This window comes from Streptococcus orisratti DSM 15617, assembly GCF_000380105.1.
Taxonomy (GTDB): Bacteria; Bacillota; Bacilli; order Lactobacillales; family Streptococcaceae; genus Streptococcus; species Streptococcus orisratti.
Genome location: NZ_KB904461.1, coordinates 1 through 41,831, shown reverse-complemented (window position 1 = coordinate 41,831; position 41,831 = coordinate 1). Strand labels below are relative to the sequence as shown.

The following is a 41,831-nucleotide window of genomic DNA, read 5'->3' as shown; positions in this document are numbered from 1 at the left end:
GAAAATTTCTTAGAGACAAACTCACTTCCTTCCAATTAGAAACCTACATTGCCAAACATTTATCCATCATCCGATCTGACCCAATCGAACCTTCCAAAGAAAGATAAAAAGCAAGGTACCTGTAAGCTTCACTTATAGAGTAACATAATAGTTGAAAAATAGGGTTAAAAAACCTCCTTTTTGTGCGCCATAAATACAAAAACTATTCCCGTTTTGTCATGAACTGCTCGGACGGGAATAGTTTCTTTAATTGGTCAAATGCTTAACTTAATGACATTGGATCTGTGCCCAGCCTTTTTTCTTGTTTACAAGTTTCTGAAGAGGACTTATTCAACAGTGATAATGACCCTTTGGTAGGCCTTCAATGGGATATCACCATCATCTTGAACTTCCAGAATGATATGGAAGGTATCACCAGACTTGGCATTTTTCGGAATAGTGAAGGTCATTTTTTCTGTATCCGCACCACTGAGTTCAACAGGGTCCACTACTTCACCCTTATCCAGTTGACGAGTCCATCCTAAGGACAAACCATATTCTTCGTTAATAGCCTCAACTGCCTTGCTCTTACCGGTATATTCTTGGTAAGAATCTGCTTCAAAGTAGCGCCACCATTTATAGGTCAACTCGTCCTTATCCGGGTCACTGGCTTGGGCTGTTAAGGCTACCTTGTCCCCAGCCTGGGCAGTAAGCTCAGTCCCTTCCTTGACGGTGGCAGTTGGATTGTGGTTGGCATCTTCATAGTTTTCTGCCACTCCCCAGTCCGCACGGGCTGCAAAGTCGTTATTGATGTCCGTCAGCCAACGGGTCAAGGTGTATTGTGACTCAAATTGCTTGGTGTAGGGGTTGTAATCCAGGACTGTGTTTTGTAGGAGGCTATCATTGGTTCGTCCGAATCGTCCACCCCAGCCTCCGTACTCTGGATAAGCCACATTATTGAGCCCATTTTGAAGGAGGAAGAAGTATGATGGGGAATCCCCTTCGGAGATGAAGTCATACTGCTGATACTGGGGATTGTTTTTCAGGTAGTCTTCGGAGCCCCGCTGTTCCTCTGGCAACTCGCCCCCAATGAGATTCCCATCTCCCATCGAGGCGTAGAGGTCCATCAGGGGACCATTGTTATCCAGGATGTTTGCCTTCTGCCAATCTGCCAGAAGGGTCTCATTGACTGCATCGGGGTTAGCTTGCCAGAGATAGGCAAAGTACCAGAAGTTGGACTGGTCATTGATGACTTTAAGGTCAGGCCAAGATTTTGCAATGTAGTTACTATAGCTATCATCTTGGTCAAGGATGATGTAGAGAACCAGTTTCTGATTGATTTTTTCTTGAATCTCTTCCCAGTCTTCTGTGTCCTTGTACTTTTCCTCAATGGATTTCAGGGCCCTGGCAGTGGTATTGGTGCCACCCCAAGTTTGAACATAGAGGGTGCGCTCATCATCGTCCAAAAAGAGGTCCATCAGAAATTCTGATCCTTCTGTCTCCTCTTCCATTTCTCCAACATTTGAAATATTGCCAATCTTGGTGATCTGGCGGATACTGTCAGCTGTCGGATAGCCTTCGGCATGCTTGGCGAGATTTGGCTGGATTTCTTCATAGGCATCAATCATCTCATAAATCCAGTCGGTTCCTGTCCAGCGAAATGGTTCGATACCCTTTTCTTCATCACCTGCATAATGGTAGGTCGAGCTTGTGATGACAATTCCTGCCAGGTCCATCTCATTGGCATAATAGAAATAGCGAATCATAGAGTTCATGTCATCGACTTCACCATCTGTGGTGATGACCGTTCTGTATTTTTCTCTTATTTCTGACGAAGTTTCATTTGTTGAGTCATTTGCCAACTGATTGCTACAAGCTGCTATAGCAAGACAGCCCAATCCAACAATTCCCATCCTGATAACCTGTTTCCAATTCATATCCTACCTCCTCTTATTCCGCATACTTGGCATCGATGACGGAACTAAACCAGCGTCCATTTAGAACGGTTTTGTTGAGCTCATCCTTGATGGCGGTTGACAAAGTCGCATCAGCTTCCATCTTAGCTAAGATGTCTTCTGCCGTTTCCTTGTCGCTGGACATTTCTATCTTGACCTTCTCCAGGTCCGCATCCATGCTCAGCACCTCTTGGTTGGACGCCGTCCAGGCCTCCCATTTTGGCAGGTCATCCCCGTTTGGATCACCTGTGGTCACAAAATTTTTGAGGTAGGCCTTGAAATCCTTGCTCAACTCTTTGGCACCTGCCGATTCAAAGTCATCCCCAATAAAGGTTGCATAGTTGGACGGGGTTTGCAGGAGGGGTTCAAAAATACCATGGAAGGCACCCAGTAGGCCAGCTACCGTTGGAGCTGAAGTACCATCGTCACCAAAAGAAATTTGGCTAATATAGATAGAGGAACTGTATTTGCCATCCATGAGTCGAGCACTTTCAACTGTATTAGATAGGCGATAGAGCTCACCGCCATAGGTTTCTGCATAGGTAAATTCCTTGAACAGGTTTTCATCCTTAAAGAGACTACCATCGCTCACAGAAGTCGAGAAACGTTTGTCAAAGGCTGTAAAGAGAGAGAACTCGCTGGTTCCAGTGACCAAAAGCAAAGGAACATCATTGTATTTCTTGGTTTTAAAGCCTTCCTTTGGAATAACCACTCCATCCTTGTAGAGATGAGGGAATACTAACATGCGGATTGCCGCATTGCCCATAAGTGGTGCCAGTCGATCTGCCGAAATGGAATAGAGGTAATCCTCGACATCCTTGTCACTGGTCAGTAACCACTCCTTGGCCGCAGCTTCATCCGCCTTCACCCCGTCTTCGACAACCAGCGGAGCTAGGGCAGTCGCAAAAATTTCCTGACTTTCGGCTTCATCTGCTAGTGTCATGCCTCCACTGAAAGAAATGGCCTTATGGTATTTGCCCTTAAAGAGGGGAGAAATAAGGGTGGCCATAACATCTCGTCCGCCCGCTGAAAAACCAGCTAGGGTCACATTGTTCTTATCCCCACCAAAGACCTCAATATTCTCTTGCACCCAATCCAGGGCTGCCGCAATATCCAAGAGGGTAAAATTACCTGATTTTTCTAAATCAGTTCCAGTCTTCAAGGCCTCCAAGGGGTTAAACCCTAGAGCCCCTAAACGGTAATTGACAGACACATAGACCGCATTAACATCCTTGACAAAGGTATTTCCCTTGATTTCTTGGGCGTGGCCTGTCTGGTTGTTGCCCCCATGCAAGAAGACAATAACGGGCAGACCTGCCTCTGTCGTATCGGGCCGTACCAAATCCAGATTTAAGTCCCCTTCAGAACCGACCACTTCTCCATTAGAAAATTGAACGAACTTCTCACCGGCCTTAGTCGCATCAAAGGTCTTTTTCCAAGCTTTAACGGTCTGTGGTTCCTTCCAACGCAAATCCCCGACAGGGGCAGCTGCATAGGGAACGCCTAGCCATTCCAAGACCCCATTTTCCTGGTCTTGCTTGCCCTTGACCTGACCACTGGCGATGGTTTGAGTGACTTCATTCTTAAAGGTGACAGCTTCTTTTTTGGTCTGGCTACATGCCGCTAAAAAGAGTAGCAGGACCAAACTGAGCCAATAGAACAGTTTCTTTTTCATATGTTTCTAATCCTTTCTTTGAAAAACACCAACAGTATTAACTAAAAACGAAACCTCCTTTCATAGATGAGTATCTATCTAACAAAAACAGAAAAGGAGCCGGGGAGTATTTCCCTAGCCCCTTTGATGCCTTATCAAAGTTAACAATCATTATTTAACAGCGGTTAATAGGTAGTCGCCTACATTGACGCGTGCTTCTTGAGTTGTCAAAACATCGTCATAATCTGCTGAATTTGTCACAATAACCGGAGAGATGATAGGAAGATTTGCATCACGAATAGTTGCCAAATCAAATTCAATCATTTTTTGACCCGCTTCTACTTTATCACCAACTTCAACAAATTTCTTGAAACCTTTACCAGCAAGAGATACAGTATCCATACCAATATGAATAAGGATTTCTGCACCGTTTTCTGTACGTATGCCAACAGCATGTCCTGTTGGAAATACAAGAGTAATTTCACCATTTACAGGCGCAACAACTGTACCATCAGCAGGCTTAATGGCAATCCCTTTGCCCATAGCCCCTGAGGCGAAGACTTCATCAGGGACATTTTCAAGTTTAACCACTTCACCAATCATTGGGCTAGCAATGATTTCTTGCTTGATTACTTTCAAATTAGCAGCTGGTGCCTCTGTTTTTTCATCAGCTGATACAGTTTTAGGACCACCGTAAAGATAAGGAATTTTAGTGAATTGTGTAAGAACAAAACCAAGAACAAATGATGCAGCAATAGCAATCAAATAGTAGATAAGGTTCATTGAGTTTTTAGCATTGATAAATGATGGAATTGAGAAAAGCCCCATACCACCCATAACATACATTTTGACATCCATCAGACCAAGGAATGCACCTTGAATAGCACCAGCAACACAAGTCATGATGAATGGCGTACGCATTGGAAGGGTAATACCATAAATCGCAGGTTCAGTAACACCGAAGAGGGCTGAGATAAGGGCTGGAATAGCTAATTCACGAACTTTTTCTTCTTTAGTACGCAACATAATGTTAAGCAAAGCACCTGCTTGTGAGAAACAAATCGCAATTGACGCGACAAGGAGTGTGCCTGAAGGATTTTGTTGTAATTCAAGAATAGCAAGTGGAACAAGTCCCCAGTGAAGACCGAACATAACCAATACTTGCCAGGCAGCACCAAGGATAAGTCCGTAAAGGATTGGGCTGATACCATAAATGCTTGTAAAGAGCGTACCAACTAAATCACTTGCATAGTTCATGACAGGACCAATAGCTAAGTAAGCAAGTGGAACTGTAAGCAAGAGAACACAGAAAGGAACGACAAAGACCTTAACCACATCCGGAATAACCTTCTTAAAGAAATGTTCAATCTTTGAACCAACCCAGACTGTCAAGATGATTGGGAGTACAGTTGAAAGGTAGCTTGAAGTTGGGAAGATAACTGGAAGACCTAAGAATTTCACACCGCCCTTAGCAAAGCTAGCCGCAATGTCAGGATATACCAAAGCAAAGCCAAGAGCGAGCGCTGTAAATTGATCCATCTTGAAACGTCTAGCTGATGTAATAGCCAAGACTAGCGGTAAGAATTGGAATAGTCCGTCACCAGCAGCATTCAAAATGATGTAGAGGCCATCAGTCTTGGCAACGCCAACAGCTACTAGTATAGCAACAATCCCTTTAATCATACCTGCTGCAGAAAGCACGCCTAGCATTGGCTGGAATAACCCAGAAACCAACGCTATGAAACGGTCAAAGAGATTACCTTGAGGAACATCTCCTTCATCTACATCAATACCGCCTTCTCCTTGGATACCAGCAACCTTGAGAACGGTATCATAAACATCCGGCACGTGGTTACCAATAACAACTTGATATTGTCCACCAGCCTTAACAACTGTTACAACACCATCGCGTTGTTTAAGGTAATCATCATCAGCCTTGCTTTCATCTTTCAAGGTGAAACGAAGACGTGTAACACAATGCACTAATTTGACAATGTTGTCTTTTCCACCAACATGGGCAACAATGTCCTGTGCTAATTCAGTATAATCTTTAGCCATTTTATGGCTCCTTTCTTTTTACCTGGTTTTATCAAAACAAAAAACCTAAACAAATACCAAAGTGTACACCACTTCCTCAAAATGGAAACGTCTGTACATTCTCGTATTTATCTAGGTTTTGCCTGCTTACCAGTAACAATCCTTATGTTTATATTATAGCAGAACATTTCAAAATTGCAAGCGCTTTTATAAAAAATTTTAATCTTCAGTAAAAAATTGTAACTGACCTAAATTTACCAAATTGTAACTGAAAGTTCTATAATGAAATTAGCCACTTAAAAATTTAAAAACCTCAGAAAAAACTGAGGTACAAAATCGAGTCAAGGACATCTGAGTTTGATTTTTAAAGAAAGAATAAAACGGTTCTATCTCTAGACTACTGGTTTAATGCAGGGCTTTAATACACTTGCCATTTTTCTGCAAAATTAAGGACTTTTCACTTACTAGCCTCAAGTCTTTGAATATGAATTGTCAGATAAACCTGCTCATCACGACTCATTGGAAAGTCAAAGCGTGACTCTACATAATCCTTGATACGTTGCGTACAGATAAAAGCTTCAGGATAGTTTAGTTTGACTTGTTCGTAAAGAAAACTATCATTTTTCCCTTGAACAGAGCCATTCAAAACGCGCTGAACAAAATATCTGACATGCGTGACAAAGCGATTATAACTTACGGATTCCTCATCAAAAGATGTTCCATAATAAAGCCGAACAATATCTAAATTATCAGCAACCGTCTTTGACAGTTGATAATTTTTCTCCACCATACCCGCATCTTTTTCAGCATTGATGAAATGCAGAGCTATCGAGGCTGCTTCGTCTTCAGGTAAGCATACCCCTAATTTCTTATTAAGTATTTCAATGGCATCTTTAGCCAACTGAAATTCTTTTGGAAAGAACTTGCGCACCTCCCACCCCAATGGGTTGTCAATCGTTAATTTATCTTTAAGGCGAATGAGCGTGAAATGCAAATGATCTGCCAAAGAAATATAAAGAGATGTTTCGAAAGTCACTCCCAACCCCTCTTGAGCATGTTTGATAATATCAAAAACAGCCTCAATCTCTTCATTACTAAGATCTACATAAACCCTAGACAACTCATTAGCAATATTACTATCTTCTAGGACAAATTTCTTTTCAATCTTTGAAAGATCTAACTCATCTCCTACTTTTTTCTGAAAGCCTAGCCCCTTGCCCATAACAATAGCCTCTTCCCCGCTGTCTTCTCTAATTTGGACAACATTGTTATTGTAGACCTTGTCAATTTTCATTCTAGTCCTCCTACAAATGAGATATAAATAACCTAGATACACCGAAAAATCAGTCCAAAGACTTCATCGAGTATCTAGGTTTTGCCTGCTTATCAGTAACAATCCTCTTCCACATAATTGTATCAAAAAGCAGGATAAAATGAAAGGGGATACAAGATATTTTATAGATGGATTTTTTAATCTTACATTAACAGTTTTCTGACAGTGTCAATCTCAGGTTCATTTACAACTAGAAAAATGGTGTTCCCTGCTGTCAAACGTGTATTTCCTGTAACAACTTCTGCTTGTTTATGATGAACTTGTGTCGTGATGAGAACATTTTTGGGGAGAGTTAATTCTTTAACATATTTACCAGCTATTTTATCTGAAACTGTGAGTTCAATCAAGGTCGGTTCAATGACCTCACGATTAGATGGGAGGGTCATTTTAGCAAGCATGGCTTCATAAATTGGTTCTCCTTTACAAATGTCCATTGTCAGATAGGAAACCAGAGTTACCACACCGATGGCCATCAATTGGCGAAGATCTCCAACCATCTCTGTCACTAAAATCATTGCCGTTAGCGGAGCTTTTGATATAGCACCGAAGTAACCTGCCATACCAAGCACAATAAACAAAGGGAGGATGCTGGCATCAAGCAACCGCATATTTTCAAAAAAGAGAGCAAAAGATAATCCTGCCAAAGCACCGAGGGTCAAAATCGGAAGAAAAATTCCTCCCGGAAGACCGCTACCGTAGGAAATCATACTCCAGACAAACCGTATGATAAAAAACAGCAAGGCAATTTCCAAAGTAAGGTGACTATCTGATAAAGAAGTGATGATACTGTTACCCCCACCTAGAAGTTGTGGGAAAAAATAAGCAATAGGCAAGGTTAAGACAACCGCGATAAGACCATAAAAATACGATGGTAGACGCAACATTTTCCCCAGTTTATCATAAAAATTACCAACATTTAGAATGACAATCTCATAGATATAACCCAAAACACCCAAAAAAATACCCAATAATAGAAAAATCCAATATTGTTTAAGTTCAAGAGAAGGAAGATTTCCTGGCATAGCCAAAACAGGCGTCAAACCAAAAATATTAAGTGAAATAAAATTTGCAACTAAACTAGCAACTAATGCTGTCACCCAAACAAGACTTGAAAAGTGATGATAAACTTCTTCCACGACAAAGAGTAAGCCAGCAATTGGTGCATTAAAGGCGGCAGACAAGCCTGCTGCTGCACCACCTGCTATCAAAACACGTTTTTCAACACGACTTGCTTCTAAAAAGTGTGCCAAACCTTTAGCAGTCATAGCTCCCAATTGAATGCTTGGACCTTCACGTCCCAACATAAGTCCCATAGAAATGGCAAGAATACCACCTACAAATTTTTTCCAGAGGACACTCAACCAATTAGGGTGAAGTAAGCCTTTCAATTCCCCCTCAACATGAGGAATCCCCGAACCTTTAATATCAGAGTCTGACTTAATGAGAATACCAATAAAGATGACACACATCAAACTAATTGCAGCAAGAGGCAATAGCAAGAGAGGATTGGACTGAGCTTGATGATAAAAAGACTTAACTTGTTCGAAAATTAGCTCAATAAATAGTCTAAAAAGACTAACAACGACACCAGAGGCAATACCGATAAGAATGCCTCGCCAAACGAAATTTAAAATGGAACCAGTAGCAAACTGGAATTCCTCATGATGATTATGCATAATATCTCCATTTTTGCCTTGCGGTAAGAAATCTAGAACATAAAAGACAATGTTATACTCAATGAAAATCAAAAGTAGCCTAGGAAACGAAGCCGACGATAGAACTTGAGTTCATCAAGGCAAGTTGACAACGGATAATTTTGATTTTCGAAGAGTATTAGAACTTCTATCACTCTTTCTCCCTCTATTGTACCAAAACTCATACTAAGTTTCGAGGAGATTTTTATAAATTCAAAAGAGCCTAAACCGCAGAAGATCTTTGTTTGACCTCCTATATGCAGTCCCTTAGACTCTTTTAGACTATACTATTTTCGGTACATCTTGAATTGAAGATAGAGGTCATTATATATACCTAACCATTTCTCACCTAGATTATCATAAACCTCGAGATTAGCAATGGTTTTTTCAGAAGGATAAAAAGCTTTATCATTTTTAATGTCATCTGGTAACAAGGCTTTAGCGGCTTTATTTGGTGTTGCATAACCAATATATTCAGCATTTTGTGCAGCATTCTTAGGATCCAACATAAAGCTAATGAAAGCATAAGCTTCTTTCTTATGTTTTACTGTTTTTGGAATAACAAGATTGTCAAACCAAAGATTAGAACCCTCACTCGGTACCACATAGCGCAAATCTTCATTTGAACTCAGCATTTCACTAGCTTCGCCTGAAAAAGTGACACCGATGGCTGCATCACCTTGAATCATATACCCCTTCATTTCATCACCGACAATAGCCTTGATATTAGGAGTTAAACTATTTAGTTTTTGTTCTACTTCTTCTAGACGCTCGTAATTTTTAGTATTTAAACTATATCCTAAAGTATTTAGACCTAACCCCATAATCTCACGCGCACCATCAACCAACATGATATCATTTCGGTATTCTTCTCGCCATAAATCCTTCCAGTGTTCTGGTGCTTGTTTGACCATTGTTGTGTTGTAAACAATTCCGACTGTTCCCCAAAAATATGGAATGGAATAATCATTTTTGGGATCAAAACTCAGTCCTAAGAATTCATCCCCTATATTATCCAAGCCACTGATTTGTGATTTGTCCAGTTTAACCAAAAGATTTTCCTTAATCATCTTATCAATCATGTAATCAGAAGGAACAGCGATATCATAGGTAGTTCCGCCTTGCTTAATCTTAGTGTACATAGCTTCGTTGGAATCAAAGGTCTCATATTGGACTTCAATACCTGTCTCTTTAGTAAACTTGGTTAAAAGTTCAGGATCAATGTAATCTCCCCAATTGTAAATCACCAACTTATCAGACTGACTTCCGGAACTTGAACTCTTTTGCAAATAAAAAGCAAAGCAAAATAAAATGAGAATGATGGCAACAACCCCTGCCACAAAAGAATAAAGTTTACGCATGCTTTTCCTCCTTCTCCTGTGAAATAAAATAGTAGCCAATCACCAACAAGACACTAAATAAGAAGACAATAGTAGATAAAGCATTGATTTCTAAAGAAATTCCTTTACGTGCTCGTGAGTAAATTTCAACAGATAGGGTTGAAAAGCCATTCCCAGTGACAAAGAAAGTGACTGCAAAATCATCCAATGAATAGGTAAAGGCCATAAAGAAGCCTGAAATAATTCCTGGGGTTAGATAGGGGAGCATAACCTCACGCAACATCTGCCAAGTGCTTGCACCTAAATCATAAGCCGCTTTAATCATATCATCATTCATCTCTTTGAGACGGGGCAATACCATAAGCACCACAATTGGAATTGAAAAGGCAACGTGACTGAGTAGTACTGATAGGAAACCGAGCTGGAACCCTAGAAAACCTAGCATCGTGAACAAAATAAGGAAACTAGCACCAATCATAACATCAGGGGAAACTAGTAAGACATTATTCAGAGATAAAAGAGCATTCTGATATTTTGATTTAGTTTGATAAATAAAAATCGTTCCGAAAGTACCAATAATAGTTGCAATTAAGGCACTCAAGAAGGCTAAAAAGAATGTCTGTACCAAAATCAACATGAGACGACTATCTTCGAACATTGTTTGGTAATGTTCCAAAGTAAACCCTGTAAAGCCATTCATATCACCAGCAGAATTGAAAGAGTAAAAAATCAAATAAGCAATTGGAACATAAAGGATAACAAAGACAAGAGTCAAATATAAATTTGCAATTTTTTTCATTTTTGTCTCTCCTTCGTTAGCCACATGGTTGCTAGCATTGCCATAATTAAAATCACACCAATCGTTGACCCCATTCCCCAGTTTTGTGTTGTGAGAAAATGTTGCTCAATAGCGGTTCCAAGCGTAATCACTCGATTTCCTCCAATTAAACGGGTCAGCATAAAGAGACTTAAACTAGGAATGAAAACAGACTGAACCCCACTTCTGACACCATTTAGAGATAGTGGAAAAATCACTCTGGTAAAGGTTTGTGCATCGGTTGCTCCTAAGTCATAACTGGCATTGATGACGTTGTCATCAATATCGTCGAGTGCATTAAAAATTGGCAAGAGCATAAAAGGAATCTCAATATAGGAGGCAACAAAAATGAAAGAAAAATCCGTAAATAAAATTTGCTTTGGCCCGATACCAACAAATTCTAAAAAGGCATTGACACCACCTTGATGACCAAAAATCCCCATAAAAGCGTAAGCCTTTAACAAGAGATTAACCCAAGTAGGTAAAACAATCAACATCAACAACAGTTGCTTGTGTTTGAGTTTTGTCAATAAATAAGCAGCTGGGTAACTAATAATAAGTGTCACCAAGGTAATAACTCCGGCATAAATTATGGAATTAAAACTCATACGAAGGTAGGTCCATGAACTAAAGAAAGTCGCATAGTTAGCAAGAGTAAAGTGACCTTGAATATCAAAAAACGATTGATAAAGCAAGAGGAACAAGGGTGCAACAACAAATAAAGCAATCCAAAGTAGATAGGGTACAGAGAACAGACTAGAGGTTTTCTTCATGTCTCTCCTCCTCAATGGCATTAATCAGACCATCTTCATGCTCTTCAATTTCCACATATTCTTCAATACGCGCATCAAACTCTTCTTCAGTCTCATTGAGACGCATGATATGAATATCTTCTGGGGTAAAATTCAACCCAATAACCTCACCCTCAATAGCCTTACGCGTAGAATGGATCATCCATTCGTTGCCTAATTCATCGTAGGCGATAATTTCATAGTGAACCCCCCGAAAAAGCTGCGTGTCAACCTTGACTTGCAATTTACCTTCTTCTGGCAGCGTAATCTGCAAATCCTCAGGACGAATGACAATTTCAACTGGTTCATTGGGACGCATCCCACCATCAACCGCCTCAAAACGTTTGCCGTTAAATTCTACCAAATAATCTTTAATCATTTTACCGGACAGAATATTAGATTCCCCGATAAAATTTGCTACAAAATGGTTAATTGGTTCATCATAGATATCAACAGGTGTCCCCGATTGAACAATTTCCCCCTCATTCATGACAAAAATCCAGTCTGACATCGCCAAGGCTTCTTCTTGATCATGTGTGACAAAAACAAAAGTGATTCCAAGACGTTGCTGTAACTCTCGCAATTCGTACTGCATTTCCGTTCGTAGTTTTAAATCAAGAGCCGATAGCGGTTCATCCAAGAGAACAACACGCGGTTGATTAATAATGGCACGTGCAATCGCTACACGCTGACGCTGACCACCTGATAATTTTTGAATAGGACGTTTCTCAAACCCTTCCAATTGCACCATTTTCAGAGCTTCTTTTACTCGGATTTCAATTTCCTTTTTGTCTACCTTTTTTAGTTTTAAAGCAAAAGCGACATTTTCAAAAACATTCATATGTGGAAAAAGAGCATAATTTTGAAAAACAGTGTGGACATCGCGTTTATTGGTTGGGACATCATTGATTCGTTTGCCATCCAGATAAACATCACCCGATGAAGCGTCTAAGAGACCAGCAATGATATTTAAAATAGTGGACTTTCCACTACCTGAAGCACCTAGAAGGGTGTAAAATTTCCCTTCTTCCAGTTCAAAATTAATGTTTTTCAAAACAACGGTATCGTTATCTTCGAAAACTTTTGACACATTATTAAATGCAATGATTGGATTAGTCAATTCTCATAAAACCTCTATATTCTATTTTTAACAAGGGGGTCACATCTTCAAGAAAGGAAAGTTCACATGCTTACACCTTGTTGAACAAGCAGTAACCTTTATAACCTTAGATGAGCACATCTATTCATTAGACTTGTCAGAAAGCTTTTCTCCAATAATTCGAACTTCTGGCTCTAAACGAATACCAGAATGAGCTTCGACAGCCTCAATGACATAAGTAATTAAATCTTCATAATCTTTAGCACAGCCGTCAGCGACATTAACCATAAAACCAGCATGTTTTTTACTCACTTCAACGCCACCGATACGGTAACCTTTTAAGTTGGCTTCACTAATCAGCTGACCAGCAAAATGACCAAGTGGTCGCTTAAATACAGATCCGCACGACGGATATTCTAGGGGTTGTTTTAATTCACGCAGATGGGTCAAGCGAGCCATCTCTTGACTGATTTTGACATAATCCCCCGCCCTAAGAGCAAATTTAGCAGAAATAACCACATCTCCTGTATCTTGAACAACCGAATGGCGGTAGCCAAATTTCATATCGCGTCCTTCAATGGTTTTGATATTTCCTTCTTTAGTCAACACTTGGGCAGAAATCAAAATGTGAGCAATCTCACCACCGTAGGCTCCAGCATTCATAAAGACAGCTCCACCAATGCTACCAGGAATGCCACAGGCAAATTCAAAGCCAGTTAAACTATGGAATTTTGCAACACGGGTCGTCTCAATCAGATTGGCTCCTGCTTCTGCTTCAATAACATAACCGTCAACTGTCACTCCATTGAGCTTATCAAACATAATGACAAAGCCACGGATACCCCCATCTCGCACAATAATATTACTAGCGTTTCCCAAAACCATCCAAGGTAGGCTATGAGCATTTGCAAACTTGACAATCCGAGACAGCTCATAGCGATTTCTAGGAAAGGCCAAATAGTCTACTGGGCCTCCTACTTTTGTATAGGTGTACTTTTTTAGAGGTTCAGCAACACGAATGTCAATTCCCTTTAACTCTTCATTTAAAAAATTAATCATGATTTCTTTCCAAACTTTTCAATACTAAAAAATCGGCACAAAGCCGATTATAATTATATCAAAAAACACAAGATTTGACGATAGGAATTCTAAACTTTTACAATGTGACTGGTGTCCAGTTGGAGTAATTTTTCAGAGAGTTTTTCTCCCTTAACTCTTAAGTCTGGATCAAGTTCCAAAAGAGGCACCAGAACAAAAGCCCGCTGAGTCATGTAGGGATGAGGGATTTTGAGTACTTCCGTATCAATGACTTCCTCACCAAAAAGCAGGATGTCAATATCCAAGGTTCTTGGCCCCCAATGTTGATGCCGAACACGGTCGAGTTCCTTTTCTATTCTTTGACAATGGCCGAGCAATTCTTGCGATTTAAGCTGTGTTTCAAGTTCACAACAGAGGTTGAAAAAATCATCTTGATCTGTCAGACCCCAAGCTGGTGTTTCATAGAGTGAGGACACCTCAATAAGTTGTGTTCTCGGCAGCTTTGATAAGGCGGTAATTGCTCTATTCAGATAGTCTCGTCTGTCTCCAATATTTGAACCCAAACTTAAATACACGCGTGTCATCGACTACGCTCCAATTCAACTCCTACCGCATCATAATGTCCCTTAATCGGAGGATTTTCTTTGGTAATACGAAGAGTGATAACTTGTACAGCAGCAAATTGTTCAAAAATATCCTCACAAATAGCACCAGCTAAACGTTCAATCAGTTTGTATTTTTTCCCTTCTACCTGACGTTGAATCGTCTCAAAAACCATCCCATAGTGTACCGTGTCTTCCAAGTCATCTGTCTGTGCTGCTTTTTCTAAATCCACCTGTAAAGTACAATCAATGACAAAAATTTGACCTAAGGTCTGTTCCTCAACAAAAGCACCGTGATAACCATAAAAACGGCAACCTTTCAAAATAATCTTGTCCATTTCCGTCTCCTAAATTAATTGGCTAATAACCTTAACAATGTCGCGGTTAAGATCAACATTATGAACGCGAACGATCTGACATCCTTTACTGATAGCCCAAGCAGAAAGAGCCGCTGTCCCCATATCTCTCTCCAAAGCGGCAGTATCGCCTCCAAGAAGATAGTCCACTACACGTTTACGAGAAATACCAAAAAGGACAGGATAACCTAGCTGACAAACCTTATCTAGCCCTTTAAGTAAGTCTATATTTTGCTCAACATTTTTGGCAAAACCAAAGCCAGGATCAATCCAAATATTTTCCCTAGCAACTCCAGCTTCTAATGCAGCTTGAGCTCGTTTATTCAAAAAGTCGCAGACTTCTAACGTGATATTTTGATAACTCTCCTCATCTTGGTTGTGCATTAAAATGATAGGAACATTTTTTTCAGCCGCTAAGGCCAACATCTGACCATCATAGAGTCCCGCCCAAACATCATTAAGAATATCAGCTCCAGCTTCTAATGCAGCACGTGCAGTTTCTGTTTTATAAGTGTCAATACTGACCAAGACATCAAAGCGCTCCTTAATCGCCTTGATAACAGGAACTACACGTGTAATCTCTTCCTCTGTCTCTACAAAAGTGTATCCAGGTCGTGTTGATTCTCCACCAACATCAATAATTTTGGCACCTTCTTCTACCATTTTAGCAACCTGTGCCAAAGCCTGTTCAATCTCAGTGTAATGCCCCCCATCAGAAAAAGAATCAGGTGTCACGTTCAAAACACCCATAATACAAGCATTTCCTGAAATATCATGTTTTCCAATTTTCATAGTTTCTCCTTACTTCTCACGAATTAAAGATAGTATCTCCTTACGTTCTTCACGATTATCTTTGAAAATACCTCTAGCAACTGTTGTAACAGTTTTACTACCAGGCTTTTTGATACCGCGCATGGTCATGCACATATGCTCTGCTTCCAACATGACAAAAACACCTTTAGGCTGCAAGGCCTCTTCAAGAGCATCCGCAACCTGAGCATTGAGACGCTCTTGAAGTTGAGGACGTTTGCTAGCAACTTCAACGGCTCGTGCTAGCTTGCTCAGACCAGTGACGCGACCATCACTTGGCAGATAGGCAACATGGGCCACACCATAAAATGGCACAAGATGATGTTCACACATAGAATAAAAAGGAATATCCTTGACCAAGACAACCTCGTCATGATTTTCAGTAAAAACAGCAGTAAATTGATCCTTAGGATCCTCATTTAGTCCTGAAAACATTTCTTGGTACATTTTTGCGACACGTTTAGGAGTCTCAATAAGCCCCTCTCGTTCAGGATTTTCTCCCAAAGCCTCTAACAACTGATAGATAGCTTGTTCCAGTTTTTCTTGATTGTTCGTCATATTTTGTAATCTCATTTCTCTTTATTCTGTCTTGGCTGTCTTGAGAGAAGTTCTTGCCTCACTTGCGAGATAAAATAAAGCGATCCTGTAATGATATAAAAATCTTTTTCACTCTGCTCATCTATCTCATCCAACCAATCTTGCCACTTTTCAACTCTGTGGTAACCTTTTGGATAGTCAGTCAAGTTGAGGGCAGTTGGGTAATCAAAACTCGTCACCTGGACAGGGGCTACTTGACTAAGAATGGACAGCATACTATCGACTGGCTTAGTGTTAATAGCCGCTAGGAGGATGTGGATGTTCTTATCTTTATAAGATTTCAAAACATCAACCAATGCAGTAATGCTCTCATTATTGTGTGCTCCATCAATCATGACATTTGGTGCCATCAGTTCTGTTCGCCCTGCCCATTTGGTTTGCAAAAGTCCCTGTCTTATGGCTTTTTCATCAACTTTTGGATAATCTTCCGACAAGAGCAAAGCTGCAGTGATGACTAGACTAGCATTGCTAACCTGATGTTCTCCTTTCATTAAAAGACGAACATTCGTCATTCGAACCGTCTGGCTGGTATAATCAAATCCTCCTTTGTGTAAGGTGACATGAAAGTCTTTGTTTAAGCGGTAAGTTTGACTTTTATTTTGTTGAGCATTTTTTTCAAATACTTCAACGACATCCTCACGTTCACTGGCATAAATAAATGGAACGCCTTCTTTGAGAACACCAACTTTTTGCGCAGCAATTTCTTTATATGTCTTGCCAAGGACAGCTTGATGATCCAATCCGATAGATGGGCAAATAACTGCTAGAGCTTTAAAAACATTGGTAGAATCATATATTCCCCCCATACCTGCCTCAATAAAAGCAATATCAACTGGGTGCTGGTGACCAAAATATTCAAACATTAAAACAGTGATAACTTCAAATTCCGTTGCCGCTTCAAAGTCAGGCATTTTATCTAAAGCATCCACAATCGGTTTAACCTTTTCAACCAATGTTACAAAATCAGGCTCGGAAATCATCTCACCATCAATGCTGATACGTTCTCTAAAGTCAACAATATAAGGTGAGGTAAATGTCCCAACATGATAGCCAGCTTGACTGAAAATATGTTGTAAGTAACTGGTTGTTGAACCTTTACCATTTGTTCCGACAATATGAACAGCAGACAAATTATTCTGCGGATTGCCAAGTTCATTTAACATCCAGAGCATACGTTCCAAGCCTGGTTTAATACCAAATTTTAAACGACTATGTATCCAATTCAAGCATTCTTGATAATTCATGATGACACTTCTTTCAAAAACAGATTAGTTCTATTATACCACAGGAAAGAGACTAGAAACTAACTAAGCTGACTTTTATCCTTGTATTCAAATATTAGTTTTATTAATCAACAATCTCCAAAGGATAAAGGCCACGAACAGCGTTACAAGCATACACTTGTTGTGCTTTCTTTAGATCTTCTCTAGTCAATAAAACTTCTTTGACCTTACCGCTTTTGATGAGATAGTTTCGATAAATTCCTTCTAAAAGCCCCACTTTAGCAGGCGGCGTCAACCATTCCCCATCAATCTCTAAAATGAGATTTGCAATAGAAGTTTCTTGAAGATAGCCTTCTGGAGAAATAAAGATTTGGTCACTACCCTGTGTAGAAATATGCGGCCGATAAGATGTCTTGAAAAAAGTGAATGGTTGGTCAAGCAACACTTTTCGCTCCACAAGCTTTGCTTTCAAAAATGTTTTGGGGAGATCTGCAAGTTCTTCAGTATCAAGGTGCAACTGCCCAGATTTCTCAAGTCTGATTCGCATACGATAGTTTTGCTGCTTATCAAGTCCTTTCAATGCCTCCTCAATATTTCTTCTTGCCTTATCTTTATCAAATGAATAGTTAAAATAGTCGCTTGATTCTAAAAGACGTTGCAAATGCTCCTCTAAAAACGTAAGCTTTCCCTCACAAATTTTTCCAGTTGTTATCAGGTCAAATTGTTTTTGCTGCCTATAAAGTATAGCACTCTTTTGACATGTTTCTTCGTATTCATCTTGCCATTGACTATCCCAGGTAATGCCGCCACCTACTCCATAAATAGCCTGACTACGATAAATCTGCAAGGTTCGTATAGCAACATTAAAAATGCAATCTCCGTTTGGTAGGCAGATTCCCACCGTTCCACAGTAAACACCACGCGGTTCATTCTCTAGACGATAAATGGTGTCCATTGTGGATAATTTGGGTGCACCTGTGATAGAACCACAGGGAAATAGAGCTGTAAAAACATCTACCAAATCCGTATCAGTTTTTAAATGACTTTCAATGGTTGATGTCATCTGCCAGACCGTTGAATAGCGCTCAAGCTGACAAAGTTTAGTGACCGTAACGCTACCAATCTCAGAAATACGGCCCATATCGTTTCTCAGCAAATCCACAATCATCATATTTTCTGCACGGTTTTTGACATCCTGTTCTAGCCAATTTCTTTGAGCTAAATCTTCAGAACTATTTTTCCCGCGTTTGGTCGTTCCTTTCATCGGACGTGTTCTCAACACGCGTTGCTTTTTCTCAAAAAATAATTCTGGACTAGCCGAAACCACCGCAAAATCATCGTGCGCTACATAAATATTGTAAGCTGCCCCTTGCTCAACAACAAGTCTATTGTAAATAGCAAAGCTGTCTGTTTCTACTTCACTTTTCAACTGAACCGTGTAATTTACTTGATAGGTATTTCCATGCCTAATCTGATGATGAATTTCTGAAATAGCTTCCTCATAAACTTTTTTGCTAGTCAAATTATCCCAGTGCTTTGGCATTACAACATCATTGTAGGTTAAAGGAAATATATCTTGAACAGCGGTCTCATGGACAGTAAAATAAGCACAATACTCACCTGACAACTGCCTTTGGTGAACCTGACATTTAGGCTCGAAAGCCTTACTGGCTTCGTAAGAAAGGTAACCAACTACATAATACCCTTGTTTTTGATAGCTTTCTACTTTCCTTAAGACAGGAACAACTTCCTCTAAACGCTCTGCGATTAACTCACGTAAGGGATTTTTAAAAACCAAACGCTGTCCCAAATCTTTGAAATCAACAACAGTTTGTTTGTGCATTCTTTCTCCTCATCAGAAAACCCTTGACCAAAATCAAGAGTTCTTTTTTCATTTCATATACTTATTCAAAGTAAAAGTCACTTGTTAGCCATTCTAAAACTAGTTAGAACGCCCTTCATAGAAGATGAAAACTAGATTTTAAAAATTCTTAAAAATCAATCTTCTACAATAACACCGTTAGTATCCACACGCAAAGAGCATACTTGTCCATCTAACTGCAATGCCTTTAGACCTGCTAAAATGGTTTCTTCTTTGTCCTTGCTAGCCAAAACCATTACTGTTGGACCAGCACCAGACAAATACGTTGCATAGGCACCTTCTTTTTTGGCTAGAGCTTTAATTGGTGAAAACTCCTTAACTAACTGTTGACGGAAACGTTCATGGAAAAGGTCGCCCTGAATAGCTTGACCTGCTTTCACTAAGTCTCCTGTCAATAGCGCAGCGATTGCCACATTAGCAACTGAAGAAGCCGCAACAGCTTCTTTATAGCTGAGTTCACTAGGGAGGACACCACGACTATCACTCGTCTTTAGCTCATAATTCGGAATAAAGGCAATAAAAGCTGTTTCTGGAAAATCAGCCACAATGCTACTGACTTTCTGATTCAGATAACTAGAGATAACCAGATTCCCAAAAATAGCTGGCGCAACATTATCTGGATGACCTTCAATTTCAGTTGCAATTGCTAATTTTTCATCAGCTGTCAAGTTCAAATTTGCCAACTGATTAGCGAGTTCAATACCCGCTACAATAACAGAACTTGATGAGCCTAGTCCTCTAGCCAAGGGCACATCAGAGATCATCTTAATCCGATGTGGTTGTATAGTTGACGTGACCCGAAGTGCTGTTTTAATCAAAAGATTGGAGGCATCGGTTGGAATATTTTCTCCCAAGTCATGCTCAATAAACCAATCTTTAGATGGCTCCATAATCACAATTTCAAGGTATTTTGAAAGAGCAACACCAACTGAGTCAAAACCAGGACCAATATTGGCAGACGTTGCAGGTACAATAATTTTCATGAGTTTCTCCTAAGTCACAGAAAATTCCTTTTATCTAATCAAACTAATCACCTAAAACTTTAAGGGTATTCACCACTTGAAAATCTTCAACTGCGTTCAACTTAGCAATCACTGACTCAAGCTGCGTTTTGCTGAGTTCATGGGTAATAATAACAACACGGGCTTCTTCACCGTTTGCTTTTTGTTGTAAAACTTGTTCAAATGAAATATCTTCTGTATTAAAAATTTCAGCTAGACGAAGAATTTGACCACTCTTATCAGGAACATTGATAGCAAAATAATATTTAGCGAAAACATCTGCTGAATCAGCCAATCTTGTTTCACGAGCAAATTCATTGAATGCTTTACCAACATTACCATCACTCAAGCGACGGGCAATACGAATAATATCAGCCACTACAGAGGTTGCAGTAGGCTTTTGACCTGCTCCTGGGCCGTAGTACATAGACTCACCGATACCAATAGACTCAACAAAGACTGCATTCATAACACCATTAACACTAGCAAGAGGATGATTTTCTGGAAGGAAGGTAGGAGCCACTTCTGCTGAAATTCCTGAAGCAACTTCACGAATATCTCCGACCAATTTAATGACATAGCCTAATTCTTGCGCTACTGCTACATCATCTGGTGTAATGGTTGTAATTCCTTTGTGAGAGACTTGATCAAAGTCTACAGTCATTCCAAAACCAAATTGGCTGAGAATGACAGCCTTATAAGCTGCATCAATCCCTTCTACATCATTTGTTGGATCGCTTTCAGCGTAACCAAGTTCCTGAGCAGTTCTAAGTGCAGCCTCGTAAGTCCAACCTTCGTCAACCATCTTGGTCATCATAAAATTCGATGTTCCATTAAGTACCCCCAAGATACGAGTAACCTTGTCAGATGTCAGTGAATTTGCCAAAGTGCGTAAAATTGGAATGCCACCAGCAACCGCAGCTTCGTAGTAAAAGGCAACACCTTTAGCTTGCGCTAGAGAAATCAACTCTTTCCCATGTGTCGCAATCAAATCTTTATTTGCCGAGACCACATTTTTGCCAGCTTCAAGCGCTTTGGTAATAAAGGTACGAGCAGGCTCAATACGTCCCATCAATTCAACAACAATCTGAATATCGGCATCATTCAAAATCTCATCAACATTTGTTACAAAATGATAGTCATGACCAGCTGCTATTAAGCGATTTTTTTCATCCTCATCTTTGACCAGTACCTTAGCAATTTCAAGGTCATTGTGAGCAGCTGCAATAATTTTTTCCGCATTTTCTTTTAAAAGAAAGGGAATGCCACTTGCAACTGTACCAAAACCAAGTAAACCAATTTTAATAGACATGTAAAATTCCTCAATTCAACTATTTTTAATGGAAAAGCTGAGAGACTCTTCCATTCCAAAAATAAAAACATTTTTTCCATTATACCAAAAATTATTCAGAATTTACAGAAAAATAACATATTTTAGATAAGAATATCCCTATTAATAAACTTTTATGGTTAAAAATGATACAATAGAAAAAGGTAGTAATCATTTTCTAATCATACTCAATGAAAACCAAAGTTATAAATAAGAAATATAAGCATAGATAAAATTGAAGTTCATCAAATCACGTCAATAATAAATTTGATTTTCCAAGAGTATTATTTAATCAATACCAACCATATTTTTAGGAGATTTTTATGAAAAAAAGAAATCATCGTCGTCATAAACCAAACTCATTCTGGCTAATTCTTAACCTCTTCCTTTTATTTGCTTGCGTATTGTCTATTGCTTTTTTGGTATTCACTCTCAAAGATAGGAAAATTTCTCTTAACAACTCAGCTTCTTCAACAAAAATTAGCAAAATACAAAATCAAAAAGCTTCCACAACACCTACTAATTCATCCAAGCAAAATACTAATACTGATACAGTTGAATGGAAAAAGGTGAATGAAACAGTTTCAGTTCCTATTTTAATGTATCATGCCATTCATAATATTGCACCTGAAGAAGCAGCTAACGCTAATTTGATAGTTGATCCGATAACTTTTGAAAGTCACATTCAATGTTTAGCACAAGAGGGCTATTATTTCTTAACACCCGAAGAAGCTTATAGAGTATTCACTGAAAATGTCTTACCAAATGGCAACAACAAAATTATCTGGTTAACTTTCGACGATAGCTTGTGGGACTTTCACGATATTGCCTACCCCATTTTAAAAAAATATAAGGCCAAGGCAACAAACAATGTTATCACTGGAACTGTCGGAAATTCTGGCAATCTTTCTCTAGAACAAATGCTTGACATGAAAAAACATGGTATGTCCTTCCAAGATCATACCGTTAATCATCCAGATTTATCCGTTCAAAGTGCTGAAACACAAAAAAACGAAATGAAAGAATCTAAAGTCTATCTTGATCAAAACCTTAACCAAGACACTATTGCAATTGCCTATCCCGCTGGTCGTTACTCTGATACCACGCTTGAACTGGCTTCAAACCTAGACTACAAACTAGGAGTAACTACCAACGAAGGAATAGCCAATATCAATAATGGACTTCTTTCACTTAATAGAGTACGAATCTTGCCAACTACTACTGCTGATACCTTGTTAGCCACAATTTCGTAACCATTTTGACTCCACGCTCTCCATAATCATTAATTTATCACGGAGAACGTGTTTTTTTGATTATAGTCAACTGAAACAAGAACAATCCCAAACTATCATCCCGATTCATCCTTATAACCATTTATCCAATTTTATAATTATGAGCAGTGTTTCAAAGAATTCTCATTGTTAAAAAGAAAAAAAGCGAGAACGTCTTCGTTCTCACTAAATATTAACTCATCATCAATCTACTACAGTTAATGATGATCCTTTTATCCATCCTGAGTATCTAAATTTTGTCAAAATCTCCAGCAAAAAACCTTTGCATAAATCGCGTGTAGCTATCCATCTAATCGCTGTCACTGGTTTACGTTTTTCTGAAGCTATGGGAGTTGACTTAACAGATATAGACAGAGATAACAAACTAATCCATATCACCAAAACTTACAAAGTTTACGGTAAAAGTAAAGGCTATGCGCCAACTAAAAACCCCTCAAGCTTGCGAGATGTTCCAATCAGCCAAGAAACTATCAAGCTGTTAGATGAATATATAGCCACATTCCGACCTGTTCAAAGGATCATCGAAGGGCTATCGAACACGGCCGCAAACAAAGCACTTAAGCGATTAGTTGGACGTGATGTCCACGTTCATAGTTTACGATATACTTATGTTTCTTATCTCATTTCTCAAGGCGTGGAGCTATTTGCAATATCAAAATTGATTGGACATAAAGACTTAAACACCACTTTATCAGTTTATGCCCATTTGCTCGAAGAGTCAAAACAAGAAAATAATGGCAGGGTTAGAAATATTTTTGGGGCAGAATTAGGGAAAAATATAGCAGAAAACCCTTGATTTACAAGGGTTTTCTGCTATATTTTATCCATCCTGAGGGAATCGAACCCCCATCACAAGAACCGGAATCTTGTGTGATATCCATTACACTAAGGATGGATAGTATCATTATACTATAACATAAAAGAAAAGGAGGGAGAAAAATCGATAATTAGTAGAAATTCGATTTTGTCGTCCCACCTATTGAAAATATTCTAAAACTTATTACAATTCAATGTCACCGAACAAGTCAGCCATTGAGAATCCAGTTTGAGTTTCTGGAAGTTCATAATCACGTTTAGCTTCACGTTTTGGACGACGTGGACGAGATTGACGTTTTTCTTCTTTTTCACCTTCAGCTTGTGCTGGACGTTCTTCAAGCGCTTTGATTGAAAGTGAAACACGTTCATCGGCAGCATTAACTTCAAGAACCTTAACAGTAACATCTTGACCAACAGACAAGACATCTTTAGGATTTTCAACGCGTTTATGTGAAATTTGTGAAATGTGAACAAGTCCATCAATTCCTGGCAAGACTTCAACAAAGGCACCAAAATCAGTCAAACGTTTAACTTTACCTTCAACAACATCTCCAGCAGCAAGTTTTTGCTCAACACCATCCCATGGTCCAGGCGTTGTTGCTTTAAGTGACAATGAAACACGTCCTGCTTCTTCATCAATTGAAAGAACTTTAACTTCAACTTCTTCACCAACAGAAACAACAGATTTAGGTGAAACGTTGCGTTCGTGTGATAACTCAGTTACATGGATAAGTCCATCTACTCCACCAAGATCAACGAAGGCACCAAAACTTGTCAAACGAGCAACTTTACCTGTTACAACTTCACCTTCAGCAAGTTTTGAGAAAACTGCTTCACGTGCTGCTGCTGCTGTTTCCTCAACAACTTCACGACGTGAAAGGATGAAACGGTTTTCTGCTGCATCAACTTCTTTAATTTTTGCATCAAATTCTTGACCAACAAATTTTTCAGTATTACGAATAAAACGAGTATCAATCATTGAGGCTGGAATAAAACCACGAAGTCCTTCAAATTCAACGGAAAGACCACCTTTAACAGCACGTGTACCTTTGACAGTAACAACTTCACCTTCACGACCAACAAGTTTGTCCCATGCTTTGCGAGCTTCCAAACGTTTTTTAGATACAAGGAAAGTTACGGTATCAGTATCTTTACCTACAACTTGACGAAGAACAAGCACTTCAACGGTGTCGCCAGCTTTAACCAAATCATTGATATCTGCATTACGATCATTAGTCAATTCACGAAGTGTAAGCACACCTTCAACTCCAGTGCCTTCAATAACAACGTTTGCTTGATCGTTATCAACTGTTAAAACTTCCGCAGTGACCACGTCACCAGGATTAACTTCGCTAACACTGTTTAGCAAATCTTCAAATTCATTCATTCTAAAAAATCCTCCAACAAAAGCTAGCATAGCTAGCTTTTGATAACAATATATTTTCTCAAGGTAACCCGCAACGACAACTCTTTTTATCCTTGACGGTGTCAGATTTAGAACCTGATACCTTTGACTGGGGTAGCTGGATTCGAACCAACGCATGAGGGAGTCAAAGTCCCTTGCCTTACCGCTTGGCTATACCCCAAAGTTTCTAACTAAGATATTATTCTGAAATGAACTCAGACTGAACGCTGGTTGAAAGATCGATTCATTTAATCTACATATCTGTATATTTGAACACCCTAATACCTTAGAAATGGAAGGGGAGGGATTCGAACCCCCGAACCCGAAGGAGCGGATTTACAGTCCGCCGCGTTTAGCCTCTTCGCTACCCTTCCATAACAACAAAAACTATTCTATCATAGTTTTTGTTCGTCTGCAAGTCTTTTTCACTATTTTTAATGATTTAGGTTGTAATTTTCAATAATATTTTCAATAGCTTGATCTAATGTTTTAAAAAAAGTGTCAACTTGGGTGTTTTTGATTACTGCAAATTTACCGTCTAGTTCTGTAATTTCTCCAACTTTCTTTTTACCAATAACAAGAGCATAGCCATCAACTTGGGCATCGCCAACAGTTACGGAACTATCCGTCAACTGGATTTCAATTTTTTTGTCTTTTTTACTCATTCTATCACCTCACTTGTTACATTTTACCGAAAATCAAAAAAGCTTGCAAGAGCAAGCTTTAATTTTCTTAAACTTTATAAATCCAACCTTCTGGTGCTTCAACATCACCAAATTGAATACCAGTCAATTCTTCATAAAGTTTACGTGTAACTGGTCCAACTTCTGTCTCGCTGTAGAAAACATGAAAATCATCGCCATGTTGAACACCGCCGATTGGGGAGATGACCGCTGCTGTACCACAAGCACCAGCTTCTATAAATTTATCCAATTCATCAAGCTTCACGTCACCTTGAATAGCTTCCATGCCAAATCGATGTTCTGCCAAATACAAAAGTGAATATTTTGTAATTGATGGCAAGATAGATGGGCTCAGTGGGGTGATGAATTCATTATCTTTGGTAATACCAAAGAAGTTTGCTGAACCTACTTCTTCAATCTTAGTGTGAGTTGCAGGGTCAAGGTAAATAACATCCGAGAATTTGCGTTCATGAGCAACCTTCCCTGGTAATAGGCTTGCTGCATAGTTACCACCTACCTTAGCAGCACCTGTACCATTTGGAGCTGCACGGTCATAATCATCTTGAATCAAGAAGTTCGTTGGTACTAAACCGCCCTTAAAATAGTTACCAACAGGCATAGCAAAAATGGTAAAAATATATTCTGTAGCTGGATGGACACCGATGACATCACCTACACCAATCAAAAGTGGACGCAGATATAAAGTTCCTCCTGTGCCGTATGGCGGAACGTACTCCTCATTAGCACGAACCACTTGTTTACAAGCGTCAATAAACTTATCCGTTGGTACCTGTGGCATCAGGAGTCGATCTGCCGTGCGTTGCAAACGTTCAGCGTTCATATTAGGGCGGAATAATTGTACTGAGCCATCTTTTGTTCGGTAGGCTTTCAAACCTTCAAAGGCCTCTTGACCATAGTGAAGAGCTGGTGAAGCCTCTGAAATGTGAAGGGTTGCATCTTCTGTTAATTTTCCTTCATCCCACTTGCCATCTTTGTAGTAAGAAATATAACGGAATGGTAGTTTGTGATATTCGAACCCTAAATTTTCCCAATCAAGATCTACTGTCATTATAAAAATCCTCTTTCTCGTTTTTTTCTATTGTACGCTTTTTTCTGTTTTTTTCAAGTACTTTTCACAAAATTCTGAAAATTTACCTAAAAAGTAAAAGAGTGACTACTCTCTTACTTGATTTTAGCAGCATAAACACCTTCATCTGAGATGCTATCAGAGATAAAGCTACCGTTGCTAGTACGTTCCGATAGGCTCAGATCTTCTAGGATGACATCATAAACTTTACCTGTAGTTGACATGATTTGCAATACTTCGGTGTCATCAGAAAGTTCCGCTGTACTGAACAAGTCTAAGTTCTGACTGTCATTTGAAGAATGGACTGGACCAGCTACAAAGACACGGTGAGGTTTGGATTTGAGTTCTCGCAGAACTTGCAAACCACGCTTAGCACGGCTAGTTACTGGAATGACTTCCAACGCCATACGTTTAAGACTTCCTCGTTGCGTGAGAAGATACATGCTTTCAGTGTTAGCAACAAAAGCCACCTGAACAAGATCGCCGTCCTTAAGATTAACAGCTTTGACACCGGCTGCCTTGGCGCCAACGACCGGAACTTCTTCGATGTTAAATCGCAGAGCGTAGCCATTAAGAGTCACTAACATAACATCATCTAAAGCAATCGAATGAACAGTGACAATTCTATCCTCATCGTTCTTAAGTTTGGCAAATTTAACTGCCTTAGACTTGTAAGTCCGCCATGGCGTGAATTCCTTACGCTCAAAGCGTTTGATTTGACCGAGTTTGGTCACTGCGAAATAAGTTTGCTCTTCGAAATCATCCACAATTTCTGCGTAGAGGACTTCTTCATCGGTCGCAAAATTCGTAATCGTTTGTGACAAATGCTCACCGATGTCTTTCCAACGAATATCAGTGATTTCGTGGACAGGACGGTAAATAACATTCCCCAAATTAGTGAAAATGAGCAAGTGTTGCGTAGTCTTGGCCTGCTGAACGAAAATGAGTTCATCATCATCACGCTTACCGACCTCATCAACCGTTGATGAGTTGTAAGAACGTGGGCTGGTACGTTTGATATAGCCACCACGGGTCACACTGACGAAGGTTTCTTCTTCAACGATAAGACTGGCGGTATCAATCTCAATAGTCTGTGCTTGAGCTTGCAATTCTGTCAGACGCGGATTACCAAATTTTTTCTTAACTTCACGAAGCTCACGTTTCATCACGTTAAACATGGTGCGCTCATCACCGATAATGGCTTTGAGCATAGTGATTTTGTCACGCAGCTCAGCTTCTTCATTTTCTAAAGTCACAATATCGGTATTGGTCAAACGATACAGTTGCAAGGTTACAATGGCTTCAGCTTGTTCCTCAGAAAACTCATAACTAACCTTAAGGTTTTCTTTGGCGTCAGCCTTATTTTCAGACGCGCGAATAAGAGCAATCACTTCATCTAGAATAGAAATAACGCGAATCAGCCCCTCAACAATATGCAGACGTTTCTCAGCTTTTTCCTTGTCAAATTTAGAGCGAGCTACAATGATGTCCTTGCGGTGAGCAATATAACTGGACAGCATAGGCACAATCCCCACTTGACGTGGCGTATAATTGTCAATGGCTACCATGTTGAAGTTGTAATTAACCTGCAAGTCAGTGTATTTGAAGAGGTAATTGAGAATAGTTTCCTCATCTGCATCTTTTTTGAGTTCAATAGCAATGCGCAGACCATCACGGTCAGATTCATCACGGACTTCAGCAATACCAGGCACTTTGTTGTTAACACGCACATCGTCAAGCTTCTTGACCAATACCGCTTTATTGACTTCATAAGGAATTTCAGTCGCCACAATTTGCTTTTTGCCACCTTTTAAGGTTTCAATAGCGGTGCGAGAACGGACAACGACACGTCCCTTCCCTGTTTCGTAGGCTTTCTTGATTTCATCCTTACCCTGAATAATAGCTCCCGTTGGAAAATCTGGCCCAGGTAAGAATTCCATAAGTTTTTCCACCTTGGCGGAGGGATGATCAATCATGTAGACCACAGCATCAATAACTTCAGCTAAATTATGCGGCGGGATATCCGTTGCGTAACCAGCAGAAATCCCAGTTGCCCCATTGACCAAAAGGTTTGGAAAGGCAGCTGGCAAGACCGTTGGCTCTTTTTCCGTGTCATCAAAGTTCCAAGCCCAAGGCACGGTATTCTTGTCAATGTCTTGGAGCAGATAACCAGCTATCTCTGATAACCTTGCCTCAGTATAACGCATGGCAGCGGCTGGGTCACCGTCCATGGAACCGTTGTTCCCGTGCATTTCAATCAGGGTCTCGCGGTTCTTCCAATCCTGAGACATGCGGACCATGGCGTCGTAGATGGAGCTGTCGCCGTGAGGGTGAAAGTTACCCATGACGTTACCGACAGATTTTGCAGACTTCCGGAAGCCCTTTTCAAAGGTATTACCGTCTTTATTCATGGAATAAAGAATGCGACGCTGAACGGGTTTGAGCCCGTCACGAATGTCCGGCAAGGCCCGCTCTTGAATGATGTATTTGGAGTAGCGACCAAAACGCTCTCCCATGATGTCCTCAAGGGACATGTTTTGAATGTTGGACATAATTAAGATACAAAGGGACGTTTCGCTTGTGAAAAATGTTGTAGAAAAATAGGAAAACACCGACGATGCTTGCATCTAGGTCGTTTTGCCTTTTTTCCTAGACATTTAGTCCCGTGTTCAGTTAGAGTGCTAACTGAACAATCCTTTCTTTGTTCTTTTTAAATAAATTTTCTTTTGTTCTTTGATACTCACCTTAAGTGATGCGGACACCAGCAAACCTACGGTTTCATGGCTAAAAATGGAGCCTAGAGTCTCCATTTTTCCGAGATTGTTAGGAATACTTCCTAACAATCTTTCCATCACGGCAGCAATTATTGACTTGCGCCCTCTTCAAGGACTATCGTTTTGTGCTCACTGCGTTCGCAATAGCAGAGCAGCTTACTCAGTTTCTTCTGGTTGCGTAGGGTCTGTTTTCTTGCTGCTTTTACGTGTTTTATAGCGTTTGCGGATGGCGTTGATGTCAGCGAGGAGGTCTTTGAGGTGAGGTTTATCGGTGTGATGATAGGCATTGACAGCAATGTAGTCCACAAGACTATCATAGGTGTCGGTTAAGGTTTGCTTCAAGGCTTTGCTTTGGCTCTTAACCTTTGCTTTGCCTTCATTAAGGCGATCTTGGTAAACTGTCTCAAAGTTTTCTTGAGCTTGTGCGAGACGAGCAATGTGGCTGTCAAGTCCAAGTGTTTTTACGCTGGCCTTGAAATCACTAGACTTCAATTTTTTAAGCAATTGCTCAAGTGCGGCGCTTTCTTCTTCATAGCTCTTATTGGCAATATTCTTAAATTGGCTAAACTGCTCTGCTATTTTCGCATAAGCCTCTTGAATATCGGACTCGTCAATCTGACTATAAGTCCGTACAAACTGGTTCAAGATGGAGAGAGCGTTGTCTCTAGCTGCATCGGCAGCAGCCAACTTTTCAGCCAGCTGACTTTTAGTGCTAGTGCGCAAGCTATTTTGGAACTTTTCCAACTGCTCTGTCAAAGTATTAGCACCCTTAACAAGTGGCACTTCTTCACTATGTTCAGTCACAAAGTGCCGAATTTTAGCCAAGCTGTCGGTTGAAATCTTATCCACTTGGTCAGGTGTTAGGTGCATGAGGTCGATGTTTTCTAATTGATATCGTTTATTTAGCATAAGCATAAGTCCTTTACATTTTTTAGTTGAGGTGAGGGGTTCACCAATTAGATTTTCAGTTAAGACAGGCGAAATCGTCGCGCGCCAAAGCAAATACCGAACATTACAATCTGAATCGTCGCGATTTAGAAAGAATTTCTGAAATTTCAAACTGAATCGCCGCGATCTAGTAAGAATTTCTGAAAAGTGAACCGAAATCGCGGAGATTTAACAAGAATTTGAGGAAAGGTAAGAAAAAGCGTGGGGAGTGAGTGGGAAGTTATTCAATTTGTTTCTTTTGTTCCGCCCAATCTACTCTTGCTTGAGCTAACTTCGGTAATATTCTAGCTTCATCAAGACTTAGAATAACAAACAAGGTTGAAGTATAAATATCATCATACCACTGTTCAAGTTCTTCATCTGTCAGATCAGCATGATATTGCTTATTATTGTTATGTCGCAAGCCAAACTGATTAAACATTTCAAAAAGTTTCTCAACAGCAATAATCTTTTTATTGTTAACTTTCAGAACCTCTTTCAACTCTTCAGAAGAATTAAGTTCAGCCCTGAGAGGTTCAAGGTAGCTTGCTAAGGAAATCAAAATTTCTTGTTTACGTTGAATATTACCTTTATTTTCAAAGTGATCATATTCCAAAACTTTCATGGCTTCCTGAATATTAGTTTCAGAAATAATTTGAGATACCTGCGAAGCATACACATTCTTTTCAACGATAATTTGACGACCATTTTCTAACTTGACAAGTTCGTGATTTGATAAATCTAAAAAACGACTTACGTTTTTACGAATACCTATCTCAATACCTTCTAGTGCAGTATAACTCTCTTCATTAACAGGTAAGTACTCACTCAATAATTCTGAATTAAAAATATCAAGATAATTAAGGAAATCTATAATAAACTCACTAAAAATAAATAATAGTTCATCTGAACCTGAGATATAACGATTTTCAAAATAAGTGATTATGTCAGCGTATGAAATAAATCCATTTCTATTAGGATATTTAATGAATAAGTCTGAATGTGAAAATATATCTATAAATGAATAATCACCATTATCTGCTAGCTTAACCAGTTCTCGAAGTCTATTATATTCTACTTTGGCATCAAACTTCATGTTATCTAAGTGTTCAAAATAATTTTCTCTTACCATATTCGCCTCTACTTTCTAAAACACCGTCTGTTCTTCCAACGTAAATTTAACATTGTCCTCAATCCATTTGCGGCGGGGTTCGACTTTGTCACCCATGAGGACGTTGACACGGCGTTCGGCACGCGCGAGGTCTTCTATGTTGACACGGATAAGAGTGCGGGTATCAGGATTCATAGTGGTTTCCCAAAGCTGGTCGGCGTTCATTTCCCCCAGCCCCTTGTAACGTTGGAGGATAGCACCTTTGCCAAATCGCTTGCGCAGTTCTTCTAGCTCTTGGTCAGTCCAGGCATATTCAACCACCTCTTTGGCACCCTTACCCTTACTCATTTTGTACAATGGAGGTAGAGCGATATAGACATGTCCAGCTTCCACCAAAGGACGCATGTAGCGATAGAAAAAGGTCAGGAGCAGCGTCTGAATGTGGGCACCGTCAGTATCGGCATCGGTCATGATGATAATCTTATCGTAGTTGGCATCTTCCACCTTGAAGTCAGCTCCGACACCAGCACCGATGGTGTAAATCATAGTATTGATTTCCTCATTCTTGACGATGTCTGACATCTTGGCCTTGGCGGTGTTGAGCACCTTACCACGCAGAGGGAGAATGGCTTGGAACTTACGATCACGACCTTGCTTGGCAGAGCCACCAGCAGAATCCCCTTCGACCAGATAAAGTTCATTTTTCTTAGGGTTTTTAGATTGGGCTGGCGTCAGCTTACCAGATAAAAGGCCTTTGTCCTTCTTATTCTTCTTGCCATTACGCGATTCATCACGCGCCTTGCGGGCAGCTTCCCGCGCATCACGCGCCTTGATGGCCTTACGAACAAGATTTGAAGCGACCTCGCCATTTTCCAAAAGAAAATAGGTCAATTTCTCAGAGACGATACCGTCAACGATTGGACGCGCCAGCGGTGACCCCAGCTTGTCCTTGGTTTGCCCTTCAAACTGCAAGTGCTGCTCAGGCACCAAGACCGAGAGAATAGCCGACAGCCCTTCGCGGTAGTCAGAACCTTCCAAGTTTTTGTCCTTCTCCTTGAGCAAGCCCGTTTTTCTGGCATAGTCGTTCATAGCCTTGGTGATAGCTGATTTAAGTCCTGTCTCATGCGTTCCGCCATCCTTAGTGCGGACGTTATTAACAAAGGAGAGGATATTGTCAGAGAAACCGTCATTGTACTGAAGCGCCACTTCTACTTGGAAACCTTGCTCCTCACCTTCAAAAAAGATGACAGGTGTCAATGTCTCCTTATCCTCGTTGAGGTATTCGACGAAGTCTTGAACCCCATTTTCAAAATGAAAGGACTCCTGCAAGACTTCGTCTGGACGATTGTCCGTCAGGGTCATGGTAACGTTCTTGAGCAGGAAGGCAGATTCCTTGAGTCGCTCTGCTATGGTGTTAAATTTAAACTCTGTCGTTGAAAAAATCATGCTGTCTGGCATAAAGCTGACCTTTGTCCCTGATTTGGACTTAGGAGCTGTGCCTATTTTCTTGAGTGTGGTGACGGGCTTCCCGCCATTTTCAAAACGCTGCTTATAAACCGCACCATCACGGGTAATTTCAACCTCTAACCAGCTAGACAGAGCATTAACGACAGACGAACCGACCCCGTGCAGCCCACCAGATGTCTTGTAACCGCCTTGACCGAATTTCCCGCCAGCATGGAGCACCGTAAAGATGACTTCCACCGTCGGAATGCCCATAGCATGCTTACCAGTTGGCATCCCGCGACCGTGGTCAGCTACCGTCACTGAGCCATCTTTGTTAATGGTCACATCAATCTGATCACCAAAGCCAGAGAGCGCCTCATCAACCGCATTGTCCACGATTTCCCAAACCAAATGGTGTAATCCCGTTCCATCAGTTGATCCGATGTACATCCCAGGACGTTTACGAACAGCATCTAAGCCTTCTAAGACTTGGATGGCATCGTCGCCGTAATTATTGATATTGATTTCTTTCTTAGCCATTAAGACCTCCGAATTTTTTCATCCTTTTTATCTTACAGGTTTTTAGCAAATTTTGCAAAATATTTTAGTCTATCTCTTGAAAAATCAGACATTTTTCAAGCAAGAGCCAGTCAGTATGGTATAATAAAAGCATGAAAATTTTAGGTTTAATGATTATTGCGTACTTACTGGGCTCTATCCAGACGGGACTCTGGATTGGTAAAGCTTTCTATCACATCAATCTTCGTGAACACGGCAGCGGCAACACTGGAACGACAAACACCTTCCGCGTTTTAGGTGTCAAGGCTGGTTTGGTTGTACTGGTCGTGGATATTCTCAAAGGAACCATTGCAACCATACTTCCTGTTTGGCTGGGTGTGACCGCAGTTTCACCACTTCTCATCGGACTTTTTGCTATTTTGGGTCATACCTTTCCTATCTTTGCTGGCTTCAAAGGAGGCAAGGCAGTGGCAACCAGTGCTGGTGTCCTACTTGGATTTGCCCCACTCTTCTTGCTTTATCTAGGCATTATCTTCACGATTAGCCTTTATCTCTTTAGCATGATTTCCCTTTCTAGCGTTATTTCGGCGACAATGGCGGTGCTGAGTGCTCTGATTTTTCCAGCTTTTGGTTTTCTGTTGCCAAACTATGATTGGCTCTTTACAGTCCTTATCATCATAATGGCTTCTATCATTATTATCCGCCACAGGGACAATATGAAACGCATCAAAGCCCACCAAGAAAATCTTGTTCCATGGGGACTCAACCTCAGCAAACAGAGTAAGAAATAAAACAAAAAAGTCGGAGAATTTCAACTCTTCGACTTTTTTCTATAAGAATCTGTAACTAAAAACTGATGCTAATACTGGCTAAAAATCAAAAGTAGCTATCTAATAGTAACTGGATATATTTAAAATGAACAATTGACGGAAGTTTTTGTCATGGTAAAAGGGTATAAATTGTGATGATAGTAATAAGTTTGTTATTTTTGATCTTGGTTGAGTATTAACTGAAAATAAAGCGAAAGATTGTCCCTTAGAACCTGTATTCACAGTTCAGCACTTCCATCTAAGGTTAGTTTTCAGCCACTCATCGTTAGTTTTTTCAAAATACAGTCAGTATTCCTCAAAAAACTGCCTCGATTAGCGAGAAACTATCTCTTAAATAAAAGTACTTTACTTGTGAACACAGGTCCTTAGTCTAAAACAGTTAAGAACTGAAGCAATACTTTCGCTGAGCGCTTCCCAGCTTCGATGATAAATTCATCAAAAGTGATGTTGGCATCATGAGCCGCAGTGTCAGACATGGCGCGAATAACAATAAATGGCTTACCCGTACTATTAGCCGCCTGAGCAATAGCCGCCCCCTCCATCTCAACTGCCAAAACATCTGGAAAATGACCTTTAATTGTATCAATCTTGTCTTGTCCTGCAATGAAGGAATCTCCCGTTGCAATCAAACCAACTTTACTTGTCACCTCTGTCGCAGATAGCACTTTTTCAAAAAGGCTTACAAATTTCTTATCTGACTCAAAGTAGAGTGGTTGCATGGACATCTGTCCATAAGCATAACCAAAAGCTGTCAAATCAACATCATGGTAAACCAGCTTATCGGCAACAACGACATCACCTATATTAAGGCCTTCTGCGACCGCACCAGCTGAGCCTGTGTTAATCAGGGCATCAACGCCAAAATTTTCTACCAGAACAGCAACACTCATAGCGGACATGACCTTGCCTACACCAGACTGAACCAGAACAACATCGTGCTTGCCAACTTTTCCAGTATAGTAAGTGTTAGATAGAATAGTTTGCACACCTCTATCTTCCAAGTTGTCTACCAAAACCTTCAATTCCTGCTCCATAGCAGCAATAATACCAATTTTCATCTATTTATTTCTCCAACAGTAGTTTAATTAAATGTTGAAAACTGCCCAAATAAGCAAAATAACTAGCAAAATAACAACAAATAAAATCTTGTTGAGCTTTCCTTGAAACTCACTTCGTTTGGCATTCTCAATGCGACGACTTTTATAAACCATTTGATCTTTTTGACTGTGACCACTTAGTCTATCCAGTAGACCTCCCTTATTTATATCAAATTCATTACTATCAGATAAAGTGCTAGAATAATCAGTTGAGATAATCTTGGTTTCTTCTGGATCTGAAAATTCTTGGTCATCGTATATAATTTCACCGCGGTTAGCCTTTTCAATGATTTCATCGGTTAGGAGTGGTTTTCCCATTATGCATTTCCTCCAAAGTGAAGAGCATAATATTGCAGAGCTATGATGGTTTTAGCATCTTCAATGTCTCCTGTTTTGACCAAGTCCATACATTCATCATAAGTTAACTCAAAAAGTTCGAGAACTTCATCCTCATCTTGCGGACGTGGGTTGGGAACTTTCTTCAAATTTGTCGCCAAATAGAGTTTTATTTTTTCATTACAAAAACCAATAGCAGTGTAAAATTCATGAATTAATTCCAAATCGCCTGTATAACCTGTCTCTTCTTCTAATTCACGCAGAGCAGCTTCTTTCTCAGAACCATTTTCGCCAATTTCAAGCTTACCAGCTGGAATTTCATAGGAAATTTTCTCAATAGCCTTACGGTATTGCTTGACAATAACCAGCTTATTTTCTGGAGTGACCGTCAGAATAGACACTGCGCCACGGTGAAAAACGAGTTCACGCTTAGCTTCCCCTAAACCATTTGGCAGCTCAACATCATCTACTGCTACCTTGAAAATATGTCCATCAAAAATTTCTTGACGTTTTATCGTTTTTTCTTCAAAATCCATGATTTAGCCCTTTCACCAAAAGTTATATACTATCCAATTTTACTATATTTTAAGCAAAATTACCATTTTTAGATGAACAGTCTAAAAAACTACCATCATTAAGCACTCAGGTCTCGTTTTTGGTAAATAATAAAACTACTAATAAGAGCAAGACAAGTAATCGCTATTGCAATAACTGGCAAGCTATTGTCCAGCTTAGTCTTACTGAAAATATCTGCTCCATTGGCAAAATAATAAGGTGTCACATATTTGATATTCTCAAGATTAGGAATAATACGCCCTATCATATCCATGACATATAAGAGCAAAGTCAGCCCTAGTGCAAGACCACTTTGCTTCCGACGATTCATGGATGACAATAGAAAACAAAGGCTAGCTAACTCCAGTTGCATAACAAAAGCTAAAAAGTGGTAAATCACAAATGGCCTAATCGAAAAATGCAATCCGGTCTGCCATAACCCCAGACTTTCCAAGCCTATACAAATGATGTTAAAGATAAGAAGCATCACAATGAGACTAACAAATTTCCAAGTTAAAATTGAAGCACGGCTATAAGGCAGGGTATAGAGGAACTCACTGGTATGCCCTTCCTCTTCTTTTGATAGACTTGATACGCCTAGCATACTGGCAAACATGCCTGCTCCAAGCCCAAACATAAGAGCAATTTCTGTTGCAAAATAGCCGTCCAAGGTAGCAATACTCACCTTGTTCAGACCAAGCGCCTTGCTCATGTCACCCATTTGAGCGTAGGTATCAGCGATACCTCCAATTCGGTCTGCCAGACTCTGGTAGAGCAAAATACAAGCATAACAAATCAGGCCTACAGACAATGCCCAAATCAAGAGAGCCTTAGCACTTTGTTTCAATTCATGCTTTAACAAAATCATCTTATTCCTCCTCATAATAGTGCCTAAACAAGTCTTCCAAAGAAGGCTCTTCTACCAAAAAATCATCTGGCTTCAGAACTGTCAGTTTTCGCAACAACTCTGAACTACTTCCTGCAAAGGCAAAGTTCTCTTCCTTGCCATCTTTCCAAAATGTCACACGTTTCGACTGGCTACGTGTCAGATTCTCAATGGTATCAATTTTGAGAATTTTTCCGTCTTTGATAATAGCTGCGCGATCACAGTAATTTTTAATTTCAGAAAGGATGTGAGAAGACAAGAAACAAGTGCTGCCAGCTGCGCAGGCTTCTTTAACGAGCTTGAAAAAACGCTCCTGCATCAAGGGATCAAGACCTGATGTCGGCTCATCCAAAATAAGAAGCTCTGGTTGGTGTTGCAAAGCGCAAACGATACCTACTTTCTTACGATTTCCCAGAGATAAATCCTGAATTTTTTTATTCAAAGGTACCTCTAAAATCTGACAAAGCCTATCAGCTTCAGCACTGCAATCCTTTTTTCTTGCCCTAGCTGCAAAAGCAATAACATCCTTGACCTTCATCTGCGGGTAAAACATGGCTTCCGACGGCATGTAGCCAATATGACGGAGGCTTTCTATCAGTGAACTGTATCGCCCTCCAAAAAGCGTCATCTGACCGCTGCTGGGCTTAATCAGTCCCAAGAGGCAGCGAATGGTCGTTGATTTTCCAGCGCCGTTTGAGCCCAGAAATCCAAATATTTCACCCTTTTTGACAGACAAACTCACATCTTCTGCTCCCATGTGCTGGCCATAGTATTTGCGCAAATGCTTGATATCAATAACAGTTTCCATGTAATTACTTCCTTTCCTCAAATAGAAGTGTTTAAGAATTCCAATAGCAGTTGATTATACTTATCAGGCCTGACCATATTAGACGGATCAAAGGAATCTTCAATAACTTTAATCTGGCTGGAAGGAAGGACTTGATGAATTCTCTTCATATAACTGACCAAAAGATCATAACGGCTTCCTACCAACAACAAGATGGGCATTTTTAACCGACCAATCTGCTCAGTATAATTAATGTGATTAATAGCCCTACGCTGCAAAACCACTTCCCTGCTGCGTAGGTTCCCCATAATTGTCTCCATATAACTCTGTGCTTCTGGATACCCTTTATACTGCGATTTTACAGACCATTTAAGAAGGCCGCNACAATAATAGAGCCATAAGCTAGCACTTATAGTCATTTTATTAAGAAGCTCTTTGATACTATGAATAGTCGTATCAGAAAAGGTATCCGCTAGAACCAATCCTTTAACATAATTTGAATAGCTGACTGCAATATGCTGACAGACAATCCCGCCATATGACGTTCCGCAAAATACTGCCTCTCTGATATTAAGGTTATCCAGTAAAGCAATCACAGCAGCAGCCTGCTCTTCAATCACTTGCTTAACAGAGACTTTTAAAATAGAGGATTTTCCGTTTCCCAATAAATCAGGGCAAATGATTCTATACTGATGCTGGAAAGCGGTAATTTGCTGTAAAAACATGCGACCATCGCAGCCAAGGCCATGTAGAAAAACAAGGACAATACCTTCGCCAGTATCGCTGTAATACATTTCTCCATTATTTAATTTCATTACTTTTGTCTCTGACATAATATGCCACCTGTCACTTTCTTTGACTCTTATAATCGTCCAACATTATATTTAGCTTCTTACTGTCAATGCTCCGTTTGATTTTGTTGGCAATAAAAATGGTCAGATACTCTAGCATGACATAAATGACAAAGCAAGCAGCTGCTAGAAGATTGCCATCAAACCAGCTCAGCCATTGTCCAACAAGGCCATAGAGGCAGGAACAAACGATTAAGCCTAGCAGCTCTCTTCTTGCTAACCTATCAGCCTCATCAAAGTTGTTAAACAGAAAAACCTGAATCTGCGTGATGACATAGGTCACAATGACCATTTCGATTAAATAATAGATATTAGCTGTTGTTCTTCCCTGCAAAAGCTGGTAAGCAGAATAGAAAAAATAAACGCAAAAGCAATAGACAGCTGTCTTGTATTCATTGGCAATTTCCTGACTTAAGAAACCTTCCCACCACTTAGTTTTCATCTGTTATTCCCTCCTGCAAGACCTGTCTGAGTTTATTTGCGTATTTACGCGAAATAATAATTTTTTCGTCATTTGCCAATGTGGCTTCAATCCGGCCATAAGCTTGGCTCTTAAAGAACTGAATCTTGTAAATATTGACCACCATAGCTTTGGCACAGCGAAAGAAGCCACGCTTCTTGTACTGCTCTGCCAATTGTCCCAAACTCGCAGTCACCTGATAGACCCCCTTGTCCGTATAAGCAAAGGTTCTACTGTCAACACTCTCAACGTAGAAGATATCATCCACGCGCACATAGCTCTGCCCATTTTCAGTAATCCCCAGCATCTTTGCTTGATCTTGTGACACCAAGTCGACCAGCTGCTCTATTTGAGCGGTCATTTCCCGATAACGGATGATGACTTCGTCCTCACCAGCTGAAATATGCTCCAATCTAAGTTTCACAGGTTTGCCTCCTTTACTTATCAGTATATCAAAAAGTTAGACGACTACAATATCTTATCTTCCCATGTGCAAAAATTTCCTCTAAGTTGCAGAAAAAAAGCAAGGCTTAGCCTTACTTTACATTTCCTATTTTGTTGAAGGATGATGGGGTTTACCGATGGCATACCCTTCCTTAGTAACCTGACGTTCACGACCGATAGCTAGGGCATCTGCTGGAACATCTTGGTTAATAGCAGAACCCGCTGCAATCAAAGCACTATCACCAATAGTTACAGGCGCCACAAGAGTTGAGTTGCTACCAACAAAGACATGATTACCAATAGTCGTTGTGTATTTGTTTTTGCCATCATAGTTAGCAAGGATAGTGCCTGCACCAAAGTTGACATAGTCACCGACTTGCCCATTACCAATATAGGTTAAATGACCAGCCTTGGTATTTTCACCAATGCTTGAACCCTTAACTTCCACAAAATTTCCTATATGGGAATCTTTACCGAGGACTGACTTTGGACGAATATGAGCAAAAGGTCCAATTGTCACTCCATCCTTAACTTCCGATTCCTCAATCATCGAGTTGGTTACCACCACTCGCTCACCAATAACCGAGTCAACGATATAAGTCCCATTGGTTAGGATAGATTCTGCACCAATTCTGGTGTGACCTTTAAGGGTGATATTGGCTTCTACCACCACATCTGGAGCAATCGCCACATCCACATCAATGTAAGTCGCATCAGGATTTAGGAAAGTCACGCCGTTGAGCATATGAGTTTTGTTGATACGACGGCGCATTACTCTTTCAGCCATCGCAAGAGCAACACGGTCATTAACTCCCAAACTTTCATCAAAGTCACGAAGAACATAAGCCCCAACCTTTTCACTAGCTTCACGGAAGATTGAGATAACATCCGTCAAATAATATTCACCTTGGGCATTGTTGGTATTGATATTTTTCAGGGCTTCAAAAAGACGCTTATTGTCAAATACATAAGTTCCTGTATTGATTTCTTTGACTTGCTGTTCAAAAGCAGATGCATCTTTTTGTTCAACAATTTTAACCACCTCACCGTTGTCATTTCGGATAATACGGCCATAACCAAAAGGATTTTCAGCTGTCGCTGTCAAAATAGTAGCGACATTCTTGTGATTAACATGAAAGTCAATCAAATTTTTTAGACTTTCCCCTGTAATCAGCGGCGTATCACCAGCAATGACCAAGGTATGTCCTTCAAGGCCAGCCAATTCCTCTTCTGCCATCATGACAGCATGCCCTGTTCCCAATTGCTCTGTTTGCAAGACAAATTCAGACTGATTAGCTAAAACCTCACGAACCAACTCTGCCTTGTGACCAATGACAGTTACATTTTTCTCAGGAGTAATAGCACTCACCGCACGAAAAACATGCTCCAGCATAGTGATACCAGAGACCTTGTGCAAGACCTTAGGCAGGTCAGATTTCATGCGAGTACCTTTACCCGCCGCCAAAATAATTGCGTAATTAGACATCATTAATTTCCTTAATATAAAATTTAAACATTTCCATTATAGCATAAAGAAAGAAATATTGGAAAAATTGATAATAGATGGCAAGGGATATACCTTATTGAACTAAGTCAAGGCTAACCAACCTATTCCGTATAAGAATAGTTAAAACTTTCCGATTCTAAACCTCTAAAATAAAAAATAACTCAAGAAAGTTGCTTCAAAATATAGACAAACTCTGGTTTATACTCAATGAAAATCAAAAGTAGCCTAGGAAACGAAGCCGACGATAGAACTTGAGTTCATCAAGGCAAGTTGACAACGGATAGTTTTGATTTTCGAAGAGTATTAGTTTGGAACTATCTTGTTTACCAACAGTGGCTAGTGCTGTCACCTCAAAGACATTTCCTTCTTTGGTTTGTGTGGCAGAATTTGCAATTTTAGTGATTTTGCCAGTGATAACAATGGCATGATTGCTGATCTTTTCAAGGGTTAGGCGAACAGGCTGTCCTTTTTTCAATTGAC

37 protein-coding genes, 3 tRNA genes and 2 pseudogenes are annotated in these 41,831 nt (G+C 40.0%); 4 read left to right on the top strand and 38 right to left on the bottom strand.

What is annotated here, in order from left to right:
- Positions 1-148: pseudogene (locus A3I7_RS14035) on the top strand (IS4 family transposase); the annotation flags it as partial.
- Positions 149-326: 178 nt separating this feature from the next.
- Here A3I7_RS14035 and A3I7_RS0104695 read toward each other — a convergent pair.
- The 18 genes from A3I7_RS0104695 to A3I7_RS0104610 all read right to left on the bottom strand — a co-directional run bounded on the left by A3I7_RS0104695 (position 327) and on the right by A3I7_RS0104610 (position 21,520).
- Positions 327-1,916, bottom strand: coding sequence for a DUF1593 domain-containing protein (locus A3I7_RS0104695; RefSeq protein ID WP_018375624.1), 1,590 nt, complete (start codon positions 1,914-1,916; stop codon positions 327-329).
- A 13-nt stretch (positions 1,917-1,929) separates the two neighbouring features.
- Positions 1,930-3,609, bottom strand: a complete 1,680-nt coding sequence (locus A3I7_RS0104690; RefSeq protein WP_018375623.1) for a carboxylesterase family protein — start codon at positions 3,607-3,609, stop codon at positions 1,930-1,932.
- A gap of 150 nt (positions 3,610-3,759) precedes the next feature.
- Entirely contained in the window at positions 3,760-5,646 is a 1,887-nt protein-coding gene (locus A3I7_RS0104685) for a beta-glucoside-specific PTS transporter subunit IIABC (protein ID WP_018375622.1), read from the bottom strand.
- Positions 5,647-6,082: 436 nt separating this feature from the next.
- Entirely contained in the window at positions 6,083-6,919 is an 837-nt protein-coding gene (gene licT, locus A3I7_RS0104680) for a BglG family transcription antiterminator LicT (RefSeq protein ID WP_018375621.1), read from the bottom strand.
- A 182-nt stretch (positions 6,920-7,101) separates the two neighbouring features.
- The gene (locus tag A3I7_RS0104675; protein WP_018375620.1) at positions 7,102-8,634 is read right to left on the bottom strand and encodes a ClC family H(+)/Cl(-) exchange transporter; all 1,533 of its coding nucleotides are present in this window, start codon (positions 8,632-8,634) and stop codon (positions 7,102-7,104) included.
- A 305-nt stretch (positions 8,635-8,939) separates the two neighbouring features.
- Positions 8,940-10,013 carry an ABC transporter substrate-binding protein gene (locus A3I7_RS0104670; RefSeq protein ID WP_018375619.1) on the bottom strand — a complete coding sequence of 358 codons (1,074 nt, stop codon included), beginning with the start codon at positions 10,011-10,013 and terminating at the stop codon, positions 8,940-8,942.
- Positions 10,006-10,791 (bottom strand): ABC transporter permease, encoded by a 786-nt coding sequence (locus A3I7_RS0104665; protein ID WP_018375618.1) that lies wholly within the window; start codon positions 10,789-10,791, stop codon positions 10,006-10,008. The genes A3I7_RS0104670 and A3I7_RS0104665 overlap by 8 nt, the downstream gene beginning before the upstream one ends.
- A complete protein-coding gene (locus tag A3I7_RS0104660; RefSeq protein WP_018375617.1) occupies positions 10,788-11,582 on the bottom strand; it encodes an ABC transporter permease in 795 nt (264 codons plus the stop codon). Before A3I7_RS0104660 ends, A3I7_RS0104665 begins: the two co-directional genes overlap by 4 nt.
- Positions 11,566-12,720, bottom strand: coding sequence for an ABC transporter ATP-binding protein (locus tag A3I7_RS0104655; protein ID WP_018375616.1), 1,155 nt, complete (start codon positions 12,718-12,720; stop codon positions 11,566-11,568). Before A3I7_RS0104655 ends, A3I7_RS0104660 begins: the two co-directional genes overlap by 17 nt.
- A 120-nt stretch (positions 12,721-12,840) precedes the next feature.
- Positions 12,841-13,758, bottom strand: a complete 918-nt coding sequence (gene murB / locus A3I7_RS0104650; protein ID WP_018375615.1) for a UDP-N-acetylmuramate dehydrogenase — start codon at positions 13,756-13,758, stop codon at positions 12,841-12,843.
- 89 nt (positions 13,759-13,847) lie between these two features.
- Positions 13,848-14,321, bottom strand: a complete 474-nt coding sequence (folK, locus tag A3I7_RS0104645; RefSeq protein WP_018375614.1) for a 2-amino-4-hydroxy-6-hydroxymethyldihydropteridine diphosphokinase — start codon at positions 14,319-14,321, stop codon at positions 13,848-13,850.
- Positions 14,318-14,677 (bottom strand): dihydroneopterin aldolase, encoded by a 360-nt coding sequence (gene folB, locus A3I7_RS0104640; protein WP_018375613.1) that lies wholly within the window; start codon positions 14,675-14,677, stop codon positions 14,318-14,320. The genes folK and folB overlap by 4 nt, the downstream gene beginning before the upstream one ends.
- A gap of 9 nt (positions 14,678-14,686) precedes the next feature.
- Positions 14,687-15,487, bottom strand: coding sequence for a dihydropteroate synthase (folP, locus tag A3I7_RS0104635; RefSeq protein WP_018375612.1), 801 nt, complete (start codon positions 15,485-15,487; stop codon positions 14,687-14,689).
- 9 nt (positions 15,488-15,496) lie between these two features.
- Positions 15,497-16,063: a GTP cyclohydrolase I FolE gene (gene folE, locus A3I7_RS0104630; RefSeq protein ID WP_033418568.1), complete on the bottom strand. Its 567-nt coding sequence runs from the start codon at positions 16,061-16,063 to the stop codon at positions 15,497-15,499.
- Between the two features lie 11 nt (positions 16,064-16,074).
- Positions 16,075-17,346, bottom strand: a complete 1,272-nt coding sequence (locus A3I7_RS0104625) for a bifunctional folylpolyglutamate synthase/dihydrofolate synthase (protein WP_018375610.1) — start codon at positions 17,344-17,346, stop codon at positions 16,075-16,077.
- A 103-nt stretch (positions 17,347-17,449) separates the two neighbouring features.
- Positions 17,450-19,168 (bottom strand): aminodeoxychorismate synthase component I, encoded by a 1,719-nt coding sequence (gene pabB, locus A3I7_RS0104620; RefSeq protein ID WP_018375609.1) that lies wholly within the window; start codon positions 19,166-19,168, stop codon positions 17,450-17,452.
- A gap of 155 nt (positions 19,169-19,323) precedes the next feature.
- A complete protein-coding gene (thrB, locus tag A3I7_RS0104615) occupies positions 19,324-20,190 on the bottom strand; it encodes a homoserine kinase (RefSeq protein WP_018375608.1) in 867 nt (288 codons plus the stop codon).
- Positions 20,191-20,233: 43 nt separating this feature from the next.
- On the bottom strand, positions 20,234-21,520 hold the full coding sequence (locus tag A3I7_RS0104610; RefSeq protein WP_018375607.1) for a homoserine dehydrogenase: 1,287 nt from the start codon (positions 21,518-21,520) through the stop codon (positions 20,234-20,236).
- A gap of 341 nt (positions 21,521-21,861) precedes the next feature.
- Between A3I7_RS0104610 and A3I7_RS0104605 the strand changes: the two genes are divergently transcribed.
- Positions 21,862-22,791: a polysaccharide deacetylase family protein gene (locus tag A3I7_RS0104605; protein WP_018375606.1), complete on the top strand. Its 930-nt coding sequence runs from the start codon at positions 21,862-21,864 to the stop codon at positions 22,789-22,791.
- A gap of 262 nt (positions 22,792-23,053) precedes the next feature.
- Positions 23,054-23,626: pseudogene (locus A3I7_RS12480) on the top strand (site-specific integrase); the annotation flags it as partial.
- 27 nt (positions 23,627-23,653) lie between these two features.
- On the opposite strand, the gene A3I7_RS0104595 reads toward A3I7_RS12480, so the two are convergent.
- From A3I7_RS0104595 to parE, 10 genes are all read right to left on the bottom strand, one after another.
- Positions 23,654-23,725: transfer RNA gene (locus tag A3I7_RS0104595), tRNA-Arg, on the bottom strand.
- 105 nt (positions 23,726-23,830) lie between these two features.
- Positions 23,831-25,033 carry a 30S ribosomal protein S1 gene (rpsA, locus tag A3I7_RS0104590; RefSeq protein WP_018375604.1) on the bottom strand — a complete coding sequence of 401 codons (1,203 nt, stop codon included), beginning with the start codon at positions 25,031-25,033 and terminating at the stop codon, positions 23,831-23,833.
- A 127-nt stretch (positions 25,034-25,160) separates the two neighbouring features.
- Positions 25,161-25,232 (bottom strand) — tRNA-Gln (locus A3I7_RS0104585).
- 112 nt (positions 25,233-25,344) lie between these two features.
- Positions 25,345-25,425 (bottom strand) — tRNA-Tyr (locus A3I7_RS0104580).
- A gap of 60 nt (positions 25,426-25,485) precedes the next feature.
- Positions 25,486-25,716: a DUF2969 domain-containing protein gene (locus A3I7_RS0104575; protein WP_018375603.1), complete on the bottom strand. Its 231-nt coding sequence runs from the start codon at positions 25,714-25,716 to the stop codon at positions 25,486-25,488.
- A 67-nt stretch (positions 25,717-25,783) separates the two neighbouring features.
- On the bottom strand, positions 25,784-26,803 hold the full coding sequence (locus A3I7_RS0104570) for a branched-chain amino acid aminotransferase (RefSeq protein ID WP_018375602.1): 1,020 nt from the start codon (positions 26,801-26,803) through the stop codon (positions 25,784-25,786).
- A 113-nt stretch (positions 26,804-26,916) separates the two neighbouring features.
- The gene (gene parC, locus A3I7_RS0104565; protein ID WP_026217127.1) at positions 26,917-29,373 is read right to left on the bottom strand and encodes a DNA topoisomerase IV subunit A; all 2,457 of its coding nucleotides are present in this window, start codon (positions 29,371-29,373) and stop codon (positions 26,917-26,919) included.
- Between the two features lie 378 nt (positions 29,374-29,751).
- Positions 29,752-30,504 (bottom strand): DUF6261 family protein, encoded by a 753-nt coding sequence (locus A3I7_RS0104555; protein ID WP_018375599.1) that lies wholly within the window; start codon positions 30,502-30,504, stop codon positions 29,752-29,754.
- A gap of 259 nt (positions 30,505-30,763) precedes the next feature.
- Positions 30,764-31,654, bottom strand: coding sequence for a hypothetical protein (locus A3I7_RS0104550; RefSeq protein WP_018375598.1), 891 nt, complete (start codon positions 31,652-31,654; stop codon positions 30,764-30,766).
- Between the two features lie 15 nt (positions 31,655-31,669).
- Positions 31,670-33,619, bottom strand: coding sequence for a DNA topoisomerase IV subunit B (parE, locus tag A3I7_RS0104545; protein WP_018375597.1), 1,950 nt, complete (start codon positions 33,617-33,619; stop codon positions 31,670-31,672).
- Between the two features lie 131 nt (positions 33,620-33,750).
- On the opposite strand from parE, the gene plsY reads away from it, so the two are divergent.
- Positions 33,751-34,389 carry a glycerol-3-phosphate 1-O-acyltransferase PlsY gene (gene plsY, locus A3I7_RS0104540; RefSeq protein WP_018375596.1) on the top strand — a complete coding sequence of 213 codons (639 nt, stop codon included), beginning with the start codon at positions 33,751-33,753 and terminating at the stop codon, positions 34,387-34,389.
- A 404-nt stretch (positions 34,390-34,793) separates the two neighbouring features.
- Here the strand turns inward: plsY and A3I7_RS0104535 are convergent, their stop codons facing one another.
- From A3I7_RS0104535 to A3I7_RS12475, 10 genes are all read right to left on the bottom strand, one after another.
- A complete protein-coding gene (locus A3I7_RS0104535; RefSeq protein WP_018375595.1) occupies positions 34,794-35,486 on the bottom strand; it encodes a 5'-methylthioadenosine/adenosylhomocysteine nucleosidase in 693 nt (230 codons plus the stop codon).
- 27 nt (positions 35,487-35,513) lie between these two features.
- Positions 35,514-35,843 (bottom strand): cell wall synthase accessory phosphoprotein MacP, encoded by a 330-nt coding sequence (gene macP / locus A3I7_RS0104530; protein WP_018375594.1) that lies wholly within the window; start codon positions 35,841-35,843, stop codon positions 35,514-35,516.
- Complete coding sequence (locus A3I7_RS0104525) at positions 35,843-36,397, bottom strand: NUDIX hydrolase (protein ID WP_018375593.1); 555 nt, start codon at positions 36,395-36,397, stop codon at positions 35,843-35,845. Before A3I7_RS0104525 ends, macP begins: the two co-directional genes overlap by 1 nt.
- Positions 36,398-36,495: 98 nt before the next feature.
- Positions 36,496-37,284, bottom strand: coding sequence for an ABC transporter permease subunit (locus tag A3I7_RS0104520; RefSeq protein WP_018375592.1), 789 nt, complete (start codon positions 37,282-37,284; stop codon positions 36,496-36,498).
- 1 nt (position 37,285) lies between these two features.
- Positions 37,286-38,110: an ABC transporter ATP-binding protein gene (locus A3I7_RS0104515; RefSeq protein ID WP_018375591.1), complete on the bottom strand. Its 825-nt coding sequence runs from the start codon at positions 38,108-38,110 to the stop codon at positions 37,286-37,288.
- 17 nt (positions 38,111-38,127) lie between these two features.
- A complete protein-coding gene (locus tag A3I7_RS0104510; RefSeq protein ID WP_425423203.1) occupies positions 38,128-38,883 on the bottom strand; it encodes an alpha/beta fold hydrolase in 756 nt (251 codons plus the stop codon).
- A 52-nt stretch (positions 38,884-38,935) separates the two neighbouring features.
- On the bottom strand, positions 38,936-39,382 hold the full coding sequence (locus tag A3I7_RS0104505; RefSeq protein ID WP_018375589.1) for a hypothetical protein: 447 nt from the start codon (positions 39,380-39,382) through the stop codon (positions 38,936-38,938).
- Positions 39,372-39,824 carry a LytTR family DNA-binding domain-containing protein gene (locus A3I7_RS0104500; protein WP_018375588.1) on the bottom strand — a complete coding sequence of 151 codons (453 nt, stop codon included), beginning with the start codon at positions 39,822-39,824 and terminating at the stop codon, positions 39,372-39,374. The genes A3I7_RS0104505 and A3I7_RS0104500 overlap by 11 nt, the downstream gene beginning before the upstream one ends.
- A 126-nt stretch (positions 39,825-39,950) precedes the next feature.
- The gene (glmU, locus tag A3I7_RS0104495) at positions 39,951-41,330 is read right to left on the bottom strand and encodes a bifunctional UDP-N-acetylglucosamine diphosphorylase/glucosamine-1-phosphate N-acetyltransferase GlmU (protein WP_018375587.1); all 1,380 of its coding nucleotides are present in this window, start codon (positions 41,328-41,330) and stop codon (positions 39,951-39,953) included.
- A gap of 235 nt (positions 41,331-41,565) precedes the next feature.
- Positions 41,566-41,831 (bottom strand): biotin/lipoyl attachment domain-containing protein (locus A3I7_RS12475; protein WP_033418562.1); only part of this gene is annotated, 266 nt, incomplete at its 5' end.

Excerpts from the sequence above, each read along its gene's own strand:
- A3I7_RS0104695 (WP_018375624.1), bottom strand. The coding sequence starts at position 1,916 with ATGAATTGGAAACAGGTTATCAGGATGGGAATTGTTGGATTGGGCTGT.
- A3I7_RS0104690 (WP_018375623.1), bottom strand. The coding sequence starts at position 3,609 with ATGAAAAAGAAACTGTTCTATTGGCTCAGTTTGGTCCTGCTACTCTTT.
- A3I7_RS0104685 (WP_018375622.1), bottom strand. The coding sequence starts at position 5,646 with ATGGCTAAAGATTATACTGAATTAGCACAGGACATTGTTGCCCATGTT.
- licT (WP_018375621.1), bottom strand. The coding sequence starts at position 6,919 with ATGAAAATTGACAAGGTCTACAATAACAATGTTGTCCAAATTAGAGAA.
- A3I7_RS0104675 (WP_018375620.1), bottom strand. The coding sequence starts at position 8,634 with ATGCATAATCATCATGAGGAATTCCAGTTTGCTACTGGTTCCATTTTA.
- A3I7_RS0104670 (WP_018375619.1), bottom strand. The coding sequence starts at position 10,013 with ATGCGTAAACTTTATTCTTTTGTGGCAGGGGTTGTTGCCATCATTCTC.
- A3I7_RS0104665 (WP_018375618.1), bottom strand. The coding sequence starts at position 10,791 with ATGAAAAAAATTGCAAATTTATATTTGACTCTTGTCTTTGTTATCCTT.
- A3I7_RS0104660 (WP_018375617.1), bottom strand. The coding sequence starts at position 11,582 with ATGAAGAAAACCTCTAGTCTGTTCTCTGTACCCTATCTACTTTGGATT.
- murB (WP_018375615.1), bottom strand. The coding sequence starts at position 13,758 with ATGATTAATTTTTTAAATGAAGAGTTAAAGGGAATTGACATTCGTGTT.
- folK (WP_018375614.1), bottom strand. The coding sequence starts at position 14,321 with ATGACACGCGTGTATTTAAGTTTGGGTTCAAATATTGGAGACAGACGA.
- folB (WP_018375613.1), bottom strand. The coding sequence starts at position 14,677 with ATGGACAAGATTATTTTGAAAGGTTGCCGTTTTTATGGTTATCACGGT.
- folP (WP_018375612.1), bottom strand. The coding sequence starts at position 15,487 with ATGAAAATTGGAAAACATGATATTTCAGGAAATGCTTGTATTATGGGT.
- folE (WP_033418568.1), bottom strand. The coding sequence starts at position 16,063 with ATGACGAACAATCAAGAAAAACTGGAACAAGCTATCTATCAGTTGTTA.
- A3I7_RS0104625 (WP_018375610.1), bottom strand. The coding sequence starts at position 17,346 with ATGAATTATCAAGAATGCTTGAATTGGATACATAGTCGTTTAAAATTT.
- pabB (WP_018375609.1), bottom strand. The coding sequence starts at position 19,168 with ATGCACAAACAAACTGTTGTTGATTTCAAAGATTTGGGACAGCGTTTG.
- thrB (WP_018375608.1), bottom strand. The coding sequence starts at position 20,190 with ATGAAAATTATTGTACCTGCAACGTCTGCCAATATTGGTCCTGGTTTT.
- A3I7_RS0104610 (WP_018375607.1), bottom strand. The coding sequence starts at position 21,520 with ATGTCTATTAAAATTGGTTTACTTGGTTTTGGTACAGTTGCAAGTGGC.
- A3I7_RS0104605 (WP_018375606.1), top strand. The coding sequence starts at position 21,862 with ATGAAAAAAAGAAATCATCGTCGTCATAAACCAAACTCATTCTGGCTA.
- rpsA (WP_018375604.1), bottom strand. The coding sequence starts at position 25,033 with ATGAATGAATTTGAAGATTTGCTAAACAGTGTTAGCGAAGTTAATCCT.
- A3I7_RS0104575 (WP_018375603.1), bottom strand. The coding sequence starts at position 25,716 with ATGAGTAAAAAAGACAAAAAAATTGAAATCCAGTTGACGGATAGTTCC.
- A3I7_RS0104570 (WP_018375602.1), bottom strand. The coding sequence starts at position 26,803 with ATGACAGTAGATCTTGATTGGGAAAATTTAGGGTTCGAATATCACAAA.
- parC (WP_026217127.1), bottom strand. The coding sequence starts at position 29,373 with ATGTCCAACATTCAAAACATGTCCCTTGAGGACATCATGGGAGAGCGT.
- A3I7_RS0104555 (WP_018375599.1), bottom strand. The coding sequence starts at position 30,504 with ATGCTAAATAAACGATATCAATTAGAAAACATCGACCTCATGCACCTA.
- A3I7_RS0104550 (WP_018375598.1), bottom strand. The coding sequence starts at position 31,654 with ATGGTAAGAGAAAATTATTTTGAACACTTAGATAACATGAAGTTTGAT.
- parE (WP_018375597.1), bottom strand. The coding sequence starts at position 33,619 with ATGGCTAAGAAAGAAATCAATATCAATAATTACGGCGACGATGCCATC.
- plsY (WP_018375596.1), top strand. The coding sequence starts at position 33,751 with ATGAAAATTTTAGGTTTAATGATTATTGCGTACTTACTGGGCTCTATC.
- A3I7_RS0104535 (WP_018375595.1), bottom strand. The coding sequence starts at position 35,486 with ATGAAAATTGGTATTATTGCTGCTATGGAGCAGGAATTGAAGGTTTTG.
- macP (WP_018375594.1), bottom strand. The coding sequence starts at position 35,843 with ATGGGAAAACCACTCCTAACCGATGAAATCATTGAAAAGGCTAACCGC.
- A3I7_RS0104525 (WP_018375593.1), bottom strand. The coding sequence starts at position 36,397 with ATGGATTTTGAAGAAAAAACGATAAAACGTCAAGAAATTTTTGATGGA.
- A3I7_RS0104520 (WP_018375592.1), bottom strand. The coding sequence starts at position 37,284 with ATGATTTTGTTAAAGCATGAATTGAAACAAAGTGCTAAGGCTCTCTTG.
- A3I7_RS0104515 (WP_018375591.1), bottom strand. The coding sequence starts at position 38,110 with ATGGAAACTGTTATTGATATCAAGCATTTGCGCAAATACTATGGCCAG.
- A3I7_RS0104505 (WP_018375589.1), bottom strand. The coding sequence starts at position 39,382 with ATGAAAACTAAGTGGTGGGAAGGTTTCTTAAGTCAGGAAATTGCCAAT.
- glmU (WP_018375587.1), bottom strand. The coding sequence starts at position 41,330 with ATGTCTAATTACGCAATTATTTTGGCGGCGGGTAAAGGTACTCGCATG.